At 38.4% G+C, this 57,671-nt stretch carries 60 protein-coding genes and 2 pseudogenes (1 of these 62 cut by a window edge); 54 read left to right on the forward strand and 8 right to left on the reverse strand.

What is annotated here, in order from left to right; all coding sequences use genetic code 11:
• Nucleotide 1 precedes the first annotated feature (1 nt).
• From RTR43_RS10860 to RTR43_RS10920, 13 genes are all read left to right on the forward strand, one after another.
• A complete protein-coding gene (locus RTR43_RS10860; protein WP_396954562.1) occupies nucleotides 2–415 on the forward strand; it encodes a PCYCGC motif-containing (lipo)protein in 414 nt (137 codons plus the stop codon).
• Between the two features lie 10 nt (nucleotides 416–425).
• Nucleotides 426–1,109 carry a c-type cytochrome gene (locus RTR43_RS10865; RefSeq protein ID WP_312471779.1) on the forward strand — a complete coding sequence of 228 codons (684 nt, stop codon included), beginning with the start codon at nucleotides 426–428 and terminating at the stop codon, nucleotides 1,107–1,109.
• A gap of 288 nt (nucleotides 1,110–1,397) precedes the next feature.
• Nucleotides 1,398–2,456, forward strand: a complete 1,059-nt coding sequence (locus RTR43_RS10870) for a hypothetical protein (protein ID WP_312471781.1) — start codon at nucleotides 1,398–1,400, stop codon at nucleotides 2,454–2,456.
• Nucleotides 2,457–2,469: 13 nt separating this feature from the next.
• Nucleotides 2,470–2,922, forward strand: a complete 453-nt coding sequence (locus RTR43_RS10875) for a cytochrome c maturation protein CcmE (RefSeq protein WP_312471783.1) — start codon at nucleotides 2,470–2,472, stop codon at nucleotides 2,920–2,922.
• Nucleotides 2,923–2,947: 25 nt separating this feature from the next.
• Complete coding sequence (locus RTR43_RS10880) at nucleotides 2,948–4,930, forward strand: heme lyase CcmF/NrfE family subunit (RefSeq protein WP_312471785.1); 1,983 nt, start codon at nucleotides 2,948–2,950, stop codon at nucleotides 4,928–4,930.
• A gap of 1 nt (nucleotide 4,931) precedes the next feature.
• Nucleotides 4,932–5,435 carry a cytochrome c-type biogenesis protein CcmH gene (locus tag RTR43_RS10885; RefSeq protein WP_312471786.1) on the forward strand — a complete coding sequence of 168 codons (504 nt, stop codon included), beginning with the start codon at nucleotides 4,932–4,934 and terminating at the stop codon, nucleotides 5,433–5,435.
• 13 nt (nucleotides 5,436–5,448) lie between these two features.
• Nucleotides 5,449–5,823: a hypothetical protein gene (locus tag RTR43_RS10890; RefSeq protein WP_312471789.1), complete on the forward strand. Its 375-nt coding sequence runs from the start codon at nucleotides 5,449–5,451 to the stop codon at nucleotides 5,821–5,823.
• Nucleotides 5,820–6,815 (forward strand): hypothetical protein, encoded by a 996-nt coding sequence (locus RTR43_RS10895; protein ID WP_312471791.1) that lies wholly within the window; start codon nucleotides 5,820–5,822, stop codon nucleotides 6,813–6,815. Before RTR43_RS10890 ends, RTR43_RS10895 begins: the two co-directional genes overlap by 4 nt.
• A gap of 20 nt (nucleotides 6,816–6,835) precedes the next feature.
• Entirely contained in the window at nucleotides 6,836–7,540 is a 705-nt protein-coding gene (locus tag RTR43_RS10900) for an ABC transporter ATP-binding protein (protein ID WP_312471792.1), read from the forward strand.
• Nucleotides 7,537–8,217, forward strand: coding sequence for a heme exporter protein CcmB (locus RTR43_RS10905; protein WP_248735523.1), 681 nt, complete (start codon nucleotides 7,537–7,539; stop codon nucleotides 8,215–8,217). The genes RTR43_RS10900 and RTR43_RS10905 overlap by 4 nt, the downstream gene beginning before the upstream one ends.
• 3 nt (nucleotides 8,218–8,220) lie before the next feature.
• The gene (locus tag RTR43_RS10910; protein ID WP_312471793.1) at nucleotides 8,221–8,982 is read left to right on the forward strand and encodes a cytochrome c biogenesis protein; all 762 of its coding nucleotides are present in this window, start codon (nucleotides 8,221–8,223) and stop codon (nucleotides 8,980–8,982) included.
• A gap of 13 nt (nucleotides 8,983–8,995) precedes the next feature.
• Complete coding sequence (locus RTR43_RS10915; protein WP_248735521.1) at nucleotides 8,996–9,127, forward strand: CcmD family protein; 132 nt, start codon at nucleotides 8,996–8,998, stop codon at nucleotides 9,125–9,127.
• Nucleotides 9,128–9,192: 65 nt separating this feature from the next.
• Nucleotides 9,193–9,702 carry a TlpA family protein disulfide reductase gene (locus tag RTR43_RS10920; RefSeq protein WP_312471795.1) on the forward strand — a complete coding sequence of 170 codons (510 nt, stop codon included), beginning with the start codon at nucleotides 9,193–9,195 and terminating at the stop codon, nucleotides 9,700–9,702.
• 48 nt (nucleotides 9,703–9,750) lie between these two features.
• Here the strand turns inward: RTR43_RS10920 and RTR43_RS10925 are convergent, their stop codons facing one another.
• Entirely contained in the window at nucleotides 9,751–10,425 is a 675-nt protein-coding gene (locus RTR43_RS10925; RefSeq protein WP_312471796.1) for an SIMPL domain-containing protein, read from the reverse strand.
• 228 nt (nucleotides 10,426–10,653) lie between these two features.
• On the opposite strand from RTR43_RS10925, the gene spoIIIAA reads away from it, so the two are divergent.
• From spoIIIAA to RTR43_RS10965, 8 genes are read left to right on the forward strand one after another with little or no spacing between them, the layout of a single operon-like run.
• Nucleotides 10,654–11,577, forward strand: coding sequence for a stage III sporulation protein AA (gene spoIIIAA / locus RTR43_RS10930; protein ID WP_248735518.1), 924 nt, complete (start codon nucleotides 10,654–10,656; stop codon nucleotides 11,575–11,577).
• Nucleotides 11,578–12,093 carry a stage III sporulation protein SpoIIIAB gene (gene spoIIIAB / locus RTR43_RS10935; RefSeq protein ID WP_248735517.1) on the forward strand — a complete coding sequence of 172 codons (516 nt, stop codon included), beginning with the start codon at nucleotides 11,578–11,580 and terminating at the stop codon, nucleotides 12,091–12,093. It abuts the gene before it with no gap.
• An 11-nt stretch (nucleotides 12,094–12,104) separates the two neighbouring features.
• Nucleotides 12,105–12,308 carry a stage III sporulation protein AC gene (gene spoIIIAC, locus RTR43_RS10940; protein WP_007084610.1) on the forward strand — a complete coding sequence of 68 codons (204 nt, stop codon included), beginning with the start codon at nucleotides 12,105–12,107 and terminating at the stop codon, nucleotides 12,306–12,308.
• Nucleotides 12,265–12,714 carry a stage III sporulation protein AD gene (spoIIIAD, locus tag RTR43_RS10945; protein WP_248735516.1) on the forward strand — a complete coding sequence of 150 codons (450 nt, stop codon included), beginning with the start codon at nucleotides 12,265–12,267 and terminating at the stop codon, nucleotides 12,712–12,714. The genes spoIIIAC and spoIIIAD overlap by 44 nt, the downstream gene beginning before the upstream one ends.
• 26 nt (nucleotides 12,715–12,740) lie before the next feature.
• The gene (gene spoIIIAE, locus RTR43_RS10950) at nucleotides 12,741–13,949 is read left to right on the forward strand and encodes a stage III sporulation protein AE (protein WP_312471808.1); all 1,209 of its coding nucleotides are present in this window, start codon (nucleotides 12,741–12,743) and stop codon (nucleotides 13,947–13,949) included.
• A 14-nt stretch (nucleotides 13,950–13,963) separates the two neighbouring features.
• Nucleotides 13,964–14,593, forward strand: coding sequence for a stage III sporulation protein AF (spoIIIAF, locus tag RTR43_RS10955; protein ID WP_312471809.1), 630 nt, complete (start codon nucleotides 13,964–13,966; stop codon nucleotides 14,591–14,593).
• On the forward strand, nucleotides 14,586–15,236 hold the full coding sequence (gene spoIIIAG / locus RTR43_RS10960; RefSeq protein ID WP_312471811.1) for a stage III sporulation protein AG: 651 nt from the start codon (nucleotides 14,586–14,588) through the stop codon (nucleotides 15,234–15,236). The genes spoIIIAF and spoIIIAG overlap by 8 nt, the downstream gene beginning before the upstream one ends.
• A 16-nt stretch (nucleotides 15,237–15,252) precedes the next feature.
• Nucleotides 15,253–15,804, forward strand: a complete 552-nt coding sequence (locus RTR43_RS10965) for a SpoIIIAH-like family protein (RefSeq protein WP_312471812.1) — start codon at nucleotides 15,253–15,255, stop codon at nucleotides 15,802–15,804.
• 382 nt (nucleotides 15,805–16,186) lie between these two features.
• Here RTR43_RS10965 and RTR43_RS10970 read toward each other — a convergent pair.
• Nucleotides 16,187–16,453, reverse strand: a pseudogene (locus RTR43_RS10970) (transposase); the annotation flags it as partial.
• Nucleotides 16,454–16,985: 532 nt separating this feature from the next.
• On the opposite strand from RTR43_RS10970, the gene accB reads away from it, so the two are divergent.
• The 12 genes from accB (at nucleotide 16,986) to recN (ending at nucleotide 28,818) form a co-directional block, all read left to right on the forward strand.
• The gene (gene accB, locus RTR43_RS10975; RefSeq protein WP_312471813.1) at nucleotides 16,986–17,492 is read left to right on the forward strand and encodes an acetyl-CoA carboxylase biotin carboxyl carrier protein; all 507 of its coding nucleotides are present in this window, start codon (nucleotides 16,986–16,988) and stop codon (nucleotides 17,490–17,492) included.
• Nucleotides 17,493–17,510: 18 nt separating this feature from the next.
• The gene (gene accC, locus RTR43_RS10980; protein WP_312471815.1) at nucleotides 17,511–18,866 is read left to right on the forward strand and encodes an acetyl-CoA carboxylase biotin carboxylase subunit; all 1,356 of its coding nucleotides are present in this window, start codon (nucleotides 17,511–17,513) and stop codon (nucleotides 18,864–18,866) included.
• A gap of 19 nt (nucleotides 18,867–18,885) precedes the next feature.
• Entirely contained in the window at nucleotides 18,886–19,293 is a 408-nt protein-coding gene (locus tag RTR43_RS10985) for an Asp23/Gls24 family envelope stress response protein (protein WP_248736572.1), read from the forward strand.
• Between the two features lie 381 nt (nucleotides 19,294–19,674).
• Complete coding sequence (nusB, locus tag RTR43_RS10990) at nucleotides 19,675–20,073, forward strand: transcription antitermination factor NusB (protein ID WP_312471817.1); 399 nt, start codon at nucleotides 19,675–19,677, stop codon at nucleotides 20,071–20,073.
• Between the two features lie 37 nt (nucleotides 20,074–20,110).
• Nucleotides 20,111–20,968, forward strand: a complete 858-nt coding sequence (gene folD / locus RTR43_RS10995) for a bifunctional methylenetetrahydrofolate dehydrogenase/methenyltetrahydrofolate cyclohydrolase FolD (RefSeq protein ID WP_312471819.1) — start codon at nucleotides 20,111–20,113, stop codon at nucleotides 20,966–20,968.
• A 136-nt stretch (nucleotides 20,969–21,104) separates the two neighbouring features.
• Nucleotides 21,105–22,463, forward strand: a complete 1,359-nt coding sequence (gene xseA / locus RTR43_RS11000) for an exodeoxyribonuclease VII large subunit (RefSeq protein WP_312471821.1) — start codon at nucleotides 21,105–21,107, stop codon at nucleotides 22,461–22,463.
• Complete coding sequence (locus RTR43_RS11005; RefSeq protein WP_312471823.1) at nucleotides 22,453–22,686, forward strand: exodeoxyribonuclease VII small subunit; 234 nt, start codon at nucleotides 22,453–22,455, stop codon at nucleotides 22,684–22,686. Before xseA ends, RTR43_RS11005 begins: the two co-directional genes overlap by 11 nt.
• Nucleotides 22,687–22,689: 3 nt before the next feature.
• Complete coding sequence (locus RTR43_RS11010; RefSeq protein ID WP_312471825.1) at nucleotides 22,690–23,583, forward strand: polyprenyl synthetase family protein; 894 nt, start codon at nucleotides 22,690–22,692, stop codon at nucleotides 23,581–23,583.
• Between the two features lie 197 nt (nucleotides 23,584–23,780).
• The gene (gene dxs / locus RTR43_RS11015) at nucleotides 23,781–25,676 is read left to right on the forward strand and encodes a 1-deoxy-D-xylulose-5-phosphate synthase (protein ID WP_312471827.1); all 1,896 of its coding nucleotides are present in this window, start codon (nucleotides 23,781–23,783) and stop codon (nucleotides 25,674–25,676) included.
• A 3-nt stretch (nucleotides 25,677–25,679) separates the two neighbouring features.
• Nucleotides 25,680–26,510: a TlyA family RNA methyltransferase gene (locus tag RTR43_RS11020; RefSeq protein ID WP_312471829.1), complete on the forward strand. Its 831-nt coding sequence runs from the start codon at nucleotides 25,680–25,682 to the stop codon at nucleotides 26,508–26,510.
• Between the two features lie 154 nt (nucleotides 26,511–26,664).
• Nucleotides 26,665–27,114 (forward strand): transcriptional regulator AhrC/ArgR, encoded by a 450-nt coding sequence (gene ahrC / locus RTR43_RS11025; RefSeq protein WP_312471831.1) that lies wholly within the window; start codon nucleotides 26,665–26,667, stop codon nucleotides 27,112–27,114.
• Between the two features lie 15 nt (nucleotides 27,115–27,129).
• On the forward strand, nucleotides 27,130–28,818 hold the full coding sequence (gene recN / locus RTR43_RS11030) for a DNA repair protein RecN (RefSeq protein ID WP_312471833.1): 1,689 nt from the start codon (nucleotides 27,130–27,132) through the stop codon (nucleotides 28,816–28,818).
• A 331-nt stretch (nucleotides 28,819–29,149) separates the two neighbouring features.
• Here recN and RTR43_RS11035 read toward each other — a convergent pair whose 3' ends face one another.
• The gene (locus tag RTR43_RS11035) at nucleotides 29,150–30,028 is read right to left on the reverse strand and encodes an alpha/beta fold hydrolase (RefSeq protein ID WP_312471835.1); all 879 of its coding nucleotides are present in this window, start codon (nucleotides 30,026–30,028) and stop codon (nucleotides 29,150–29,152) included.
• A 337-nt stretch (nucleotides 30,029–30,365) separates the two neighbouring features.
• On the opposite strand from RTR43_RS11035, the gene RTR43_RS11040 reads away from it, so the two are divergent.
• Together RTR43_RS11040 and RTR43_RS11045 are read left to right on the forward strand one after the other, a co-directional pair.
• On the forward strand, nucleotides 30,366–30,668 hold the full coding sequence (locus RTR43_RS11040; protein ID WP_312471837.1) for a hypothetical protein: 303 nt from the start codon (nucleotides 30,366–30,368) through the stop codon (nucleotides 30,666–30,668).
• A 304-nt stretch (nucleotides 30,669–30,972) separates the two neighbouring features.
• Nucleotides 30,973–31,458, forward strand: coding sequence for a hypothetical protein (locus RTR43_RS11045; RefSeq protein WP_312471840.1), 486 nt, complete (start codon nucleotides 30,973–30,975; stop codon nucleotides 31,456–31,458).
• Between the two features lie 193 nt (nucleotides 31,459–31,651).
• Here the strand turns inward: RTR43_RS11045 and RTR43_RS11050 are convergent, their stop codons facing one another.
• The 3 genes from RTR43_RS11050 to RTR43_RS11060 form a co-directional block, all read right to left on the reverse strand.
• A complete protein-coding gene (locus RTR43_RS11050; protein ID WP_312471841.1) occupies nucleotides 31,652–32,005 on the reverse strand; it encodes a DUF6054 family protein in 354 nt (117 codons plus the stop codon).
• 185 nt (nucleotides 32,006–32,190) lie between these two features.
• Nucleotides 32,191–33,033, reverse strand: coding sequence for a CPBP family intramembrane glutamic endopeptidase (locus RTR43_RS11055; protein ID WP_312471843.1), 843 nt, complete (start codon nucleotides 33,031–33,033; stop codon nucleotides 32,191–32,193).
• Between the two features lie 325 nt (nucleotides 33,034–33,358).
• Nucleotides 33,359–33,598, reverse strand: coding sequence for a hypothetical protein (locus tag RTR43_RS11060; RefSeq protein WP_312471844.1), 240 nt, complete (start codon nucleotides 33,596–33,598; stop codon nucleotides 33,359–33,361).
• Between the two features lie 928 nt (nucleotides 33,599–34,526).
• On the opposite strand from RTR43_RS11060, the gene spoIVB reads away from it, so the two are divergent.
• Nucleotides 34,527–35,825, forward strand: coding sequence for a SpoIVB peptidase (gene spoIVB / locus RTR43_RS11065; RefSeq protein ID WP_396954563.1), 1,299 nt, complete (start codon nucleotides 34,527–34,529; stop codon nucleotides 35,823–35,825).
• A gap of 291 nt (nucleotides 35,826–36,116) precedes the next feature.
• Nucleotides 36,117–36,908 (forward strand): sporulation transcription factor Spo0A, encoded by a 792-nt coding sequence (spo0A, locus tag RTR43_RS11070; RefSeq protein ID WP_312471847.1) that lies wholly within the window; start codon nucleotides 36,117–36,119, stop codon nucleotides 36,906–36,908.
• Here the strand turns inward: spo0A and RTR43_RS11075 are convergent.
• Nucleotides 36,859–37,062 (reverse strand): annotated as a pseudogene (locus RTR43_RS11075) (YycC family protein); the annotation flags it as partial. The gene spo0A and the pseudogene RTR43_RS11075 overlap by 50 nt on opposite strands.
• Nucleotides 37,063–37,121: 59 nt before the next feature.
• Here RTR43_RS11075 and RTR43_RS11080 point away from each other — a divergent pair.
• Complete coding sequence (locus RTR43_RS11080) at nucleotides 37,122–37,850, forward strand: glycerophosphodiester phosphodiesterase (protein ID WP_312471848.1); 729 nt, start codon at nucleotides 37,122–37,124, stop codon at nucleotides 37,848–37,850.
• Between the two features lie 9 nt (nucleotides 37,851–37,859).
• Here the strand turns inward: RTR43_RS11080 and RTR43_RS11085 are convergent, their stop codons facing one another.
• Nucleotides 37,860–38,093 (reverse strand): DUF2627 domain-containing protein, encoded by a 234-nt coding sequence (locus RTR43_RS11085; protein WP_248736586.1) that lies wholly within the window; start codon nucleotides 38,091–38,093, stop codon nucleotides 37,860–37,862.
• A gap of 186 nt (nucleotides 38,094–38,279) precedes the next feature.
• Between RTR43_RS11085 and RTR43_RS11090 the strand changes: the two genes are divergently transcribed.
• The 16 genes from RTR43_RS11090 to RTR43_RS11165 form a co-directional block, all read left to right on the forward strand.
• Nucleotides 38,280–40,355, forward strand: coding sequence for a sigma 54-interacting transcriptional regulator (locus tag RTR43_RS11090; protein WP_312471853.1), 2,076 nt, complete (start codon nucleotides 38,280–38,282; stop codon nucleotides 40,353–40,355).
• A 132-nt stretch (nucleotides 40,356–40,487) separates the two neighbouring features.
• Complete coding sequence (gene yqiS, locus RTR43_RS11095; protein WP_312471854.1) at nucleotides 40,488–41,393, forward strand: phosphate butyryltransferase; 906 nt, start codon at nucleotides 40,488–40,490, stop codon at nucleotides 41,391–41,393.
• A gap of 29 nt (nucleotides 41,394–41,422) precedes the next feature.
• Nucleotides 41,423–42,526, forward strand: coding sequence for a branched-chain amino acid dehydrogenase (gene bcd / locus RTR43_RS11100; protein WP_248736589.1), 1,104 nt, complete (start codon nucleotides 41,423–41,425; stop codon nucleotides 42,524–42,526).
• A 157-nt stretch (nucleotides 42,527–42,683) separates the two neighbouring features.
• Nucleotides 42,684–43,802, forward strand: a complete 1,119-nt coding sequence (gene buk / locus RTR43_RS11105; RefSeq protein ID WP_396954564.1) for a butyrate kinase — start codon at nucleotides 42,684–42,686, stop codon at nucleotides 43,800–43,802.
• A 22-nt stretch (nucleotides 43,803–43,824) separates the two neighbouring features.
• A complete protein-coding gene (lpdA, locus tag RTR43_RS11110) occupies nucleotides 43,825–45,246 on the forward strand; it encodes a dihydrolipoyl dehydrogenase (RefSeq protein WP_312471862.1) in 1,422 nt (473 codons plus the stop codon).
• 38 nt (nucleotides 45,247–45,284) lie between these two features.
• A complete protein-coding gene (locus tag RTR43_RS11115; protein WP_312471864.1) occupies nucleotides 45,285–46,286 on the forward strand; it encodes a thiamine pyrophosphate-dependent dehydrogenase E1 component subunit alpha in 1,002 nt (333 codons plus the stop codon).
• A gap of 12 nt (nucleotides 46,287–46,298) precedes the next feature.
• Complete coding sequence (locus RTR43_RS11120; protein WP_312471866.1) at nucleotides 46,299–47,282, forward strand: alpha-ketoacid dehydrogenase subunit beta; 984 nt, start codon at nucleotides 46,299–46,301, stop codon at nucleotides 47,280–47,282.
• A 139-nt stretch (nucleotides 47,283–47,421) separates the two neighbouring features.
• Nucleotides 47,422–48,723, forward strand: a complete 1,302-nt coding sequence (locus tag RTR43_RS11125) for a dihydrolipoamide acetyltransferase family protein (RefSeq protein WP_312471867.1) — start codon at nucleotides 47,422–47,424, stop codon at nucleotides 48,721–48,723.
• 136 nt (nucleotides 48,724–48,859) lie between these two features.
• The gene (locus tag RTR43_RS11130; protein WP_312471869.1) at nucleotides 48,860–50,752 is read left to right on the forward strand and encodes a methylmalonyl-CoA mutase subunit beta; all 1,893 of its coding nucleotides are present in this window, start codon (nucleotides 48,860–48,862) and stop codon (nucleotides 50,750–50,752) included.
• Nucleotides 50,753–50,789: 37 nt separating this feature from the next.
• On the forward strand, nucleotides 50,790–52,931 hold the full coding sequence (scpA, locus tag RTR43_RS11135; RefSeq protein ID WP_312471937.1) for a methylmalonyl-CoA mutase: 2,142 nt from the start codon (nucleotides 50,790–50,792) through the stop codon (nucleotides 52,929–52,931).
• The gene (meaB, locus tag RTR43_RS11140; RefSeq protein ID WP_312471871.1) at nucleotides 52,931–54,055 is read left to right on the forward strand and encodes a methylmalonyl Co-A mutase-associated GTPase MeaB; all 1,125 of its coding nucleotides are present in this window, start codon (nucleotides 52,931–52,933) and stop codon (nucleotides 54,053–54,055) included. The genes scpA and meaB overlap by 1 nt, the downstream gene beginning before the upstream one ends.
• Before the next feature lie 111 nt (nucleotides 54,056–54,166).
• On the forward strand, nucleotides 54,167–54,604 hold the full coding sequence (locus RTR43_RS11145; RefSeq protein WP_312471873.1) for a BrxA/BrxB family bacilliredoxin: 438 nt from the start codon (nucleotides 54,167–54,169) through the stop codon (nucleotides 54,602–54,604).
• A 250-nt stretch (nucleotides 54,605–54,854) separates the two neighbouring features.
• Nucleotides 54,855–55,637 carry a transporter substrate-binding domain-containing protein gene (locus RTR43_RS11150; protein WP_312471875.1) on the forward strand — a complete coding sequence of 261 codons (783 nt, stop codon included), beginning with the start codon at nucleotides 54,855–54,857 and terminating at the stop codon, nucleotides 55,635–55,637.
• Between the two features lie 86 nt (nucleotides 55,638–55,723).
• Nucleotides 55,724–56,383: an amino acid ABC transporter permease gene (locus RTR43_RS11155; RefSeq protein WP_312471878.1), complete on the forward strand. Its 660-nt coding sequence runs from the start codon at nucleotides 55,724–55,726 to the stop codon at nucleotides 56,381–56,383.
• Complete coding sequence (locus RTR43_RS11160) at nucleotides 56,376–57,098, forward strand: amino acid ABC transporter ATP-binding protein (protein ID WP_312471880.1); 723 nt, start codon at nucleotides 56,376–56,378, stop codon at nucleotides 57,096–57,098. Before RTR43_RS11155 ends, RTR43_RS11160 begins: the two co-directional genes overlap by 8 nt.
• A 59-nt stretch (nucleotides 57,099–57,157) precedes the next feature.
• Nucleotides 57,158–57,671 carry the 5' portion of an aromatic acid exporter family protein gene (locus RTR43_RS11165; RefSeq protein WP_312471882.1) on the forward strand. The gene runs 476 nt beyond the window's last position, so only the first 514 of its 990 coding nucleotides appear in the window; the start codon lies at nucleotides 57,158–57,160; its stop codon lies off the right edge, out of view.

Raw genomic sequence — 57,671 nt, forward strand, 5'->3', positions numbered from 1 at the left:
TATATTAATTGCTATCGTGGCTGCAGGATGCAGCTCAAAAATTAAAGATGTGACCCTTGATAAAAAGCATAAACCACTACCTGATTATGTTTTGAATTCTTCTGAAAAAATTCAAGAGACTTATATCCTAGCATCAACATATCCAGAAGTAATAGCACAAGTTCCTTGCTATTGCGGATGCTTCACCCAGGATGGTCATAAAAGTAATCTTGATTGCTATATTAATAAAATGGGTCCTAATAATGCTGTAGAAGAATGGGATTCGATGAGTATATCGTGAGACGTCTGTATCGATATCGCCCGGGAGGCGATAGAAATGCATCTTGATGGTAAAAGTCCTAAGAAAATTTATCAACTAATTACTGGTAAATATAAAAATTTTGGGGAGCCGACTCCAACACCTGAGCCCAAGTAAGGAGTAACCCATGAAAAAAATATTAATCGGAAGCTATATTTTGATTATTATTGTCGTTATTTTCGGAATCGGAAAAAGTGGTATTTTTGACAGCAAGAATGAAAAAGCTATTGCTGCTGGGGAAAAGGTCTATAACAATAATTGTCTCGTCTGTCACGGTGAAACCGGTAAAGGAGAAGGGTCAAACGCTGGGACAGCCATTAATAATCAGCATTTTTTAAGCGCTGTATCTGATAAAGATTTATATAATTACGTGAAATATGGCAGAGAAGGTACTGCTATGCCTGCTTATGGACCAAGATTGCAGGAAAAAGATTTGAATAATCTTACAGCGTTTATGAGAAATTGGCAAACAAAAGAGATAGATTTTGATGTTCCAAAAACGATTTCCGGTGATCCTGAGCGTGGTTTAAAGAAGTACAATTTGTATTGTCTTAACTGTCATGGTGAAGCAGGTGCAGGCAAATTGAAAATGGGAACAGTTCTCTCTAATCCCCAGTACTTGCAGTATACTACTGATAAGCAGATGTGGATTGGCATTGCTTATGGACGTGAAGAGACTCGCATGGGTCCGTCATTAAAAGGCCTTGAAGGTGCTCGTCAGTTAAGTAAAAAGGATATAACCGACATTATTAGCTATCTTCGCACAATAAAGCCCAAAAATGAAAAAATAAATGATTATCTTACACCTTGAACCTACCGATTGGGTTCGGGTTTTTTTTTGTTTCAAAATTTCTATACTTTGAACTTTGATAACCGACTAGCTCCAGTCCATTCGCCGCTAAATGGGCTTCCGTTTTTTGAATTGTGAACATTTTGTGGTGGTTTTTTGACGAAACAGGAACGTTTTTAATCCTTTAACAAAATGTTCAAGAGTAAATCAACAAATAGTGGTAAATAACGATTATATTTATTTCAAAGAGGACTATAGTGGAAAATAGTTCTTCCTAGTGATGAGTTTTCCAAGTCAAGGAGGATTAATATGCTTAAGAAAAAGTCGTTGGCATTTTTCGTGATTGCATCATTTTTATCTAGTTTTATCATTCCGAAGGCTAATGCTGAAACAGCCTTTCAGGCAGAGAAATTTCCGATTAAGGAAATGCAGGTTCAAGTTATGCCAGAATTCGATTATCCAGAGGGCTGGTCAAGAGATATCCCTTCACTTCTAGTGGGACAATATGGAACAATTACCAACAAAAGTGGTCAGGATTATGACGGGAAAGTAGAAATTTCAGTTCCTTCAAATGAAAAAGGCTTTGAGGCTGCATTAGTTGCAGAATTTCCTGAAGAAAATAAACCGGAAGTACAGCGTCCATATGATGTAGATAAAGAAAAGGGAATGATTAGCTGGAAACCAGCAAAACCGATAAAAAATAACGAGACATACAAATTTGTTATCGAATACTACACGAAAAATATTGATGTTAAAGATAAAAAGAGCTTTACATATGAACTCATTAATAATAGTGATATCGAACTACTTGATGTTATCTTTTATGCCCCTATGAATGCTAAGGAGATCAAGATAGAGCCTAAAGCTTCAAATAATTCCAAAAATGAATATGGCGAAGAACTCTATTACTACCAATACAATAAAGTAAAAGCTGGAGAAAACTTGAAGTATTCCTTCTCCTATAAGAAAGATGGCACTGAATCAACAATGGAGGCCATAAACAAGGCACAGCCGCCAAAGGATGAAAACCATACAGGAGTAAACAATGGTACGGCAACTGATCAGGTTGTAAAAGGTGGGAAGGGTAGCTCTTCAAGTCCAATTATCGGAGTTGGCGGGGCATCAATTATCGGGATCGCTCTTATCATTGCAGGTCTTTTCGTTTACTTAGGATTGAAAGGGAACGCTCAATCCTCTCATACAACAGCAAAGGGAACAAAACATAAAAATCATCAGCCAAATAAGTCAACTGCCAAAAAAGACAACAAGGTTTCAAATGCTGAAGAAAAAAAGGAATTGCGCAAGAAACTTTTAACCGGAAAGATAGACCAAGAAATGTATGAAGAAGAAATGAAAAAATTACTTTAATGAGGTGAGAAAAATGAAAAAGAATACGATTGTCATGCTTGGTGGTTTTATTATTGCTGGTGCTATTGTTTTCCTACTTATGGCAGCAACTCCAGGGTCAAGTGGAGTGGAATTGACGCTAAAACAATTGATGGCTACCCAAGATCAGCATAAAGACGATTTCGTTACCGTAGAAGGATTATTAATTGAAGACTCTATTAAATGGAATCCTGACAAAATTGAGTTGAAATTTGATGTAAAAGATAACGAAGGTCATGTCATGCATGTGATTCATAACGGTCCAAAACCAGATAACTTCTCTGAAGGTGTTATTACTATACTTCAAGGATCTCCAACAAAAAAGGATACTTTTGAAGCGGAGTCAGTAAAAACAAGATGTCCATCTAAGTATGAAGGAAAAGACAGCAAAGACTATGACCCTGAAACACATAAAGATAAGTTAAATCAACCACCGAAAGAAAAATAACAGGCACACATAAGAAGGTGATGAAATGTTTTTATTTGCTAACGCAACCATTTATATAGGATTAGCCATTGCGATTTATTCACTTCTAATTACCACTTTGGGGATTAGCACAAAAAATCAAAAGCTCATTAACAGTGGTAAAGGTGGATTAATCGCATTATTTGTTTGTGCGGCCTTTGCGATGATTTCCTTGTTCTACCTTTTAGGAACATCGCAATTCCAATATCAATACGTAAGTGATTATACAAGTAGTGAGCTTCCAATCATTTATAAACTTACCGCCCTATGGGCTGGTAATGCGGGTTCATTGTTATTGTGGACTTTCTTCTTAACCCTTTACACAATTATGATTGCTTTTTCAAGAAAGATGAAAGGAAACCCGATGGTTCCGTATATTTCAGCCATCCTACTAGCTAACGCGGTTTTCTTCTTTTTCATCCTTGGTTTTGTGGCAAAACCATTCCTTCTATTAGATACCGTTCCACTAGAAGGTAAAGGCTTAAATCCAATGCTCCAAAATCCCGGTATGATCATTCATCCAGTGACACTATACCTTGGATATGTCGGCCTTGCCATCCCATTTGCCTTTGCAATGGCAGCATTAATCTTGAAAAATGTCGATGATTTCTGGATTAAAATGACAAGACGCTGGACGATTATTGCTTGGCTTTTCTTGAGCCTTGGAAATATCTTTGGCGGACAATGGGCCTATGTTGAGCTTGGATGGGGCGGCTACTGGGCATGGGATCCAGTTGAAAATGCATCATTTATGCCTTGGTTAACAGCAACCGCTTTCTTGCATTCCGTTATGATTCAAGAACGGAAAAACATGCTAAAAATATGGAATATCAGTTTAATTATCGTTTCATATGCACTAACATTATTCGGTACTTTCCTAGTACGAAGCGGCGTTCTGACATCTGTTCATGCCTTCGCAAATTCAAATCTAGGATTATATTTCTTGATCTTCATGGGCGTTGCAGTAATCCTTGCATTATACGTGTTAATGAGCCGTTATAATCTACTAAAACGGAGTGCAGGGGAATTCCAATCCTTTGTTTCAAAAGAAAGTAGTTTCTTAGTTAACAACCTATTACTTGTAGGCGCTGCATTTGCGGTATTCTGGGGAACGATTTTCCCGTTGGTATCTGAAGCGGTTCGCGGGACGAAAGTAACGGTTGGGCTCCCATTCTTTAATAAAGTAGAAGCACCGATTCTATTATCGATGATGTTTGTTATGGCCGTTTGTCCGATGCTGGCTTGGCAAAGGTCAACAGTAAAAAATCTCAGGAAAAACTTCATGATTCCAGCAATTCTAGCTGTCGTCGGCATGATTCTAATGGTCGTTTTAGGCATTCAAAAAGCATGGGCAGTCATTGGTTACGGGGTTATCATTCTATTATTGATCACACACTACTTAGAGTTTTATCGAGGAGTCAAAGCAAGAAGAAAGATGACAAACGAAAAACCTCTTGTTGCCCTTTACCGATTAATGATCCGAAATCGCCGCAGGTACGGAGGATATATCGTTCATCTTGGAATTGCCTTTATCACTATGGGAATTATTGGTTCACAAAACTATGATGTAGAAACAATGAAAACGGTAGCATTAGGACAATCCATTGAATTAAAAGATTATCGTCTCAATTACGAGCGTCTTGACCAGAAAAAAGAAGGAATCAACGATATTGTATATGCAGACATAACAGTTTTTAAGAATGGTAAAAGACTAGGTACCTACCAGCCGGAAAAGGTCTTTTATGGTAACTGGGACCAGCCATCATCCGAGGTTGCCATCATTTCCTCGGTTAAGGAAGACCTCTACATTGTCCTTAGTGCTTGGGAAGATGACGGTAAAGCTACCTTTGTTGTAAAAATTAATCCAATGATGAACTGGTTATGGTTTGGTTCTTTTATGATTGTTATCGGTGCTCTGTTCGCGGTCTGGAACGGGAAATATGGAAATGTTACTCCAAGATACACTGGAGTACGCAAAGAGGTGTCTTAATATGAAAAGTAAATTTTGTCTAGGGCTCCTTATCATTGCGTTTATCTTTCAAGGTTCGTTCTTTCGTGTGGAAGCAAAACAGTTCGACTATAAATCAGCTGAATTTAAAGCAGTTGCCTCTCAGTTCGCCTGTACATGCGGTTGTGGTCAAGATCACTATGAATGCGACCCAAATACATGCAATTTAACTACTGAGTTTAAAGCAGATTTAGTTGGTATGATGAATAAAGGCTGGGATAAGGATAAAATCCGTAAATATTATGTCAATATTTATGGTGAGGAAATCTTGACTTCCCCAGAAAAAAGCGGTTTTAGCTTAACTGCTTGGGTTCTTCCCTTTGTTGTTTTAGGAGCAGCTGCACTTGCATTGTTTATCATTATCCGTAAATGGGTCAAGAAAAAAAGAACAGAAGAACCTGTCATTGAATATCAAAACACCGAAGATGAAGTAGAAGGGGAAATCCTCTCTTCCATGATCGATGAAGAACGCAAAAAGTATCTTTAGGATGTGAAACAAAATGCATGATATCTCAATCATATCGATGATTTTTACAGCAGCCTTGGCGCTCACTTGTCTATTTCTTATCTTATCACCCTTATTTAAGTGGGATAATTATTTACAGGTAAGTGCAAAGGGGCAGGATTTAGCAACAACGAAAGAAGCTCTCTTGACAACACTTAATGAAATAGAGTTTGAATATAAAATGGATAAAATCTCCCATGCTGATTATAAACATTTAAAGCGACAATATGAATCAGAAGTTGCCAAGATAATGAAGGAAGAAGAACAAATGACTGATTCTCAAGTTGACCAAGATTTAATGGCAGAAGTGGAAAAAGAAATCGAAGCTCAAATGAAAAGCTACAAGACGAAAAAGGGGGAAGGAAAGTGATCAAGAAAATCACCGTCTTCTTCCTAGGACTGATGCTGTTAATTCCGTTTCACGGTTTAGCAGCATCAGATTCAAAGATTAGAGTTGATATGCACTACATCGTTTTGAGTCCTGCTGAAGATGGTTCAACCAATATGATGAATATGGTGACCTATTCCAATACCTCTGCTGAGGAATATAAGGGTGATGGAAAGGATGAGGCAGTCTTAAAAGTTGCCCTTCCAGAGGGTGCAAAGGATCTTAATTTTTTAGATAACAAAATTGCCTTTAAACAGGTTGACAAAGGCTTTATCACAACAACACCAGTCCCAGCAAATCAAACGGTTGTCCTACCGTACAGCTATCGAATGGCAAAGGGCACGGAAATTAATCTAACAGGAGATTATCCGGTTCAAATGATGCAAATTCTTGTTCCTGAAGGTAGAGGGAGCGTTGAAGTGAAAGGCTTAGTAGCAACAAGTCAAGGCCTCTTCAAATTTGATGATCAAAATTATTTTGGATACAGTATCGAAAACATTAAAGCAAATCAGACGTTCACACTTGTTTATAACAAAGACGTGCAGCCAGCTCCAAGTGAAACAAAACAGTCACAAACTACTAGTGAAAACGGAAAAAATAGTGCCGTTACACACACGGCACCTGCCTTCCATAATGCAGGTCACCTAAGGATGTGGGCACAGTCACCCTTACATCGCTTTAACCCACATGTTTTTTTGATTATTATTGGGGCAATAATCATCGCGGGAATTGTCTATTTTGCCTATTTTAGAAGAAAAGCAAGGTTGGAAGAGGAAAGACTCGGATCTGATAAGGAAGAGAAAGCATTCAAGCTCTTAATGGCAAAGCAAAAAGCTATTATGGATAAAATAATAGAATTAGAAGATACCTTTGGTGATGGAAAGCTTACAGAAGCAGAATACCATGCAAAGCTTGAAGCTTATAAACAACATTTAGTCCAGGTGAAATTAAATTTACGTAATTTTGTTGAGTAATTGCTTGTGGAGGGACTCTTATGATTGAAATAAAAAAGCTAACGAAGCAAGCTGATAATAAGCTAATCTTGCGTGGTGTGGACCTCTCAATAAAAAAAGGCGAAACGGTAGCCATCTTGGGTCCAAACGGTGCTGGGAAAAGTACACTTCTAAAGGTGCTGGCAACATTAATTAAGCCCACATCAGGATTAATAAAGATAAATGGCTTAGATTTGAAAAAAGATCATATCGAAATAAAAAAATTATTAGGTTATTTACCTCATTCCAGCTTGTTGTACGATCATTATTCACCATTAGAAAATCTAGTATTCTTTGGGAATATTTATGGAGTAAATAATGTTGAACAAAAAGCGAGCAATCTTGTAAAGGAAGTAGGATTATCCTTCTTTTTAAATGAACCGGTTAAGAATTTTTCACGCGGTATGATTCAGAGGATTGCCATCGCCCGAGCGATTATCCATGATCCAGAAATCCTGCTACTAGACGAACCACATACCGGCTTGGATCAAGGGGCAATTTCAATTTTAAACAATGTAATTCTTTCCATGAAAGAAAAAGGTGCGACAACGTTAATGGTTACACACGATTTCAAACAAGCAGCAGAAATCTGTGACCGAATTATTATTGTGAAAAATGGCAGGATTGTCGATGACTTTAAAATAGAAAATCGAAACTTAGGTTTTGTTTCCGAAAAATATGGGCTGCAAATGGAGGGAGTATCATGAATCTATTCAGAACAGCCCTTCTTCTAGCCAAAAAGGATTTATATTCGGAGCTAAAAACGAAACAAATACTTACCACACAAATCATCTTCGCTGGACTTGTTATTGTTGTTTTTAGCTTCGCCTTTGACCCTGCCAATAATACAACAAAGGCTGTCATTCCAGGAGTCATTTGGGTGATTATCGTGTTTGCTGGTATTTTAGGTCTGAATCGATCGTTCATTTCGGAGCAACGAAATGACACGATGCAAGGTTTACTAGTAGCACCAATGGAGTCTTCAAGCATTTATTTAGGGAAATTCTTAGCCAATTTTGCGATGATGCTTGTCGTTGAAATCGTTTCAATTCCGTTTTTATTCTTATTATTTGATTTTAAATTTAACGGCAGCCTTGGATATTTTGTTTTAGTTATATTCCTGGGAAGCTTTGGATTTATCGCTATCGGAACCTTCTTAGCGGCTTTAGCTGCAAATTCGAAAAGCAGTGAAATGCTGCTGCCGCTTTTGCTTTTCCCGATTACAACTCCAATATTAATCGGTGTGGTTCAGGCTACCAAAATTATTTTAACGAATATGGAAAAGCTTTCAAGTGCTATTGCCTGGATCCAATTGGTCACTGCTTATGATGTTATCTTCTTTGTTGTTTGTTTCTTATTAATTGATTATGTGCTGGAGGTTTAAGTGATGAGTATGAATCTCGAACGAGAGAAAGCGGTGCTTACTGGAACACAGTTGTCTGATGCAAAATCAACAAATTTATCAAAAATATTGTTTGGTGCTACAGTCATTTCCATGCTCATTTCTCTTTATTTTATCTTTATCTTTGCTGCGGAAGAAACAACGATGCATGCCGCACAAAAAATCTTCTATTTTCATGTAAGTTCAGCTTGGCTAGCTTTCATGGCGTTTTTTGTCACCTTTGTATTCAGTATTTTGTTTTTAATCAAGCGCAAGCGAATTTTTGACACTTATGCTTATGTATCAGCAGAAATCGGAATTGTGTTTACGATCATTGTATTAACAACAGGTCCGATTTGGGCAAAATCAGCATGGAATACTTGGTGGGTTTGGGAACCACGGTTAATCACAACATTAATCCTTTTCTTCATCTACATTGCCTATATTATGATTCGCCAAATGGATGGAGTTTGGGATAAAAAGGCGAGACTTGCTTCCGTTTTTGGAATTATTGGTTTTGCAGACGTTCCCATTGTATTTTTTGCGATTCGCTGGTGGCAGACTAAATTCCATCCAATTGTTTTTGGTGACGGACCATCTCAACAAGGTGGCGGGATTGAAAGTAGTATGCTTGTCGCATTACTAGTCACGATTACAGCTTTCACCATTCTTTATGCTTACCTTCTTAATAAGGGTGTTTCTTTTGAGAATATGAAAATTAAAGTGGACCGCTATAAAGAAAAATTAAGAGAAGAATTAGAGAAATAGGAGGATTCTTATCATGAATTATGAATATATGTTTGCAGCTTATTCAGTGGCATGGGTGGTTATTTTTGGCTATATGTTTATTATCGGTAAAAAGCACAACAAGCTTAAAAAAGAAATTGAGTTTTTAAAGCAGCTTGATAAATGAAAAATTGGCCTGTTGATTAAACAGGCCTTTTGCAGAAAACCTTACGGGTGTCAGGGGGAAATACGATGAACCAGCGAGTCATCAAATTACTCGTATTGATTCTTATTGTAGGAATGTTTGGCTTTTTTGGATATAGTCTAGTAACAAAAGGCAAGCATACAGATGTGGGTGATAAGGCTTATAATTTTGACCTACCTAATTTAACTGGAAGTAACACCAAACTCTCAGATTATAAGGGAGAGGTTGTTATTTTGAATTATTTTGCATCATGGTGTGCCCCTTGTAAGGAGGAGCTTCCAGAGTTGGAAGCCTTTCAAAAGGAATATGGTGATAAATATCCTCTCCTCATGATTAATCGCGGTGAAACGAAGGATAAAATTAATAAAGTCACTGAGAACAATAAGGCAGGAATGAACTATTTATTCGATTATAATGCCAAGGTATCGAAATTGTATAATGTTACTGGGCAGCCTGAAACCTTTGTGATTGATAAAAAAGGAATCATTAGAGAACACTATAATGGACCAGTCACTGAAATGACCCTTTATAATTGGGCAAAGAAATATGATAAATAATTTTCCGCAAAAAGGATTGAACCATCAAGCTACGGTTCAATCCTTTTTCTAATATTTCGGTTTATAATGAAATTCAGCTGTAATATTGGCCTTCACCAGTATTTGTCCGGGTTCAAATTGCGTGGAACTAATCCCCTTTACAAGTGTTTCCGGTTGATGATAAAAAGGCTGGACGACGCCTCCCCCTTCGATGACTAAACTAGGAATGGGAAATAGGGTCACATTTAATGTACCCGCAATCGTTTTCGCCTTTTCAATCGCATTATTTATTGCTAAAGTAAGGGCCTTCTGGTAATAGGAGTCTTTATTTTTTGCTTTAAATTGTACGTTTGATACATAGTTTACTCCGTTTTGAACCCCAGTGTCGACTACCTTTCCTATCAAAGATAAATCCTCTAATTGTATCTGTAAAATATGAGTTATTTTATAGCCGCGAAAAATTTGTTTTCCCTGCTCATAATCGTAATCTGATTCAATGCGGTAATCGAATGTTTGGATATGGTTTTGAGGAATCCCAAGTGATAAAAGGGAGTGGATGACTTTTTTTGATTCTTGTGAATTTCGCTGCTGAGCCGCTAGCAGTTCCTTATTTTCAGTAATGATCCCTAAGTTGACGGAAGCCGAGTCAGGTTGTACTGCCAGTTCTCCGTCCCCGGTTACTTTTATCAAATAGGAATCCTGGCCTTGAAGCCCATTATGAGGTGGCGGCTGATTATAATACATCTTCTTTCTTCCTTCCTCCTTAACCTTCAAGCTCACTATAAAATACGGCGAGACCTCTGTATATGTTCCATTTTCAAAATTCTTTTATGTAATCTAGTAAAAAAGTGCAAAAAAAATAGAATGAAAGGATATTTTTTAAAAGAATTAACAGATTTGAAAGTCATATTGTGTCCAAGCAGGCATACATTTTAAATAATGAGAAAGGCAAAAAACAAGGAGGAAGCTCTCGTGGAAACGATTCTTAACTTTTTACCCAAAAAAATTACTGACCTAATTAGCCAAATCCCTCCTAACGAAAAAGAAGAATTAGAGGAAATCCGCATCCGCATTAACCGACCGATTGAAATGACGCTAAAAGGAGCACCAAGATTTTTGTCTTATCTTATTCAGCCCGAAGATGCTTTTCATTTAATGAATAAAATAAGCCATTTCTCCATTTATACGCTTGAGGAAGAGCTCAAACGCGGATATATTACCGTTTCTGGCGGACATCGTATTGGGCTGGCTGGTAAAGTCATACTTGAAGAGGGAAAGGTCAAGGCGATTAGGGATATTTCCTCTTTTAACATAAGGATTGCTAGGGAAAAGGTAGGAATTGCCGAACCAATAATTCCTTATATTTTCCATAAAAACTGGATGCATACGATGGTTATTGGACCACCACAAACAGGGAAAACAACTCTGTTGCGTGATATAGCGAGAATCATATCATCCGGGGATCGAGTTAAAGGCATTCAGGCAAGGAAAGTAGGAATTGTTGATGAACGGAGTGAAATTGCAGGATGTGTCAATGGAGTTCCTCAATTGACCTTTGGCCATCGGCTGGATGTGTTGGATGCCTGTCCAAAGGCTGAAGGAATGATGATGATGATTCGCTCAATGAGCCCGGATGTCTTAATTGTCGACGAAATTGGCCGCAAGGAAGATGCAGAGGCCATCCAAGAGGCCGTACATGCAGGAATAAAACTAATCATGACCACACATGGGACGAGCATGGAAGAAATAAGAAACCGGCCATCGCTGAGAGATATTATTGACCAAAGAATTTTTGAGCGGTTTGTGATTCTTAGCAGGGCATCTGGGCCTGGAACCATTACCTATATTCTCGATGCAAATGGACATGAATTGAAGCAAAAAGTGAGAGTGACATAAATGATTAAGTTAATTGGTGCGATCATCATTATTGTTGCGACGACTTGGACGGGGTTTGAGGCAGCGCGAAATTTTAGCGAACGCCCCAAGCAGCTAAGGGCGTTAAGATCGGCCCTGCAGTCCCTTGAGGCTGAGATAATGTATAGCCACACGCCATTGCATGAAGCAGCTCGGAGATTAGCTGTTCAGCTCTCAAAGCCACTTTCAACATTTTTTGAAGCATTTGGGAAGAAGCTAACAGACACAGAGACAACGGTAAAGGAAGCCTGGGAAACTAGTTTAAAAGAGGTTTGGAAGAAAACAGCTTTAAAACAGGGAGAATTTGAAATTATGAAGCAATTTGGGGAAACTCTTGGCCGCCATGATCGCTTTTCCCAACAAAAACATATTATGCTAACTCTTTCTCATCTAGAAAGAGAAGAAGCAGACGCCATCGACCGGCAGGCAAAATATGAAAAAATGGTAAAGAGCCTTGGCTTCTTATCGGGATTATTACTGATAATTTTATTATTTTAGGGGGAAAAGCAATGGGTTTAGAAGTAGATATTATTTTTAAGATTGCCGGTGTAGGAATAGTCGTTGCCTTTCTGCATACTGTTCTTGACCAAGTTGGAAAAAAGGAATACGCCCAATGGGTTACTCTATTCGGGTTTATCTATATTTTATTTCAGGTTGCGTCAATAGTGGATGACCTTTTCCAGAAAATTAAATCAGTCTTTTTGTTTCAATAGAAAGGGGGGCTCTACTATTGAAATCATCAAAATAGTCGGTGTAGCTCTCATCGCAACTTTTCTTGCTTTAATCATTAAAGAGCAAAAACCTAATTTTGCCTTTCTTTTAGTCGTTTTTGTCGGCTGTGTTATTTTTCTCTTTTTAGTGGATAAGATTTTTGAAATTATCCATATGCTAGAAAAGTTAGCAGTGAATGCAAAAGTGAATATGGTTTATGTTGAAACCATTTTAAAAATCATTGGAATTGCTTATATTGCCGAATTTGCGGCGCAAATTACCAAAGATGCTGGTCAAGGAGCACTCGCCTCGAAAATTGAATTAGCAGGAAAAATAATTATTTTAGCCATGGCGATCCCAATTCTAACCGTATTAATCGAAACTATTATCAAACTAATTCCGAGCTAATGAGGCCTTAAAGAAGAGGTGTAAAAATGAAGCAGAGACTGCAGATGATTCCTATTATGATTCTTTTATTCTTTTTTTTATCTATTCCAACTGTCCAAGCTGCGGAAGAATCCAAAGACACCAAAGACACCTCTAACCCGCTATCTCCGCAGGAATTGGTAGATAATCAGCTAAAAACCTTGGATATAACAGAACTAAAACAATTTTGGGAAGATATTACCAATAAATATGGCGGCTTCCTCCCAGAAAGCCAAAAAGGAAGCCTGTATGATTTTGTTAAAGGTGATAAAAAATTCTCTATTAAACAATGGGGACAAGGAGTCTTAAAATATGCCTTTCAAGAGTTTGTAGCGAATGGAAAATTACTTGGTTCATTGATTATGTTAACCATTTTTAGTATGTTTCTTCAATCCATGCAAAATGCCTTTGAGAAAAGCGCAATAAGTAAAATTGCCTATTCGATTATCTATATGGTATTGGTCATTCTGGCTCTTAATAGTTTTCATATCGCCATCAGCTACACAAATGAAGCAATCGGGACGATGATCTCCTTTGTGCTTGCCCTTGTTCCCCTGCTGCTTGCATTAATAGCAGCTTCCGGAGGGCTTGTATCAGCGGCTTTCTTCCATCCAGTTATATTATTTTTAATGAATATGAGCGGAATGTTCATGCAATATGTTATCCTTCCACTCCTCTTTTTAGCTACCTTACTCAGTATTGTCAGTACCATGTCTGAACAATATAAAGTGTCACAACTAGCCGCTCTTTTAAGAAACTGGAGTATCGGGTTAATGGGCCTGTTTTTGACGGTATTTTTAGGGGTTATCTCTGTCCAGGGGGCATCAGCTGCTGTAACTGATGGAGTAACCATCAGAACAGCTAAATTCGTTACAGGGAACTTCATTCCAGTCATCGGCAGAATGTTTACCGATGCCACTGATACTGTTGTTAGTGCATCTGTGCTGTTAAAAAATACAGTTGGCATTGCGGGGGTAGCCATCCTGTTAATTATTGTTGCCTTCCCGGCTATAAAAATTTTAATGATTGCATTTATTTATAAAATGGCTGCTGCTATCCTACAGCCATTAGGCGGTGGCCCTGTCATAAAATGTCTTGATATTATCAGCAAAAGTGTTATCTATGTCTTTGCAGCACTAGGAATTGTGTCGCTCATGTTCTTTTTAAGTATCACTGTTATTGTGGCTGCTGGAAATTTGACGATGATGATGAGATAGGAGGGTCCTCAAAAATGGATTTTTTGAAAGAATGGGTAACGAATATAATACTTTTTATCCTACTAGCTACGGTTATTGATATGCTCCTACCGAATTCAGGGCTACAAAAATATACCAAGATGGTCACTGGGCTGCTCCTAATTGCCATCATTCTTACCCCCATCTTTAAATTAATCTCAAAGGACTTTGAATCAGCATTAGCTTCCATCTCAACGCACCAAGACCCAGGAGAAAAAAATATGAAAAATTTAATAGATTTAAAGAAAAAAGAAATACAAGCCTCGCAACATGCATATATTTTAGAAGAATTGGCTGTCAAGCTGAAAAAGGACGTTAAGGAGGAGTTGATGGAACAATACGGATTGGAGATAACAAAAATTGATTTTGTCCTAAATGAAAAAAGTGACCAAGCATTCCCTGAAAACCTCCAAAAGGTTATGGTTCTTCTAAAACAACCAGACCTTAGCGTAAAGACAGTCGAAGCAATAAAACAAATCGAAATAAATACTGAAAAACCTCTTCCATCTAAAGGCTCAACAGAAGAAGCAGAAAAAATAGCCTCATTTCTATCGCAAAAATGGAATGTAACTGAAAAAGCAGTTGAAGTTTCGATTGAAGGGGGGATCAAAAAGAAAAATGGATAACAACCAAGGACCATTATCATGGCTCAAAAAAATACTAAAACTGGATGAAAAGGGCGAAAAGAAACCTAGTAAATATCAGTATATGCTCCTTGTCCTCTGCATAGGTGCAGCGTTTATGCTTGTGGGAAATATTGTTTTTAAAAATGACACAAATCCTGCTGTGGTACCTGTAACAACTGGCCAGAAAGCAGGTTCTGAAGATGTAGCAGCATTTGGTCTAAAAAAGGGCTCAGGAAATAAAGCGATAACCGAGTATGAAGAAAAATATGAGAATCAACTTAAGAAGGCACTACAGGATATGCTCGGTGAAGATGATGTTACTGTCGTTGTCAATATTGATTCAACAGATAAGAAAATTCTTGAGAAAAATAGAACTGTGAAATCGCAAACAACGGATGAAATAGACCGCGATGGCGGGCAGCGTAAGGTTGTTGATTCCTCAACAGATGAACAATTGGTTATTATTCGCGAAGGGGAAAAAGAGGTTCCAATTTTGGTAGAAACAATAAAGCCAGAGATTCGCGGTGTACTGGTGGTTGCCAAGGGTGCTGAAAATATCGAGGTGAAAAAATGGATTAGGGAAGCAGTCACGAGGGCATTAGGAGTACCTAGCCACCGAGTCGCTGTCATGCCTAAAAAATAAAAGGGGGATTATTATCATGCTTTTGAAAAAACAAACAGTTTGGTTATTAACTATGTTAAGTTTAGTAGTTGTGCTATCGGTTTATTATATTACTTCTCCGGAGCAAAAGTCGAATGAACTTACAGCAGTGCAACAAAAGCCTAAAGATCAAAATAAGGGTAAAACAAAAACTGAATCCAAGAATGGTAAATCCGTAGTTTCTTCGGTTGCGGGGGATGCAGCGTTTGAAGAACTGCGAATGAAGCAAGAAGACACACGCAGTGAAAAAAAACAAAATTTAACAAATGAGCTGGCTTCAACTGATCTTCCTGCAGATAAACGAAGTGAAGTGAAAGATCAAATGGATAAATTGAATCAAACGGCCCAAAAAGAAGAATTGCTTGAAACATTTATTAAAACGATGGGCTATGATGATGTCCTAGTAAGAGCAGATGGGGCAAAGGTAATTGTTACGGTTAAAGCCAAGAAGAAGCCTTCTGCAACGGAGGCTAACAAGATTATGCTGGAAGTGAAAAAGGAAATTGATGAAACAAATTATGTAGCAGTTGAATATCAACCATCTAAATAGAAAAGAGGAAACACCCGTTTTGCGAAGTACACTAATTGTTGGTCGCTGAAGCTAGACAATGATCGCAGGTCAGAGATTTATACGAATTATTTTATTAGGGAAGCTGTGCTTCCTCAGATTGTCGAGAAAGGGTATTTTTCTCGGCAATTTTTTTGTCTGAATCTAAATTACCGATTTTTTATTAATTGATTGTCTCTGCTATCTGGCCTGTTGATTTCCGCTCCGGGCACTCGCTTTCCGCGGGGAGGTCCTGGAGCCTCCTCGGCGCCTTTGGCGCCTGCGGGGTCTCCAGTGACCTCTATATCCCGCAGGAGTCGAGTGCCCTCCGCTCCAATCAACAAGGAGGCAAATCAACCTAAAGAATTGCAACACACTTTTTCTAGCGGTAGGCAATGTCCATTTTAATTTCTCTTTCTAATTGTCTTTCAGAACGAATGCCAAAAAGATACCCTATAAACATCATTTTAAAAAGAATAAGGGGATCAGATGGGCGACCATTATCCTAGCTATAAAAAGGACGAACTTTTTCTAGAAGAAATGTAAAATCTATATATTTGTCAAGCAAGCGAAGAAGGTGGTCATCTGGAACTAATTCATCAATAGAAACGAATTCATATTCACTTTGGCTAGACTCTTTTGGCTTAAACATTGATTTCACCACTTATTTTTTATTATTTATTGGTTGAGTTGAAGGTCTTTATTGAAAAACACTCTGTTGATTGGAGAGGAATGCGCGAAGACTCCTGCGGGAGTACGGGGCAGGGGAGACCCCGCAGGAGCGAAGCGACGAGGAGGCTCCCCGGCACGCCCGCGGAAAGCGAAGCGCCTGGAGCGCAAATCAACAGACATGTTGCATGAATAATATTATAATAAATTAACGCGGTGAAATGTTAAAGTGAAATAAAAAAATAAAGCCAGTCGAAAGTTTTTCGACTGGCTAGGGAAGCCTAGCTTTCCTTTTTTTATTGGTTTAATTCTGTGAAAATAAGAGAAAATAATGTTTTGTATTGAATTAGGAAGTTAAAGTTCACTTTTTAGAATAATAATATTAAGATGATAAAGGAGGGCATGCAGTAGAAATTGTTATGGTTGTTACGATTAAGATTATTGAACTTTTACAAGGTATTATCGTATAGTATTAGTAGTTAGTCCTAATTAAAGTAGTACGAGGGGTGTTACTCATGTTAAAAGTACAAGAAATTCGAGAATTGATTAAATTGGTTGACCAGTCTAGTATTGATGAATTTGTTTATGAAATTGACGGTTCAAAAATTAAAATGAAGAAGAATGGTACAGTAACTGTTGCATCTATGCAGCCAATTACACCAGCTACGGCTCCTGCAGCTGTTCAAACAATCCCGGTTGCAGCTGTTACACCTGCCGCTCCTGCAGTGGAGGTAAAGCAAGAAGCTCCAAAGGTTGAAACTCCAACCGAAGGAGATACAACAAATTTACACAAGATTACTTCGCCAATGGTAGGGACTTTCTATGCATCTCCAACTCCAGATTCAGACGCATATGTCAAAGTAGGGTCAAATGTATCGAAGGATTCCATTGTGTGTATCGTTGAAGCAATGAAATTATTTAACGAAATTGAAGCAGAAGTTAACGGAGAAATTGTTGAAGTACTTGTGAAAAATGGACAATTAGTAGAATATGGACAGCCTTTATTTTTAGTAAAGCCTTAAGTTAGGAGCGATAACAGGATGATAAAAAAACTGTTAATTGCAAACAGAGGAGAAATTGCCGTAAGGATTATTCGTGCCTGCCGGGAAATGGGGATTGAATCAGTTGCCGTTTTCTCAGAAGCAGACCGTGAAGCTTTGCATGTACAGCTAGCGGATGAAGCCTACTGCATAGGACCCACTTCATCAAAAGACAGTTATTTAAACGTGACAAATATTATTAGTGTGGCAAAACTAACTTCCAGTGATGCGATTCACCCGGGTTATGGATTTTTGGCAGAGAACGCCGATTTCGCTGAACTTTGCCGTGATTGCAATATTACATTTGTTGGTCCAAGCCCGGAAGCCATCACAAAAATGGGAACAAAGGATATCGCTAGGGAAACAATGCGTGAAGCAGGAGTACCAATTGTTCCGGGATCAACGGGAATTATTAATGATATCGATGAGGCATTGGAACTGGTTGAAACCATTCACTATCCAGTTATAATTAAAGCAACTGCAGGCGGAGGCGGCAAAGGGATCCGCGTTGCCAAGAATGAACAGGAATTAATAAAAGGAATCACGATTACCCAGCAGGAAGCTTTGACAGCCTTCGGGAATTCCGGTGTCTATATCGAAAAATATATCGAGGATTTCCGCCATGTTGAAATCCAGATTCTTGCTGACACATACGGTAACACCGTCCATTTAGGAGAAAGAGATTGCTCCATCCAGCGCAGACTGCAAAAACTGCTTGAAGAAACGCCTTCACCTGCCTTAGATGGAGAAATCCGTGAAGAAATGGGAAATGCAGCCGTAAAAGCTGCAAAAGCAGTTGCTTATTCAGGTGCCGGCACGGTAGAATTTATATATGACTACCGCAATCGTCAATTTTATTTTATGGAAATGAACACGAGGATTCAGGTGGAGCATCCTGTAACAGAAATGGTCACTGGAATTGATCTTATTAAGGAACAAATTAAAGTGGCAAGCGGTGAAAAGTTATCAGTAAATCAGCAGGATGTTACTTTTACAGGATGGGCAATCGAATGCAGAATCAATGCTGAAAATCCTGAAAAGAATTTTCTTCCATCAGCTGGGAAAATCAAAATGTACTTACCGCCTGGAGGTTTTGGAGTTCGGATTGATTCAGCGGCATATCCAGGCTATACCATTCCACCTTACTACGATTCTATGATTGCGAAAGTCATCGCATATGGCAACAGTAGGGAAGAGGCAATATCAAGAATGAAACGGGCATTAAGTGAATTTGTCGTTGAGGGCGTTCATACAACCATCCCGTTCCATTTAAAACTGCTAGAACATGAAAAATTTGTAGAAGGCAGTTTTAATACAAAATTCCTGGAACTGTACGATGTGATGAGGTCTATCTAATATCTGGAGGTGAGCTCAGGTGAGCGAGTTTAGTATTTTGGAAATGGAACAAGGAAATAATGGGCATGGAAAAATTGAAATTGCCCCTGAAGTGATTGAGGTAATAGCTGGCATTGCTGCTTCCGAGGTAGAAGGTGTAGCAAGTATGCGTGGTAATTTTGCTACAGGTGTTGTTGAACGATTAGGGAAAAAAAATCACGGTAAAGGCGTTAAAGTCGAGCTGACGGAATCAGGGATAAAGGTTGATGTGTATTGTTTGATGAAGTTTGGCATCTCCATTCCGACTGTTGCAGGGAAAATACAAGATAATATCCGTCAAGCCCTACTTAATATGACGGCTTTAGAAGCAGAAGAAGTAAATATTCACGTCGTTGGAATTCAATTTGAAACCCAAAAGATTGAACCAGAAATTGATTCAGAATTGTAAAAGGAAAAACCAAAGGAGCTAATCCTTTGGTTTTTCTATTTCAAAAAACAAAGTGAAATATTCAACCTTTCAGTGCGAATCCATTTTAGTTGTGCTATTATCTTTTTATGTGTAAGCTATCTTGATTGTTTTAATACTATAGGATGGATGGAAAAGGGGCGGAGCGCCGCAAAAACGAATCAGTATATCCAATTGTAGTGAAAAATCCAGATTTAACCATGAAATTAGTGAACTTGGCTCTGCTCACACCGTCTTAATCATGTAGGGTTTGGTCTTTGAATGAGTGTAGTTCCATGGTTGATGGCGGTGTGAAACGCCATATTTGTTTGTATAAAAAATAGACAAAAATTATTTAATATATCTAAAGGAGTTAACGGTATAATGAAAAGAAGAACAGCAAGGGAAAAAGCATTACAAGCACTGTTCCAAATCGACGTAAGTAACAGTGAACCATCATCCGCAATTGAACATGTTTTGGAAGGGGAGGCAGGTGACGAATATCTCACAAAACTCGTTTTAGGTGTTGTTGAGCAAAAAGCCGAAATCGACAAATTGATAATCGAAAACCTTGAAAAATGGACGATCGATCGGTTAGCAACGGTTGACCGAAACTTATTAAGAATTGCTGTATATGAATTGAAATTCTTCCGAACTGAAGTTCCGGAAAACGTTATTTTAGATGAAGCCATAGAGATAGCAAAAATTTACGGAGATGACCAGTCAAGCAAGTTTATTAATGGTGTTCTTTCGAAGGTGAAACATAAGCTTCTTAACGATTAATTGATTGGGTCCTTTCAAACAAAGGGGAGAAATGACAGTGACTGCTCAAATTATTAATGGAAAAGAAATTGCCGCAAAAAAAAGAATAGAAATTGCTGAAAAAGTGGCTGCTCTAAAAAGTCAGGGAGTAACTCCAGGGTTAGCCGTCATTCTTGTTGGGAATAACCACGCTTCTCGGACATATGTAACAAGTAAAGAAAAAGCATGTCAAGAACTGGGGATGAACTCTTTATTAATTGAAATGTCAGAGGATATTCCAGAGGAGGAATTGCTCGCCAAAATTGAAGAACTTAATGAAGACTCTTCGATCCACGGTATTTTGGTTCAACTACCAATTCCAAAACATATTGATGAAAGTAAGGTAATAGAAACGATTTCCCCGTTAAAGGATGTCGATGGCTTCCATCCGATTAATATCGGCAGGATGATGACCGGACAGAATGCTTTCTTACCATGCACACCTTACGGAATTATGGTGCTACTTGAAGAAACAGGGATAGCTATTGCTGGAAAAAATGTCGTCGTAGTAGGAAGAAGTAATATTGTGGGTAAGCCGGTGGGACAATTATTTCTTAATCAGCATGCAACCGTAACCTATTGTCATTCCAAAACTAAAGATTTAAAGTTACATACAAAGCAAGCAGATATTCTTGTTGCCGCTGTTGGTATACCAAACTTTATCAAAGGTGAACATGTAAAAGAGGGCGCTGTGGTCATTGATGTAGGCATTAACCGTAATGAAGCAGGAAAGCTTTGTGGTGATGTTGCTTTTGATGAGGTGAGTGAAAAAGCTGGATATATCACCCCAGTACCCAAGGGCGTAGGACCGATGACGATAACGATGCTCATGTATAATACCTTGAAATCAGCAGCTGAAACAATCAATCGTTACTAGAGGATGAAGAATTGTCCTTATCTTTTATTGATTTAGGTACCTTTCTATTTAAGTTGATTTTTCGGACAAAAAGAAGGACTAAATATATAATGGATAAGGGCAATTTTATTCTTTAGATTGTAAAAAGGAGCCAGCTATGCAAGAACAAAGATATTTATCTGTAAATGCGCTAACCAAATACATAAAAAGAAAATTTGATGCCGATCCTCATTTACGGGATGTGCATGTAAGAGGAGAAATATCAAATTTCAAACAACATTCGAGTGGACATATGTACTTTACCTTAAAGGATGAAAAGGCCCGCATTCTTGCAGTGATGTTTGCTGGTCAGTCGCGTTATATGAAATTTACACCGGAAAACGGTATGAAAGTGATTGTAAAAGGCGATATTAGCGTTTACGAACCAAGTGGGCAATATCAAATCTATATAAGAGAAATGCAACCTGACGGCATTGGAGAGTTATTTCTTGCCTATGAACAATTAAAACAAAAACTTGAATTAGAAGGTTTATTCGCGCTTGAAACGAAAAAAGCGATTCCGATGTACCCGACAACCATTGGCGTAATTACATCACCAACCGGTGCAGCCATACGGGATGTGATTACTACTATTAAACGACGTTATCCAATTGCTTCAATTCTTGTTATCCCTGCCCTTGTCCAAGGTGAAAACGCAGCACCCTCTATTGCAAAGGCAATTGAAAAAGCAAACAATATAAGGGAAATTGATGTTTTAATCGTCGGACGTGGGGGAGGTTCGATTGAAGAGTTATGGGCCTTCAATGAGGAAAGGGTTGCTCGGGCAATTTTTTCCTCCAGGATTCCAATTATTTCAGCCGTTGGTCATGAAACAGATTTTACAATTGCTGATTTTGTTGCTGATCTAAGGGCACCGACTCCGACAGGTGCTGCTGAACTCGCAGTTCCGCATATTGAGGAATTAATGGACCGGGTTTTACAGCGACAGGCTCGTCTTCTAAGAGTCATGCAAGAAAAATTCCGGTTTGAAAAAGAACGGTTAAACCGGGTACAAAAATCATATGCCTTTCGCTATCCACATCGTCTATATGAACAAAAGCTCGAGCATGTTGATAAATTAACAGAACAGCTTGTCCGTGGCACGTCCCGGTTATCGTTAATAAAAAAAGGGCAGCATGAAATTCTTTATAAACGATTGCAGCGGAACCACCCAAGAGCAGCATTACTTGAGGCTAGAAACCATTTCGAACGTACACAAAAAGAATTGAACCGCTTCATGGTTCAAATTTTTTCTAAAAAACAAACTGATTTCAATCATGTCCTATCAACCTTACAGGCATTAAGCCCGTTGAAAATAATGGAACGGGGCTATAGTTTGGCTTATACAGAGGATAATCACCTTGTAAAAACTGTGAAACAAGTAAAAGTAAATGAGCAGGTTCAGATTAAATTATCAGATGGAAGCCTTTACTGTAATGTGGAGAATATAAAGGAGAGCGGAAAAAGTGACGAATGAAAAAAAATTATCCTTTGAAGAGGCTATGACAAAGCTGGAACAAATTGTCGATAAGCTTGAAGAGGGAGATGTCCCCTTAGAAGAAGCGATAACATTTTATAAAGAAGGTATGGAGTTATCAAAGCTTTGTCATGAAAAATTGAAAAGTGTAGAAGAACATCTTACTCAAATCATAACGGAGGATGGTCGTTCGGAGAACTTTTCCGTTGAAGAGGAGGAATAAGACTTGAAACCCAGGTTACTAGACCCATTTGCACAAGAATATAAACAGCTGCTGGATACGGAGCTTCGTACACTGGTTGAAAAGCTTAACGCCCCTCCAATTATTAAAGAATCGATGATCTATTCTCTTGAAGCAGGGGGAAAGAGAATTCGCCCACTTTTATTATTTGCAACCTTGGACGCGTTCGGAATTGACCCTCACAGAGGGCTGCCAGCTGCCGCTGCAATCGAGATGATTCATACCTATTCCTTAATCCATGATGATTTACCTAGTATGGATAATGACGATTTAAGGAGAGGGAAGCCTACCAATCATAAAGTATTTGGTGACGCGATTGCCATATTAGCTGGTGATGCCTTATTAACTTATAGTTTTGAAGTAATTGGAAAAATTTCCGCTGAATTTGCTTCACCTGATGCATTGATTAAGTTAATGATTGAAATGGCAAAAGCGGCTGGAACTGAAGGTATGGTCGGCGGCCAAGTGGCTGATATGGAAGGGGAAGGGAAGTCACTAACCCTTCAAGAGCTTGAGTATATCCATATTCATAAAACAGGTAAGCTGCTTCGATTTAGTGTGTTAGCAGGGGCGATTTTGGCGGGGGCAAGTCAAAGCCAATTAGATAACCTTTCAGCCTTTGCACATCACCTTGGACTTGCTTTTCAAATCCAGGATGATATTCTGGATTTAGTTGGTAATCAACAATTAATTGGAAAGCCTGTTGGCAGTGATACAGCAAATCTTAAAAGTACGTATCCCCAATTGTTATCATTAGAAGGTGCCAAAGACGCTTTACAAAGGCAAATAAACCTGTCAACGGAATATCTGAGAGAGACAGGCTTGAATACAAACCTCCTTGAGGAAATAACGGATTTAGTTGCTACAAGGGACCACTAAAATAGGGGTATTTGAGGCAAAGAAATAAGTGTGTTATAATTGTTTTCAATGTAGAAAACATTGTCAATGCCGTTATCACTATCGTGTTAGCGGCTATTTTTTCAAAAAGAAAAGCGGAATCGCCTTGCTCGAGAGGGCAAGCCAATTATCGAAGTTCTAGAGTAGAAAGAAAAAGTATGAAAGTGAGTGGTCCATATATGGATCTGTTATCAATAAAAGACCCGTCCTTTTTAAAAGGAATGTCGAATAAAGAACTAGAGGCTTTGGGTCAAGATATTCGCCAATTCTTGATTGAAAAGCTGTCTGTAACCGGAGGTCATATTGGACCGAATTTAGGAGTTGTCGAATTAACCATTGCTTTACATAAATGTTTTGACAGTCCAAAGGATAAAATTATTTGGGATGTCGGTCATCAATCCTATGTTCATAAAATCTTAACCGGCAGAGCTAGTGAATTTGATACCTTAAGGCAGTTCAAAGGCTTGTGTGGTTTTCCAAAACGAATTGAAAGCGAGCATGATGTTTGGGAGACTGGGCACAGTTCTACCTCGCTTTCTGCTGCAATGGGAATGGCTATTGCTAGGGATTTAAAAAAGGAAAAATCCTTTGTTGTACCGGTTATTGGAGATGGTGCATTAACGGGCGGGATGGCATTAGAAGCACTAAATCATATTGGGCATGAGAAAAAAGACATGATTGTGATTTTAAATGATAATGAAATGTCGATTGCTCCAAATGTTGGTGCGTTACATAATATTCTCGGCCAATTGCGGACAGCTGGAAAATACCAATGGGTGAAAGATGAACTCGAAATGTTATTGAAAAAGGTGCCTGCTGTTGGCGGTAAACTTGCGGCCACTGCGGAACGTGTAAAGGACAGCCTGAAATATTTATTTGTTTCCGGTATGTTTTTTGAGGAACTTGGGTTCACTTATTTAGGCCCGATTGATGGCCATAATTTTGACAATTTATTTGAGAGTTTAAGCTATGCTAAAAAAACAGAGGGTCCAGTTCTCCTTCATGTCATCACGAAGAAGGGTAAAGGCTATCAACCTGCAGAAAGTGATAAAACTGGGACATGGCATGGAACAGGTCCTTATAAGATGGACACTGGTGATTTTGTAAAACCTAATAAAAAGCAGCCACCTGCATGGAGTAGCTTAGTCAGCGAAACCGTTCGCAAACTGGCACGCAGCGATGAAAGAATAGTGGCGATTACTCCCGCGATGCCTGTTGGATCGAAGCTTGAGGGTTTTGCCAGTGAGTTTCCTGAGCGAATGTATGATGTCGGGATTGCTGAACAGCATGCGGCGACAGTTGCGGCAGGATTAGCGACACAAAATATGAAGCCTTTTTTAGCGATTTATTCAACTTTTTTACAACGGGCCTATGACCAGGTTGTTCATGATATTTGCCGGCAAAATTTAAATGTTTTTATTGGAATCGATCGGGCCGGTTTAGTTGGTGCAGATGGTGAGACACATCAAGGTGTATTCGATATTGCCTTTTTAAGGCATGTTCCTAATATCGTCTTAATGATGCCTAAGGATGAAAATGAAGGGCAGCATATGGTATATACGGCCGTAAATTATGATGATGGTCCAATTGCGATGAGATTTCCTCGTGGTAATGGAGTCGGTGTACCAATGGATACGGAATTTCACACCATTCCAATCGGTACATGGGAGGTAATAAAAGAAGGCGATGACGCGGCCATTTTAACCTTTGGTACGACAATTCCGATGGCGATGGATGCAGCAATGCTACTGGAAAAGCAAGGAATTTCCGTAAAGGTTGTGAATGCTCGGTTTATCAAGCCTTTGGATGAAAAAATGCTAACTGGTCTGCTAGATAAAAATATGCCTCTCCTCACGATTGAAGAAGCTGTGTTACAGGGTGGGTTTGGTAGTGCAATTCTTGAATATGCTCATTCCCAAGGATATTACCATGCTCAGATTGACAGACTTGGCATCCCTGACCAGTTTATTGAACATGGAGATGTTGGCTCACTTCTTGAAGAAATTGGGTTAACGACTGAAGGAATAATCAAACGAATTTCAACACTGGCAAGGAAAAAACAACAAAGGGCTTAAAAAATGAAAAATAAAGAACGATTAGATGTTTTACTTGTAGAACGGGGATTAATTGAAACAAGGGAAAAGGCTAAACGAGCTATTATGGCAGGCCTAGTTTATACAAAGGAAGAACGATTGGATAAACCGGGAGAAAAGGTCAAGATTGATATCCCGTTAAGCATAAAAGGGAAAATGCTACCGTATGTCAGCCGCGGGGGATTAAAGCTTGAGAAGGCATTAAAAGTGTTTGATGTCAGTGTCCTTGATAAGGTGTTATTAGATATTGGGGCTTCAACTGGTGGATTTACCGATTGTGCCTTACAAAATGGCGCGAAAATGTCCTATGCTCTCGATGTTGGCTATAATCAGCTTGCTTGGAAACTAAGGCAAGATGAACGGGTCATGGTAATGGAAAGGACCAATTTTCGCTATGTGACGCCTGCTGATTTAACCGGAGAAATGCCGAATTTTGCCACAATAGACGTTTCTTTTATATCTTTAATCTTAATATTACCGGTGTTAAAAACACTTCTTGTACCAGGAAGTGATATTATCGCCCTTGTGAAGCCGCAGTTTGAGGCTGGTCGTGACCAGGTCGGTAAAAAGGGCATCGTACGGGATGAAAAAGTACATTTACAGGTAATCGATAAAATAATTAACTTTTCCGTTCAACAAGGATTTATTGTAACAGACCTCTCGTTTTCTCCAATCACTGGTGGGGATGGGAACATTGAATTTTTACTTCACCTTAAATGGGAAGGTGAACGGGAAATAGGAGTCAATCAGCTGCAGGTCAGTCCTCCTGATATTGTCAAGGAATCACATAATGAGTTCCATACAAAGCAAGACTAGAAGGGGTAGGCCTGAGCCTATCCTTTTATTGCATTTAAATGTATTTTTATTAAAGAAAAAATGTACAAGGCTGTAAAAATGGGCTAACATATGGGTAGATACGACATATTAGTTCAAAATACTTTAAGGTTTTCAATGATTATGGGGTGAAAAAGTGAATAAAGGTCAACGTCATATAAAAATAAGAGAAATTATTGCCAGCAATGATATTGAGACACAAGATGAGCTTGTCGATGAGCTTAAGGGCGCAGGCTATAATGTGACCCAGGCTACGGTATCACGGGATATAAAAGAATTACACTTGGTTAAGGTACCATTAATCGATGGTCGGTATAAATACAGTCTGCCAGCAGACCAAAGGTTTAATCCGTTGCAAAAACTTAAACGATCATTAGTCGATGCATTTGTAAGGATTGATTCTGCAGGGCATTTATTGGTTATGAAGTGCTTGCCTGGTAATGCTATGGCCATTGGTGCACTGATCGATAATCTTGATTGGGAAGAAATATTAGGAACGATATGTGGTGATGATACGATGTTAATTATTTGTCGAACACCAGAAGACACAGAGGTCGTAACCAATCGATTCCTAGATATGCTGTAATTGGGGGAGTGTTCCTTGTTAGCAGAACTGTCAATAAAAAATTTCGCGATTATTGAAGCTCTATCCATCTCCTTTGAAAAGGGATTGACTGTATTAACGGGGGAAACAGGAGCAGGAAAATCAATTATCATTGACGCGATTCATTTACTAGTCGGAGGAAGGGGATCGGCAGAATTTGTCCGCCATGGAGAAGAGAAGGCAGAAATTGAAGGGCTATTTCAACTCGATGATCCAAACCATCCAATTATCATGAAAGCATTGGAATTTGGGATAGAAATTGAAGAAGGAATGGTTGTTTTACGGCGTGACATATCTCGAACTGGAAAAAGTGTTTGCCGTATAAACGGAAAACTGGTTACGATCTCAACTCTAAGGGAGATTGGCGCAACCCTTGTTGATATTCATGGCCAACATGAACATCAAGAATTAATGGATGAGACAAAACATTTACCCTTACTTGATCAATTTGGTGCTGAGGAAATTTTGGCTTCACAAGGCGAATATCTGGACGTATATCGCCGATACGATCACACATTACAAAAACTTAAAACATTAAGTGAAAATGACCAGCAAACAGCCCACCGCCTTGATTTAATTCAATTTCAATTAGATGAAATTCAAAATGCAAATTTAAAGCTCAATGAAGATGAAGAACTATCCGAGGAAAGAAGAAAACTAGGAAATTTTGAAAGAGTGTTTGAAGCGATTCAATCAAGTTACACTGCCTTACACGGAGAACAAAAAGGCCTCGATTGGATTGGAATGGTTATGGGATACCTAGAAGATGCAGCTGCACTTGATTCTACATATAAAGAAATTTTCGAATCAGTGTCGAATAGCTTTTATCAATTAGAGGATGCTGCAAGTTCTTTAAGAAATGAATTAGATGTCTTAGAATATGATCCGCAAAGATTAAATGAAATAGAAGACCGCTTAAATGAAATCAATCAGCTCAAACGAAAATATGGTAAAACAATTAACGAAATATTAGAATATGCAGCTAAAATCGAAGAAGAAATAGACACGTTACAAAATAAAGAAACACATATTAGTGAATTGGAAAAAGAACTAACGGCCATTCGAAAAGACTTAATTCTTGAAGCTAAGCAATTAACTGAACTACGCCACAAATGGGCAGATAAGCTGACACGATTAATACATAAAGAATTGAAAGAATTGTATATGGCCAAGACCGTTTTTGAAATTCGTGTCAAATCCGATAATCAACATTTTTCAAAAAATGGTGTCGATTTTGTAGAATTTTATATTTCAACGAATCCGGGAGAACCCTTAAAACCTCTATCAAAAGTTGCCTCCGGAGGAGAATTATCACGGATTATGCTTGCTTTAAAAAGTATATTCTCCAAACATCAAGGAGTTACATCGATTATTTTTGATGAGGTGGATACAGGTGTCAGTGGAAGGGTTGCCCAGTCAATTGCTGAAAAAATTTATAAAGTAGCTATTGATTCCCAGGTTTTATGCATTTCGCATTTACCTCAGGTGGCAGCAATGGCAGATACCCATTTATTTATTTCAAAGATCATTAAAGGGGGAAGAACGACAACCTCAGTCACCCCAATGAATGTAGAGGAAAAAATTAAAGAAATTGGGCGAATGATTTCCGGTGTAGAAATAACCGATTTAACCAAGCAGCATGCCCAGGAATTATTACAATTAGCTGAAAAAAACAAAATAAATTGAAAAGCTTCCCAATCTGGGTAGCTTTGCCGAAGAAGGACTAAAATGAGTAGCCCTTAGAACCATTGGTATATCAGTGGTTAAGGGCTGCTTTAATCCTGGGATAGCTTTCTGACGAATTTTTGACGAATTTCCCTCTTGGGTCAAATTTATCGATTTTTTCTGCTGCATTATGACTTGCCTTTTTTGATACATAGGTATAAACATCAGTTGTAATTCTCCAATTTGAATGTCCTCCTCTTTTTTGTACAGCCTTTAAATTCACTCCTACCTCTATCAACTCATAAATAAAGACTTGGAAATAAGATAACAGTTTTAGAAAAATCGACAGGAATTAATAATATATATTTAGAAATTCTATGATTTTCTCGTTTATTTTTTCAAGATTTCTATTAGAAGGAAAATGTCCCATTTCAAATGATTGAAATGATATTAAATTTGAAATGATTTCTTCGGATACACTGCGTAAGCTATTAGCAGGAAAAAATATATCTTTTGTCCCTGCTAATATGAGCGTTGGTGCATTGAAATTAACCAATTCCTTTTTTTCTGTTAATTTAGGCATTTCTTGTTCGAGTTTTATGTATTTAAATATATCGCCAATAATTTGTTTATCCAATTCATTCATATTATTTTCTGACATATTGTTTGTTAGTTTATGCAGATATTTATTGTTAGAGGAAATTTTATACAAAAACAGTGGGAGTAACACCTTTTTAATCATTTCTTGTTTTGACCCAAGTTGTAATCCTGCTGGAGAAACTAATACTGTGCAGTCAATCTTTTGAGGCATAAATGAAGCTAATCTTAATATGATTCCGGCACCATATGAAGGGCCTATAAAAGCAGAGCTTTCAATGTTGAAATGATTCATTAATTCACTTATCCATTGTGCAAAACTACTGTCTTTTGCAGATACTCTGGTTTGATCACTGTATCCAGGGTGTCCAATCGTATCGGGTGAGTAAATTCTGTACTTAGAGAAAAGAGGCAAGAACCAAGATAATGTCATCGGATTAATACAATTACCACCTTGGAATATAAAGATAGGCTTTCCCTCAAGTGGTCCAGATACAAGCATATGTGTTTTACCAAAGGTAGTATAGATATATATTCGTTCAAAATCTATAGACAAATCCAATAAGTATTTTTCATAGTGCTGTTCAATTATTTTTTTTCCCTTTTCTTTTTTATAGATTGTATTCTTTTTCATAAAGACACCTCCAATTTCATTTTAAAGTAAAAACAGAATTTAGTTTATAGATGGAAGTTTAATTTTGGTTTAGAGGATATATGAATATAAGAAAAGAGATAAGTTATTAATTAGGAAACAAAAGAGTAATTTTGTTAAACAAAAAGCCCTCGGGAAGGAGCATATGAGGGCAAAAAGTAAATGGAATACGTAACTTGAGGTCATTTGTTTTCCACTTACAATACTAACATTATATTGAAAAATAGTTATTTATGTCACAATATTTTGGGATGCAGGATAATTAACTAACAGCTAGAATATACAATTAAGAGTAAGTTTGAAAAGGGGGATATTGTTTATGAGCCGTAAAAACATTTGGATTGTAATTTTAATATACAATTTGCTGTTATTTTTTATCTTCTATTTCTCATTTAGAACGATGGTGGAAATTATTGTAACAGTAAAGACTTTTCCAAATTTGGACTTTTTTATTATATTTTTATCAACTTTCTTTGGAATTGGGATATTAGGTCTTTGTGTTAGAAGATACATTTTTATTTCATCAAATGATGAAAAAGAACGCAATAAACTTAGAAATATATTTCTTTTAACGACATTTATGACTTTAATCATTTATATGGGCTGTAATATTCTTCAGTAAGACAACAGCATATTAAATTAAGAGTCCTTCCAGGTCTCTTTTTATTTTATTCAAAAAGGAGAGGGGTTTATTGTCATTTTTTTATTTTTGAAGAAACATATTTTCAGGATAGTACAATAAGAAAAAAGCTGCTAGCAATCCCGTTCTTGCACTAAAACCTCTGTTAGCTTAAATTTGCCTTCTTTCTAAAAATGAACAACAAGTCCTACAATGGCTGGTATTCCATAAGTAAAGCTTTTTACTAAATAATTTTAATAAGGGAAAGTCTATTGGAGAGGTGGGGTTAATATTAGGAGGAAAAGGGATGGTAAAAATGATTAAACAACAAGGAAAAGTTCTATTTATTACTGTTTTCTTCTTATTTTTCACAGGAATCAATGTCTTTGCACAAACTAACAAGTCAACTGATATAAAAAAAATTGAATATTTGTATCCTGCCAATAAAGAAAAGTTATTTAATGAAACTGTTGATCAATTTTATGAAGCATTAAGGAAAAGGAGTTATCCTGTTCATCAAGAGTTTTACATAAAACATCTGGAGTTTTATAAAAGAAATAAAAAGCTAAAATCACAGATGGATATTGCTTTATTTAAAGAAATTCCTTATGCATCAATTAATATTAGAGAAAAGTTCCTGTTTAATGAGGTGGACAGATTTAATTATATAACTTGGGATGGAATTATTCATACTACATACCCAAATATAGATTTTAAGTATCATCAAACAGTAAGCCCATATAGACAGGTTTATTTTTTTCTACTCATTAAAGGATACAGAAAAAGAGTTTAGTGGAAGATATGCAGTATATGATGTAGAAACAAAAAACTACTTGCTGGTGGAGATATCTATATTGATAAGTACCCAAAATTTAAGAAGTAAAAAGCGATAATTGTAATTGAGCCTGAAATCAGGCTCTTTAACCACTCAAAAATTTTTATTTATTAAAATAGACTTTAATCTTTTTTATAGAATCAAAGCCCAGTTATGTTTCCTCAGTTATTTCAATAATGTGAGATTCCAGTTTTTTTCGTATTGGTTTAATAAAACTTTTTCCCGCTCCCCAATCAGTATCCAATATCCCTCCTCCATTTCCTGCTGATATACACTTTATTATTGTAACTCCGCTAAAATTATCAACAGTGAGAGTTAATGTAGCCGTATTACCAGTTCGGAGAAAAAATTTTTCAAATACTAAAATTGAAATCTCTCTTTCATCTTCTCCAGTAACTTTATAATCCTCAAATATCAAATCTGACTTTAAATCCTTGTCATCCACAATAAGTTGAACTGCTTGAAAAGGCTTTACATTCACTGTAAATTCAATATACTGTCTCATTTATTTTCCACTCCCGAAGACACATTTTTTCCAGCTAAAAGATATCTTTCCTAGAAAATTCTCCTTTCCTATATTTTTCCACAAAAAAAATTTTTATAACAAATCAGTCTAAAATAGCTCTATTGAGGCTCATTGTTTTATTATTACGCGGGTGAAATATCCTCTGCTAAATCACATCATCTAATTCATTGGTTGGTAGCCTTTAAACTGAGCCTTCCAAAAGTTCTATCCCAAATGAGTAAAAGGATAATTGTAGCGACAAAAATAACCAAAATACTAGGAAGCCCATTAAAAACAAGTAATGGTGTGTTCCAGATGGTATGTATACCTATCACTAAAAATAGGTTGTCCGTTAACAAGTAAACGATTGCAAAGAAAATACCTATCATAAATAGTATGATTAGAGAGGTTACTATTTCGAAAACGTTCATTCCACCCAATATTCTATTAGGAATATGTATTAGTGCAAATAGAAACTGTGATACAAATATTCCGATAAAGAGCTGTCCTTTTTTGTTTTTTAGCTTTTTAGAAATTTGCACTAACAAAAAACCTCTGAAAACTACTTCTTCAAACAAACTATTTCCAAACAATTGACCAATAAAACTACCAAACATTTTTAATGCTCCATATTGATTCCAACCTTCATATATAATTGGCTTCCCTGTTGTAATTATCCCAATAACAATATTGATTAATTGCATGGCAATCCAAATAATGCTTACTGCAGTTACTGCACTAAGTAATCTATTTCCCTTTAAGCCTATATCAAAGAAAGTTAGCCTTCCATACTTTATAATCAATATAAAGACAAATAGTATTAAACTAACAATATTAACTATAAGGGTTTGGTTCACAAGTCCTAAAGTTAATACAGAAATTGGTTGTATAATGTTAGATTTAAATACAACAAGATTAATAATTGTTACATAAACACAATACAGTATAGAAAACAATAGAATGGTTAACCAAGATGTTTCTTTTAAGTTATTAATAGATACTATAATTTTACTTACGAGTTTGCCCACATCAAATCCCACCTTTCCTGCCTCATTAGATTAAGTGCACTTTTTCACAATCACAAATAGGCATTCTTTACCACTCCATTAACACATCGGCTTTTTTCATTCGATGGTTTCCAAAATTAATATGACATCGATAAACAGGAGGGTTCAAAACCAAAATTTCAACGAACCGTTACTTTAAGCAGATTCCTTCACAATCTTATTTTGACATTTACATAAAAATAATTGGATGCACTGCAAATATTCGACTATTATTGGCTAATCCCTTTATTATTGTGTTATTAGGAATGAATAAAGCCCCTTCTCGTTTGAAAGGGGGCTCATTAATTTATTTTTTTTCATGGTAAACGGAATAGTCCTCTCTTTCAATGACTCGATCCATTTCTTTTTTAACTTCGTTTAAGGCCTGATCTAACCTAAGCAATGCCATTTCTTTTGCTTTTTTCCTGGTGGTCCCTAAGCAGTTCCACACTGAACAACCCCTTGTGCTTGCCGTGCTCAAGTAATGATCTCCGTAAACAAACACTTTTACTTTAATAAACTTTCCAGCTTTAAAAAGTAACATCACGTATCACACACCTTATTGGTTGATACATGGTGTATTAGACAAAATTTTCAAAAAACCTTGTTACATATTTGTGAACATTTCCCTTAAAAAGGTAAATTTTTACTTTCGTTAAGTCTTCTCCTATATCCAAGTTTTTCGAGTTCCTTAACCAATCCTGTTATATCTAAGGTTAATCGATGAATGTATTGTTAAAAAAAGCTTAGAATGTGGAGAATGCTTGAAAGCACTTGGAATTTAAGTTTCTCTTTATTCTTCCTCCTTTATCATTACCCAAATCTCCTCAATTGATTTGATTTTAAGGTTATTTCAATAAATAGGAAGAATTACCTGTTCGCCAAGGTGTTTAACACTGCTATGCTCAATTAAATCTTTTAGCAAATTGCCCCTGAGTAAAATGAGGGTCTGTCTCATGCTACTAATTTCCCCTAATACATAAGAACCCGGATAAAACCAAACTTGCCCTCGTTGATTTGAAAGGCAGTCTCGCCTTCTCACGATTTTAGAATGATCAAACAAGGTGAGGGCTACCGCCACATACTTAGATAGTGCATTAACAGCATTAAAGCAAGTAGGAAATGTTATTTCGTATCCGTTTGAAATTTTCCTTCTATATAATAGAAAAAATAATAATGTATTCATGATTAAGCATTTATTAAATGTAAATAATTTATACTAAGAAAAAATGATTTGTTGACGGAAAGTTGACCAAATTTGTCAACAACCTCCATAAATGACCCAAATAGAACCTATTGCCGTCATACTCAACCCTTGATGTATCAGAATTTACATAAGACCTTTATACCCGTTCAAATTGCTATTCCTATCCATTATGGGTAGCTTTTTTATGTAGAACCAAGTTATAAATGATTGTCAAGGAGGCAAAATTAAAGATGTAGCCATTTCAATGTTGTGAAAAGAAGCGAGGAGAGTGAAAAATTTGAAGTTAGAAATAATTAGAAAGATTATTGGTGGAATTCTCCTTGTTTCATTAATTAGCCTTATCTTTTTTCAGCCGTTTCAGCAGTACATTAAAATACCAAAGACAATTACTGTTTTTGAAGGACAGGATTACACTTTCAAAAAGGCTGGCCCGGTATCAGCCGCTTTTGTTTCTCATAATTCGAAAAACACATTGGATCAAGAAGAACATTCGGTTTCGGTTAATGCATCTGAAAAAGGCAAAAATGAAATGCTTCTAGAATATGCTGGGATCCCAATTAAAAAGGTCGATGTACATGTCTTAAAAGATTTTCGAGTTATCCCAGGGGGACAATCCATCGGTGTAAAATTAAATACGGTTGGTGTTTTGGTAGTAGGGCACCATTTAATAAATACAACGAATGGAAAAAAATCTCCTGGTGAAATGGCAGGGATTAAAATCGGAGATATGATTACCGAAATTAATGGTAATAAAATAGAGAAAATGACCGATGTAGCACCGTTTGTGCAAACAGCAGGACAAAATGGTAAAGCTCTTGATATGGTCATTAGCCGTGAAAGTGGAAAAATCACGACCAAACTTACTCCATTAAAAGATAAAGGGGAAAATACCTATAAGCTTGGTTTATATATTCGAGATTCAGCTGCAGGAATTGGAACAATGACCTTTGTCCACCCTCAATCTAAAAAATATGGTGCACTTGGGCATGTTATTTCTGATATGGATACAAAAAAACCAATTGTGGTCGAAGATGGCCAAATAGTCCGTTCTACAGTAACTTCAATTGAAAAGGGAAGTAATGGTGATCCTGGTGAAAAGCTTGCTCGCTTTTCTTCTGACCGTGAGATTGTTGGGAATATCCAAAAGAATAGTCCGTTTGGGATTTTTGGAGAATTAAATAAAGAATTTAAAAATGGAGTGATGGATAAAGCTCTGCCAATAGCGTTATCCCATCAGGTAAAAGAAGGACCTGCAAAGATTTTAACCGTGGTTAATGATGATCGCGTCGAAGAATTTAATATTGAAATTGTAAGCACAATCCCGCAAAAGTTTCCAGCTACAAAAGGAATGGTCATAAAAGTAACCGATCCTAAGCTCCTTGAAAAAACAGGAGGAATTGTTCAAGGGATGAGTGGAAGTCCGATTATTCAAGATGGAAAGCTTGTCGGAGCCGTCACACATGTCTTTGTCAATGATCCAACCTCAGGTTATGGGGTGCATATTGAATGGATGCTAAACGAAGCTGGAATTAACATATACGAAACACCAAAAAACAAAGCAAGTTAAAAAAGGATGATCATGAACGCTTTTTAGGGCAAAATAGGTGGATTATCCTATTTTGCTTCTTTTTTTATAAATGCTTGGAAAACAATAAGGCCAAAGTGGATAAAATGCGAAATTAGTCGAAAAAGAAAGAAAAACAAAGAAAAGATAAGATATTATCACTATTTTAAGAAATATTAAAAAAATGAGAGGAATTTTTGTTGCATTGTCGAATTTGTAAATTAGAATAGAATTAAGGATTAGATAGCGGTTTATGATGAAATAGAGTTGAGTTGAATTGAGGAGGAACCGGAAGTGAAGAAAATAAAAGTTTGTGTCGTTGACGACAATAGGGAATTGGTTGGTTTATTAGAGGATTATATATCATCCCAAGAGGATATGGAAGTGGTTGGGATTGCTCATAATGGTCAAGAGTGTTTAGATATGTTATCTACAACAGATCCTGATGTACTTGTTTTAGATATTATCATGCCGCATCTTGATGGTTTGGCAGTACTTGAGCGCCTGCGGGAGGTAAAGAAAGGGGCTATTCCAAATGTCATTATGCTGACAGCGTTTGGGCAAGAAGATGTGACGAAAAAGGCTGTTGACCTTGGAGCATCTTATTTTATTTTAAAACCCTTTGATATGGAAAATCTCGGTAACCATATTCGGCAAGTCAGTGGGAATTCCAATTCGTTCACACGTAAGGCTCCATCCTCAAGCTATCGCTCTCAATCAGAACATAAGCCAAAAAATTTGGATGCCAGCATTACAAGTATTATTCATGAGATTGGGGTTCCAGCACATATTAAAGGTTATTTATATTTACGTGAAGCCATTTCCATGGTATATAACGACATTGAACTATTAGGCTCTATCACGAAAGTGTTATATCCTGATATTGCAAAAAAGTATAATACAACCGCAAGCCGAGTGGAGCGTGCTATTCGTCATGCCATCGAAGTGGCTTGGAGCCGTGGAAATATCGATTCGATTTCCAGTCTTTTTGGATACACTGTCAGCATGACAAAAGCAAAACCGACAAATTCGGAATTCATCGCCATGGTCGCTGATAAATTACGGTTAGAACATAAGGCTTCTTGAATGGGCCAGTAAATATTTTGAAAGCCTTCATCACAGTGAATGAAGGCTTTTTCTTTTCCCATTCAATTAGTTTTTGAATGAGAATTTGCGAATGGCATTGCATAAGCTGTTCTATCGGTACATTTAATTTCTCTGAAACCTTTATTGTTGTTTCTAGTGATAAGGGTAAAGATTTTAAGTAATCCCTTCATTTTAATGTTAGGAAGTGAAAACATGACACAAATTTTTGCGCACCGCGGATACTCTGCCTCTTTTGCTGAAAATACAATGGGAGCCTTTGTTGAGGCAGAAAAGGCAAGAGCAGACGGGATTGAGCTTGATGTTCAATTAACAAAGGATGGTGAAATTGTTGTCATCCATGATGAAAAGGTTGACCGAACAACGAGTGGTAAAGGGTTTGTTAAAGATTTTTTATATAAGGATATCAGAAAACTTAACGCAAATAACAAAGGTGTTAAGAAAGAGTCGATTCCATCTTTATCCGAGGTTCTTGAATGGCTGAAAACAAATAAATTACTATGTAATATTGAACTGAAAAATGGTTTAATCGCCTATGAAGGAATGGAAGAAAAGGTCATTCAACAGGTCCGAGAACATGGCTTATCGGACCGGATAATTATCTCGTCTTTTAATCACTATAGTATCGTTTACTGCTATCGGTTGGCACCAGAAATTGAAACAGCGCCACTTTTCATTGAAGGAATCTATATGCCATGGATTTATTCCCAATCCATTAAAGCAAAAGGGATTCACCCTAAACATTCTGCTATGTCTGATAATATCATCAAAAATACGATGGAAAATGGAATTGCTGTCCGGCCCTATACGGTTAATAAAGATGCAGATATGCATCGCCTTTTTAACCTAAATTGCACGGCCATCATTACAGATGATCCAGTTAAGGCATTTAAAATACGGAAACAATATGAAAAGAGACCATAAGGCCTCTTTTTATTTTTTGAATCTAGCTTGAACATTGTTTCTTTTTCGATCACGGTGAAAAATAAACCCAGCGACAAAACCGAGACCACCAATAAAAAAAACCAATCCGATTAGAAATTGAAGCCATAAATAAGGGAATGGTGCTTGAAGAATGCCAAAGGTCATATCACGCATTAATTTTATTCCTAAAGCGGCTAAAATTCCTGGGATCAACAAAATGATAAGAGCAATAATACGCTTCATTAAATATGTCCTTCCAATATATATTTTTAAGTAAAGGTATACCTTGATTATATCTCATGAAAATACTATTACATAGAAGAAATTTGTCAAGGCGGGAGTTTGGTTATAAAATAGATAATGAAATAAATTGCATATTTTCCCTGGGATGGGATGAAAAAAATTTCTTTATTAAAGGGGCCGGAGAACATGCAAAACGTAATGATTGTTGGAGCCGGCAAGGGTGGTACCGCAATCTTAAAAATTTTAAAAGAATCAGAGGTGTTAAAAGTCCATCTGGTGATTGATCGCAACTTGGATGCACCAGGCATTTTATTGGCCCAACAAGAGGGGATTAAAACAGGGACCCATTGGCAGCCTTTTCTAACTGAAAATATCGATATCATTATTGAAGTAACGGGTAATGATGCTGTTTTTCAAGAAATAAGAAATGCTAAAAAGAAGAAAACAGTGTTGATTCCGGGAAGTGTTGCCTTTCTGCTTTCAAAGCTTTTGGAAGAAAAAGAAGAACTGGTTGTGAAGCACCAAAATGAATCCTATCAGCAGGAACTAATTTTTAATGCTGCTAATGATGGGATGATGGTGATTGATAATCATGAAACCGTCATCTTGTTTAACAAACGAGCTGAAGAAATAATGGGAGTAAAAAAAGATGAGGCAATCGGAAAATCTATAGTTGAAGTCATTCCAACAACCAGGCTACCGCTAATTCTTAAAACAAGAAGAATAGAAGCGAACCAAGAAATGTTGTTGGGTAATGATCGGAAAATCATCACAACCCGTATTCCCATCATTGAAGAAAACGGAACATTAATCGGGGCTTTTGCTGTTTTTAAAGATATTACAGAGGTTGTAAATCTAGCTGAGGAAATTACGGATTTAAAAGAAATCCAAACCATGCTTCAAGCGATTATCCATTCGAGTGATGATGCTATTTCTGTTGTGGATGAGGATGGCAGGGGAATCCTCATCAATCCAGCTTATACCCGTATTACCGGCCTCACACAAGAGCAAGTAATTGGCCAGCCTGCTACTGCGGATATATCTGAAGGTGAGAGTATGCATATGAAGGTACTACAAACCCGACGAGCTGTCCGTGGTGTCCCGATGAGGGTAGGCCCAAATAAAAAGGAAGTAATTGTGAATGTTGCACCGATTATTGTTAAAGGGAAATTGAAGGGGAGCGTCGGTGTTATTCATGATATGTCGGAAATGAAATCACTTAGCAGGGAATTGAGCCGAGCCAGGCAAATCATTCGTACGCTGGAGGCCAAATATACCTTTGAGGATATTGTTGGGCAATCCGATGAAATGATGCTTGCCATTGAGCAGGCAAAACTTGGAGCGAAAACACCTGCAACCGTCCTTCTTCGCGGTGAGTCCGGAACGGGAAAAGAGTTGTTTGCCCATGCCATACATAATGCAAGTGATCGGAAATATAACAAATTTATTCGGGTTAATTGTGCCGCTATCTCTGAATCATTGCTAGAAAGTGAACTATTTGGTTACGAAGAAGGGGCTTTTTCCGGGGCGATCCGAGGAGGGAAACGAGGTTTTTTTGAAGAAGCGAATAATGGCAGCATCTTTCTCGACGAGATTGGCGAGCTTTCTGCAAATACTCAGGCGAAACTGTTAAGGGTATTACAAGAGAACGAAATCATTCGTGTGGGTGCCACAAAGCCTGTCATCATTAATGTCAGAGTCATTGCTGCCACCAATGTTAATTTAGAGAAGGGTATTGCCAATGGATCCTTTAGGGAAGACTTATATTATCGTTTAAATCGCATGCCCATTCATATTCCGCCACTTCGAAATCGAAAAGAAGAGATTCCGTTATTATGTGAACGACTTATTCAAAAAATTAATCGCGACTATGGACGTAACGTTGAAGGAGTTACCCAAGCAGCCTTACTTCAGTTAATGGGGTATGATTGGTTGGGGAACGTAAGGGAATTAGAAAATATTCTTGGCCGAGCGATTATTTTTATGAACTATTATGAGACATTAATCGATGTTCATCATTTACCTGAGTTAAAAAATAAAAAAAATGGTAGTGAGCTAACCCTTACCAATACGAGTGAATCCTTTACATTAGCCCATTCTTTATCGGCGATGATGGAAGAATATGAGGCAAAAATCATTCAGCAAACACTTTTCCGCTTAAAAGGTAATAAGACATTAACGGCCAAAACGCTTGGGTTATCTGTAAGGAATTTATATTATAAGCTCGAAAAATACAATCTTGAAAAAAATAGCATGCAATAAATTTCATGATATGAAAAATATTGCACAGTATAATTGGCGCGATAAAGCGTTTTCATACAAATGTGTTTTGGCACAAATCTTGCACATTAATAATTGGGAGTAGCAGTAATTGGAGAAGGGGTTGATGATAACTTGTTGCTAGATTCACTAATTGACAAAGCAACCCATGAAGGCATAAATACTGTTGCAGTTGCTGCAGCAGAAGATTCAGAAGTCATAGAAGCTGTTATCGATGCATTAAATCGAAATCTTGCTCATTTCATCCTGTTCGGTGATAAAGATAAAATTTCTTCACTCATTGAAAGGAAAATGGATGAACGGATGAACAGTAATCATGTAAAAATTGTTCAGGCCGATTCAACTGCCAACGCAGCAGAGTTAGCTGTTAAGGCTGTTTTTAATAAAGAAGCCAATGTACTAATGAAAGGTAATATTCCAACCAATATTTTTTTAAAGGCTGTCTTAAATAAGGAATATGGACTAAGAACAGGGAATGTTTTATCGCATGTCGCTTTTTTTGAAATTCCTGGCTATGACCAACTTATGATTGTAACAGACGCTGCATTGAATATTGCACCTGACTTGGAACAAAAAGCGCAAATAATAAAAAATGCTGTTTCATTGGCCAAGTCGATTGGAATCGAAACTCCGAAAGTAGCTCCCATTGCCGCAGTTGAAGTAGTTAATCCAGTGATGTCGGCAACCATGGATGCTGCTGCATTGACGATGATGAATAAACGGGGACAAATATCTGGCTGCATCGTTGATGGGCCGCTTGGCTTAGATAATGCTGTTTCAGCAATCGCAGCAGAACATAAAGGAATACAGAGTGAAGTAGCTGGTAAAGCCGATATTTTATTGGTACCTACTATCGAAGTTGGAAATGTATTGTATAAATCATTAATTTACTTTGCGGAAGCAAGGGTTGGTGCCGTTGTTGCTGGTGCTAAAGCACCGATTGTGTTAACATCTAGGGCCGATTCAGCGGAAAGTAAGCTTTATTCACTTGCGTTAGCGTTATGCTGTATTAAAAAATAGATATTCATCATTCGAGGAGGAATAAAACAATGGAAATCTTCAAGTACTTAGAAAAATATGATTATGAGCAAGTAGTATTCTGTCAGGATCAACAATCAGGTTTGAAAGCGATTATCGCGATTCATGATACAACACTTGGACCTGCTTTAGGCGGAACACGCATGTGGACATATGCATCAGAAGAAGCAGCAATTGAAGATGCCCTTCGTCTAGCCAAAGGGATGACTTATAAAAATGCAGCAGCAGGCTTAAATCTTGGGGGCGGTAAAACCGTTATTATTGGTGACCCTCGAAAAGATAAGAATGAAGCAATGTTCCGTGCATTTGGCCGTTATGTCCAAGGGCTAAATGGCCGATATATTACAGCAGAAGATGTGGGTACAACTGTTGCTGATATGGATTTAATTCACGAAGAGACAGATTTCGTTACAGGAATCTCTCCAGCATTCGGTTCATCAGGCAATCCCTCACCGGTAACAGCATTTGGTGTTTATCGTGGAATGAAGGCTGCTGCGAAAGAGGCTTTTGGGTCTGATTCGCTAGAAGGAAGAGTGGTGGCTGTTCAGGGTGTTGGAAATGTAGCGTATACTCTTTGCCAATATTTACATGAAGAGGGTGCACAACTGATTGTAACCGATATTAATAAAGAGGCGGTTAATCGTGCAGTAGAAGCATTTGGTGCACTTGCAGTTGACCCAGATGAAATTTATGGTGTTGAATGTGATATTTATGCCCCATGTGCTCTTGGAGCAACTATCAATGATGAAACCATTCCTCAACTAAAAGCAAAGGTTATTGCGGGTTCGGCTAACAATCAATTAAAAGATACCCGTCACGGGGATATCATCCATGAAATGGGTATTGTTTATGCCCCAGATTATGTTATTAATGCTGGTGGTGTCATCAATGTTGCTGATGAACTCTATGGATACAACCAAGAACGGGCTATGAAAAAGGTGGAACAGCTTTATACAACGATTGAAACAGTAATCGAAATTTCAAAACGTGATGGCATTCCAACATACGTTGCAGCTGACCGGATGGCAGAAGAGAGAATTGCAAGAATCCGTAATTCTAGAAGCCAATTCCTGCAAAATGGCCATCACATTCTAAGTCATAGAATTTCAAGGTAAGTGAAAAAAGCGCAAGCGCTCGTTTAGCGTCGGATGGATTGGAGCTTGACAGTATTCGAAATTCTACGATGGAAATTTTGATGTTTTAAAAAATAGTAAAGGCAGAGCGCTGAATGGCAAATTCAGCGCGTTTGCCTTTAAATGATGTTTTTGTTAAATGGGGGTCACTACGTTGTCAGATAAAGAATATCGAATTCTCATCATCAACCCAGGCTCAACATCCACCAAGATTGGAGTCTTCGATAATGAAATTTCCATTTTTGAAAAGAACATCCGTCATGAGACGGAGATCATTAATACTTTTACAAATATAATTGATCAATATGATTTTAGAAAAAAGACTATTTTGGAAACACTGGATAAGGAAGGAATCAATATTTCTAAATTATCTGCTGTTTGTGGGCGGGGAGGATTACTTCGTCCAATCCATGGGGGCACATATGCAGTTAATGACTTGATGCTGAAGGATTTACGATCCGGTTTTTCAGGTCAGCATGCATCGAATCTTGGTGGTATTATTGCCTATGAAATTGCCTCAGGACTTAATATTCCATCGTTTATTGTCGATCCAGTCGTTGTCGATGAACTAGACCCTATTGCAAGAATTTCTGGCTTCTCTTTGATTGAAAGAAAAAGTATCTTTCATGCATTAAACCAAAAAGCAGTTGCTAGAAGAGTGGCTAAGGAATTAGGAAAAAAATATCATGAGTTGAATCTAATTGTTACCCATATGGGCGGCGGGATTACAGTGGGCGTCCATAAAGATGGAAAGGTTATTGATGTGAACAACGGTCTACATGGTGATGGACCTTTTAGTCCAGAACGTGCAGGAACTGTGCCAGCTGGGGATTTAATCGCGCTTTGTTATTCAGGGGAACATTACCGGGAAGAAATCATGAAGCGCCTTGTTGGACAAGGTGGGCTTGTTGGATACCTTGGAACTAATGATGCCGTAAAGGTCGAGAAAAGAATTGAGGCTGGCGACGTTGAGGCGAAGCTTATCTATGATGCTATGGCCTATCAAGTTGCCAAAGAAATTGGAGCTGCCAGTGCTGTATTATCAGGCAAGGTAGATGCGATCATTTTAACGGGTGGTCTTGCTTACGGAAAAGGTTTTGTGAAATCAATTTCTGATAGAATTAATTGGATCGCTGATGTAATTGTTCAACCTGGTGAAAATGAACTTCAAGCACTTGCCGAAGGTGCCCTTCGCGTTTTACGTAATGAAGAAGATGTAAAGATGTATCCCGGAAATTTTACAACAGCGAAAATATAAGGATATAGGGGAGGAAAGATAAATGGCACAAGAATACGATTTAGTCATTCTTGGCGGTGGAACAGGCGGCTATGTGGCTGCCATTCGCGCCTCTCAGCTTGGCTTAAAAACGGCAATTGTAGAAAAAGGAAAACTTGGTGGTACTTGCCTGCATAAAGGCTGCATCCCAAGTAAGGCACTATTAAGAAGTGCAGAAGTTTTTGCTACAACGAAACATAGTGAGGACTTCGGAGTCATCACAAGTGATGTTTCAGTGGATTTCAGTATGGTGCAAGCAAGAAAGAATAAAATCATTGACCAACTACATAAAGGTGTTCAGCATTTAATGAAGCAAGGGAAAATTGATGTTTATGAAGGGTTAGGACGCATCCTCGGCCCGTCGATTTTTTCACCAATGCCTGGGACAATTTCAGTTGAAATGAATAATGGCGAAGAAAATGAGATGTTGATTCCGAAAAATGTGATTGTGGCTACAGGTTCGAGACCAAGGACACTTCCAGGACTAGAAATTGATGGAGAATACGTGATGTCATCTGATGAAGCTCTACAGCTTGAAGCATTGCCAAGTTCAATTATTATTGTTGGTGGCGGTGTAATCGGCATTGAATGGGCTTCAATGCTTTCTGATTTCGGGGTGGAAGTCACAGTTATTGAATATGCTGACCGTATCATTCCGACGGAAGATAAAGAAATCTCCAAAGAAATGCAGCGGTTGATGAAGAAAAAAGGTATTAAACTTGTTACAAGTGCGAAAGTCCTTTCAGAAACGATTGTTAGGGATAATGGAGTTTCCATTTCAGCAGAGGTAAAAGGCACAGTAAAAGAATTTAAAGCTGAAAAGCTGCTTGTTTCGGTTGGACGTCAGGCGAACACGGAAGGTATTGGCCTTGATAATACAGAGATACAAGTAGAAAAAGGCTTTATTGTAACAAATAAATTTTTCCAAACGAAGGAATCACATATTTACGCAATTGGCGATGTGATTGGTGGCTTACAGCTCGCCCATGTTGCTTCGCATGAAGGAATCTTAGCCGTAGAACATATTGCTGGGAAGGATCCTTCACCATTTGATTATAATCTAGTATCAAGATGTATTTATAGTAATCCAGAGGTTTCAAGCGTCGGAATAACAGAAGACCAAGCAAAAGAAAAAGGGCATAAAGTAAAAACAGGGAAGTTTTCTTTCCGGGCAATCGGAAAGGCACTTGTGTTTGGAGAATCAGATGGATTTGTTAAAATTATCGCTGATGAGGAGACCAATGATATTCTAGGGGTGCATATGATTGGTCCGCACGTTACCGATATGATTACAGAGGCAGGGCTTGCGATGGTATTGGATGCAACACCATGGGAAATCGCTCATACTATTCATCCACACCCAACTCTTTCAGAGGCAATCGGGGAAGCGGCACTTGCAGTTGATGGGAATGCGATCCATTCATAAGCTATTTTTCAAGCGAACAATTGGGAGGTAAGAAATAAATGGTAGAAAATCGTCATGAAGCTTTAGGTTTAAGCGACGGAAAAGTATTGGAAATGTATGAAACGATGCTTTTGGCCCGCCGGATTGATGAGCGGATGTGGTTATTGAACCGTGCTGGGAAAATTCCCTTTGTGATTTCATGTCAAGGGCAGGAAGCGGCACAAGTAGGAGCTTCCTTTGCCCTTGATCGTGAAAAGGATTACGTACTTCCATATTATCGTGATATGGGTGTCGTGTTAACGTTTGGTATGACTCCTAGGGAACTCATGCTTTCTGGGTTTGCTAAAGCGGAGGATCCAAACTCTGGTGGAAGACAAATGCCAGGTCACTTTGGTCAAAAGAAAAATCGGATTGTCACAGGTTCATCGCCAGTAACAACTCAGGTGCCGCATGCTGTAGGTGTTGCCCTCGCTGGAAAAATGGAAAGAAAAGACCTTGTTACGTTTGTAACCTTTGGGGAAGGATCGTCTAACCAAGGTGATTTCCATGAGGGTGCTAACTTTGCCGGTGTCCATAAACTTCCGGTTATTTTCATGTGTGAAAATAATAAATACGCAATTTCTGTTCCAATTGAAAAACAATTAGCATGTGAAAAGGTTTCTGACCGTGCCATCGGGTATGGTATGCCTGGAATTACTGTTGATGGGAATGATCCATTGGAAGTATATAAAGCAGTTAAAGACGCTGCTGATCGTGGGCGCCGTGGTGAAGGTCCAACATTGGTTGAAACAGTTTCCTACCGCCTGACACCGCACTCATCTGATGACGACGATCGTTCTTACCGTGCACCAGATGAGGTGGCAAAGGCAAAAACACAAGATCCAATCATTACGTTTGGAGCCTATTTGAAGGAAACAGGTGTGATGAATGATGAGTTGGAAAAGGAAATCAATGACCGTGTAATGAAACAGGTGAATGAAGCGACTGATTATGCTGAAAATGCTCCTTATGCAGCACCAGAAGAAGCATTGAAATATGTTTATGCGGACACGGAAGAGTAAGGGGGAAGGAACATGGCGATCATTTCATATATTGATTCAATAACAATGGCCATTCGTGAGGAAATGGAAAGGGATCCAAAGGTTTTTGTACTGGGAGAAGATGTAGGGGTAAAAGGCGGCGTATTTAAGGCTACACAAGGTTTATATGAGCAATTTGGTGAAGAACGCGTCATTGATACACCGCTTGCGGAATCAGCGATTGCAGGAGTCGGAATTGGTGCAGCGATGTATGGCATGCGACCGATTGCTGAAATGCAATTTGCCGATTTTATTATGCCGGCAATCAACCAAATTATCTCGGAAGCAGCAAAAATTCGCTATCGTTCGAATAACGACTGGAGCTGCCCGATGGTTATTCGTGCCCCGTACGGAGGCGGAGTACATGGTGCCCTTTATCATTCTCAATCGGTTGAAGCGGTATTTGCCAATCAACCTGGTTTGAAAATTGTGATGCCATCGACTCCTTATGATGCGAAGGGCTTATTAAAAGCAGCTATTCGTGATAATGACCCGGTTCTATTTTTTGAGCATAAACGGGCTTATCGGTTAATTAAAGGGGAAGTTCCAACGGATGATTACACCTTGCCAATCGGAAAAGCTGATGTGAAGCGGGAAGGTGAAGACATTACTGTTATTACCTATGGCTTATGTGTACATTTTGCCCTTCAAGCGGCGGAGAAATTAGCCAGTGATGGAATTTCAGCACATATTCTCGATTTGCGAACCGTTTATCCACTTGATAAAGAAGCAATCATTGAAGCGGCATCGAAAACTGGTAAAGTCCTTCTTGTTACTGAGGATACAAAAGAAGGCAGTATAATGGGTGAAGTGTCAGCGATTATTGCTGAAAATTGTTTGTTTGAATTGGATGCTCCTATTATGCGTCTAGCTGGACCGGATGTACCGGCAATGCCGTATGCACCAACGATGGAAAAATTCTTTATGGTAAATCCTGATAAAGTGGAAAAAGCAATGCGCGAGCTTGCAGAATACTAAAACGAAAAGCGGAGGCGCCTTGGGCAGCCCCGACAAGCGCTGGAGGGCATGACAGTGAAGTCGTACTTTGACTTCATTGGCAGGACCGAAGCGACTCGAGGGGCTAGGCGCTGGAGCTGGACTATAGGAGGTATGAACATTGACTCTTGAACAAATTAAAATGCCTCAGTTAGGGGAAAGCGTAACCGAAGGTACAATTAGTAAGTGGTTAGTATCTGTAGGTGATAAAGTCAATAAATACGATCCGCTTGCAGAGGTAATGACAGATAAAGTAAATGCAGAAGTCCCATCCTCTTTTACTGGTGTGATAAAAGAACTAATTGCGGGTGAAGGTGACACATTAGCAGTCGGCGAAATTATTTGTACGATTGAAATGGAAGGCGGCAAAGTTGAGGAAACCCCAGCAGCAGGTGAAAAACAGCCAGAAGTTCCTAATAATGCTGCAGCAGCTGTTTCCCAAGCAGATCAAGGAAACAAAGCCCGTTATTCACCTGCCGTTCTTAAAATTTCTCAAGAACATGGCATTGATTTAACTCAGGTGTCAGGCACCGGTGCAGGTGGACGGATTACGAGAAAAGATCTACTTAAATTACTTGAGTCTGGAAATATTCCAGTTGCGGGACAAACAGTGGAAGCAGCGAAACAGCCTGCAGTTGAGCAGGTTGCAAAACAAGAATTGGTCCAGCCAGTTCATACTAAGGCGCCAGCTGCACCAGCAGTGAATATCCCAGTGGAAGCTGGAGACATTGAAATTCCGGTAACTGGCATTCGTAAAGCAATTGCGGCTAATATGCTGCGCAGCAAGCATGAAGCACCACATGCATGGACCATGATTGAAGTGGACGCAACTAATCTTGTTGACTATCGTAATTCCTTAAAAGGTGAATTCAAGAAAAAAGAAGGCTTTAATTTAACATTCTTTGCTTTCTTTGTGAAGGCAGTGGCACAGGCATTAAAAGAGTTCCCGCAAATCAATTCGATGTGGGCTGGTGAAAAGATCATCCAAAAGAAAGACATCAATATTTCGATTGCGGTTGCAACAGATGATGCACTTTACGTCCCTGTTATCAAAAATGCGGATGAAAAAACAATTAAGGGTATTGCCCGTGAAATCTCTGAACTTGCTGTGAAAGTGAGAACTGGAAAGCTGAAGTCAGAAGATATGCAGGGAGGAACCTTTACTGTAAACAATACGGGTTCCTTTGGCTCTGTTCAATCAATGGGAATCATAAATTACCCACAAGCGGCTATTCTACAGGTGGAGTCGATTGTCAAGCGTCCAGTTGTCATGAATAATGGTATGATTGCAGTTCGTGATATGGTTAATTTATGTTTGTCACTTGATCACAGAGTATTAGACGGACTTGTTTGTGGCCGTTTCTTACAACGTGTGAAAGAGATCCTAGAAAACACTTCGAAATCTACAACTTCCATTTATTAATCTAAAACAACCGCTACCGAGTATGGGGGCGGTTGTTTGTTTTCATTGCTTGAATTGCCTTTGTACCATAAAATAGTATTAAGTAGAATTAATTGAATTTTATTTTAATTATGCACGCGGAAGGGGGCTGAGGAGTTTGGAAAAAATAAAAAATCAAACTTTTCCTTCAAAAACAATAACCGAATGGAAAACAATAGCAGAGACATCACTAAAAGGGAAAACGATTGAAGCATTAGATAGTATTACATATGAAAATATTATTTTGAAACCGCTTTATTCCCGACAGGACGAGCAGCCAGTTCCAGTATATCCAGGTGGTTCAGATTTTAGAAGAGGTATATACCCACTTGGATATATTACAAATGAATGGAAGATAGCCCAGCATCTTACCTATCAAACACCGGAAGAATTGGAAGAGAAGTTTCTTCATGCATTTGAAAAAGGGCAATCTGCTATCTCATTTGAGGTTTCGAAGAATTTGTTTGAAACAAATAAAAGCTTTTCAAATGTAATAGCAGAATTATTTTCTCAATATCCGTTTGCCATTAACGCAAAAGAATTCCAGTCTGGGTTTCTGAATCTATTGAAAAAAATAGCAGATAGAGAAGGCTCTGCTGACAAAATCAGCGGATACATAGGCTCTGATCCAATTGCCCAATTTGTAGAAGAAGAGTTTATTTCCGAGGAATTTTTCAATGAATGGGTAAAGAACATTCAACAGTCAAATGAAAAACTTTCAAACTTACAGACGATTTTAATTGACACTGTTCCCTATCATAATGGTGGGGCGAATGCTGTTCAAGAGCTCGGAATCGCCATGGCCGTAGGGGTATATTATCTCGAAAAGATTCATGAAGCCGGAATGGAATTGGAAGAAATCCTTGAGAAAATGATCTTTCAATTTGCCATTGGAGGCAACTTTTTCATGGAGATTGCGAAACTCCGGGCCGCACGGGTACTGTGGAGGCGTATTACTGATGCATATGGTGTAAAAGGTGATGCGTGTGGAATGCATATAGCTGCTGAAACTTCTTCCTTTACAAAGACCGTTAATGACCCCTATGTAAACCTTCTTCGTGCTGGAAATGAAGCATTTGCTGCTGTAATTGGGGGCGTGCAATATTTACATGTGAATTCATTTGATAACCTTACTGGCTCTTCCCTTTTTTCTGAAAGAATTGCTAGAAATACACAACTACTTTTAAAAGAAGAAGCACACCTGAAAAAAGTTATTGATCCTGCAGGTGGTTCTTGGTATGTGGAAGAATTAACCAACCAGCTGGCTGAAAAGGCTTGGAGATACTTTCAGCAAATCGAAGCTAATAGCGGTATTCTTGAAGTATTAAAATCTAATTGGCTGCAACGGGACATAGCTGCTGTATATGAAAAAAAGAACAAAGATATTCAAACTAGAAAACAAAGTATTGTTGGAACAAATGTCTATGCTAACTTGAATGAAATGGTCCCTGAAAAGAAACGATTGAAGAAAAAACCATATTTTGTTGGTGTGGACACTTCATTAATAAAAATAGAGGCAATCCCACAACGGAGATTGGCAGAACCATTTGAAGAATTGCGAATTAAGGCCAACCAATTGGCGAAAAAAACAGCAGGGGACCTGCCATTAGTGGGGATGCTTTGTCTTGGTGAGCTAAAACAACATAAAGCAAGGCTTGATTTTATGAAAGGTTTTCTTGCGGCAGGTGGAATTAAAACACAAGAAAGTAAGCCTATCTTAACAGTAGAGAATGCTAGACAATTTGTTTCAGAACAACCTTTTAACTACTTTTGCTTTTGCGGAACAAATGACCAGTATGAAATGGTGGGTCATGAAATCCTAACTATTTTAATAGCTGAATATCCTGAACGGATTTTTTACTTAGCGGGACTCCCGGAAAAGGAAAAACAGATCCAGTGGAAGGATGAAGGGATTAAGCAATTTATCCATATAAAAAGCAACTGCTATGAAATCCTTGCAGAAATCCTTAATGATTTGGAGGTGAGCTCGGTTGAAGAAACAAAAGCCTGACTTTCAAACTATTTCATTGTTTGATAAGCAACAATCCATGACAAAAGAAGAGTGGCAGAAAAAGGCCGAAAAAGAAATAGATGGCTCTATTGATGATTTACTTTTTGAAACAAATGAACAAATCTTCTTAAAACCGCTTTATACAAAAGAAGACCGGGAAGAATTAGAGCATCTTGATGATCTTCCAGGGCTACCGCCATATACAAGAGGGCCTTATCCGACTATGTATGTCAATCGTCCATGGACTGTCAGACAATACGCAGGTTTTTCAACGGCTGAGGAAAGTAATGCCTTTTATCGCCGCAATCTCGCCATGGGGCAAAAGGGATTATCGGTTGCCTTTGATTTAGCCACCCATCGAGGCTATGATTCTGATCATCCGCGCGTGGTTGGGGATGTCGGGAAAGCGGGTGTGGCGATTGATTCCGTTCTCGACATGAAAACTCTTTTTGACGGAATTCCACTAGATCAAATGTCTGTTTCGATGACAATGAATGGGGCGGTGCTTCCAATTCTAGCCTTCTTTATTGTAACGGCCGAAGAACAGGGAGTCAGTCAGGAAAAGCTATCTGGAACAATCCAAAATGACATTTTAAAGGAATACATGGTTCGTAATACCTATATTTATCCGCCTGAAATGTCGATGAAAATAATTGCTGATATCTTTGAATATACCTCCAAATACATGCCAAAGTTTAATAGTATCAGCATATCTGGCTACCATATGCAAGAGGCCGGGGCACCGGCAGATTTAGAATTGGCTTACACATTAGCTGACGGTCTGGAATACGTAAGGACAGGCCTTAAAGCGGGAATCGAAATCGATTCATTTGCTCCGAGGTTGTCGTTTTTCTGGGCAATTGGGATGAATTACTTTATGGAAGTGGCCAAAATGCGGGCAGCCCGATTGATTTGGGCAAAAATGATGAAATCCTTCCATCCAAAAAACGAAAAATCGTTGGTATTACGTACCCATTCGCAAACATCTGGCTGGAGTTTAACGGAGCAGGATCCATTTAACAATGTTACTAGGACACTGATTGAAGCGCATGCGGCGGCAATGGGTCATACGCAATCACTTCATACTAACGCCTTAGATGAAGCGATTGCCTTGCCAACCGATTTCTCCGCTCGAATCGCCCGTAATACACAGTTGTTTTTACAAGAAGAAACAGGGATAACAAATGTAATTGATCCCTGGGCTGGCTCTTATTATGTTGAAAAGCTGACTGATGAATTGGTAAAAAGAGCTTGGACACATATCGAAGAGGTCGAAGGTCTCGGGGGAATGGCGAAAGCGATTGAAACCGGCCTCCCGAAAATGAGAATTGAAGAAGCGGCAGCAAGGAGACAAGCCAAAATTGATTCCGGAAAAGAAACAATCATTGGTGTTAATCGTTACCGTTTAGAGAAAGAAGAAGCGATAGATATTTTGGACATTGATAATACAGCGGTCCGCTTAAAGCAACTTGAGAAATTAAATTCCTTAAAGGCAGGTCGTAATGACCATAAAGTGGAGGAAGCCTTAACGTTCTTAACAAATGCTGCGGCAACAGGTGAACAAAATCTATTAGAGCTTGCGGTTCAGGCAGCCCGTGCAAGAGCGACATTAGGTGAAATTTCTGATGCTATTGAAAAGGTAGCTGGCAGACATAAAGCAATTATCCGCTCGATAAGCGGTGTTTATAGTACTGCTTTTAACAATGAAGAGGAAATCACTGAAGTTCAAAAAATGTCCGATGAATTCCTTGAAAATGAAGGAAGAAGACCAAGAATTCTAGTGGCGAAAATGGGCCAGGACGGTCATGACCGCGGTGCGAAAGTAATAGCCACCGCATTTGCAGACCTTGGTTTTGATGTGGATATTGGTCCATTGTTCCAGACTCCGGAAGAAACAGCTTTGCAGGCGGTTGAAAATGATGTCCATGTGATTGGAATGAGTTCGCTTGCTGCCGGTCATAAAACATTATTGCCTCAGCTTGTGGCCGAATTGAAAAAGCTTGGTCGTGAAGATATTCTGGTTGTCGCTGGCGGAGTCATTCCTGCCCAGGATTATCAATTCTTATATGATCATGGTGCAGCTGCCATTTTTGGACCTGGTACCATTATTCCGGTTGCAGCTCAAAAGGTAATCAAGGAGATTTATAAACAACTTGGGTATGAGGAAGTGTCGCAATAATGGCTGCGGATCAAAAACCGGAGTGGAGTGATCCGAATAACCCTGGAAATTGTTCAAGTATAGTAAGAAAAGGACAGATGCAAGAAGGCCAAGCAGTTTCAATACAAAAAAACATCCACTTTCAAAAACGTAGAAACAGCGAACCAACTGTTGAAGAACTTTATGAAGGGGTTCTTAAAGGTGATAGGAGTCTACTTGCAAGAGCCATCACCCTAGTGGAAAGTAACGCCGAGCAGCATTTCAAAAAAGCACAGGCGCTCCTTCAAAAACTATTGGCTCATTCTGGTAATGCCATTCGTATTGGCATTACTGGTGTCCCAGGTGCAGGAAAAAGCACTTTTATTGAGGCCTTCGGGAGCTATTTGTGTGACCATGGGCATCGGGTAGCAGTCCTGGCAATTGACCCAAGCTCAAGTATAAGCGGCGGCAGTATTCTCGGGGACAAAACGAGAATGGAGAAATTGGCGAGAAACCCAAGAGCTTTCATCCGCCCCTCACCTACTGCTGGGAAGCTAGGCGGGGTTCATCGAAAAACAAGGGAATCGATGCTGATTTGTGAAGCGGCTGGCTTTGATGTGATTTTAATCGAAACGGTTGGAGTTGGCCAAAGTGAAGTCATTATTCGAGATATGGTCGATTTTTTCATGCTGCTCGTGCTGACAGGAGCAGGGGATGAACTGCAGGGAATGAAAAAAGGAATCATGGAACTAGCAGATGCGATACTCGTTCATAAAGCAGATGGAGAAAACAAACCGAAAGCTACACAGACAAGAAATGAATATAACCGCATCCTCCACTTCTTGCAGCCTGCTACAAAAGGATGGGAAACAAAGGCCTATACATGTTCATCTAGGACTCAGGAGGGTATCAGTGAAATCTGGAGGGTAATACAATCCTTCGAACAAACGGGGAAAACTTCAGGAGTGTTTGATAATAGAAGGAAAATCCAAGCACGGGAATGGCTTTATTCCATGATAACCGACCAACTTCAATTTTATTTTTATCATCATAACGGTGTAAAAAGTGCGCTGCCCAAGCTGGAAAATGAAGTGATTGCCGGGGAAACGACTGTTGCTGTAGCAGTTGCAACTTTATTTAATACCTTTTTATCCCCAAAAGATTAAAGCTGCCGTTTCTGGCAGTTTTTTCATAGGTTAAAAATGATTTCATTTGAAAAAAACACATTTTAACTGTTATGATGTAGTTATATACGTAACATGAAGGAGTGATTTTTTATGAGCATGGATTTTAACCTTTTCATGAATGATGTGGTTAATCAGGCACGTCAAGAAATCGTGTCTGCTGGGTATAAAGAACTTAAAACATCTGCGGATGTGGATGAGGCCCTTACACAAAAAGGAACAACGTTAGTAATGATTAATTCTGTTTGTGGCTGTGCAGGTGGTGTTGCACGTCCTGCGGCAGCATTTGCTGTTCATTATGATAAACGTCCTGACCATCTTGTTACCGTTTTTGCCGGGCAGGATAAGGAAGCAACCGAAACTGCAAGAAACTATTTCACCGGCTATCCGCCATCCTCTCCTTCCTTTGCACTAATAAAGGACGGGAAGATTTGCTCAATGGTCGAAAGACATCAAATCGAAGGCTTCGATCCAGCTACAGTGGTTTCAAGATTGCAAAAGGAATTTGATGAATATTGTGAAGAATTTTAATACCGAAGTAAGAAAAGGGTCAATCTCCTAAGGGAGCTTGGTCCTTTTTTGTTTGGAAAAAAATACTTTAAAAAACACAAACGAATTTTTAAAAATATATTTGCATAATTATTAGTTTGTGTTAAAATTCAATACATTGAATAATTATTAATTAAACAAACTATCTATCTTGAAAATCTTGAATTAGTCACTCTAACTTTGATGGATATTCGAAGTTGTAATTTTCAGATAAATTATAGGGGGAAAACAAATGAAAAAGGCAGTTATTTTAATCTTGACGATGGTGATGTCTGTAGGTTTACTTGCAGCCTGTGGTACTAGTGATAATGCCAACAAGAAAAGCGGGGATAAGAAGGTATTGGTGATGGCTACTTCTGCTGACTATCCGCCATTTGAATATGTAGAAACAAAGAAAAGTGATGACATTATTGGTTTTGATGTCGATTTAGCAAAAGCAATTGCAGGTAAGCTAGGATATACATTAAATGTTAAGGATATGGATTTTGGAGGGTTAGTACAATCGCTTAAATCCGGACAAGCTGATCTTGTACTTGCCGGAATGACACCTACTGAAAAAAGAAAGAAAAACGTTGATTTTAGTGATATTTATTATACAGCACATCATTTAATTGTTTCGAAAAAGGATAGCGGGATTGAGAAGCTTGAGGACTTGAAAGGTAAGACAGTCGGGGTACAACTTGGTTCGATACAAGAAGGTAAAGCTCAAGAAATCAATAAACAAATTCCGATAAAAATTGAAAATCGGAATCGTATTCCAGACCTTATTCAAGAGATGAAATCCGGACGTTTTGATGCAGCCATCATTGAAGATACAGTCGCAAAGGGCTACTTTGAGAAAGAAAAAGATTTTAAAGGCTTTACGATTAGTGATGATCCAAATGAAGCGGGTTCAGCGATTGCCTTCCCGAAAAATAGTGAATTAACGGCCAAGTTCAACAAGGAGTTAAAGAAAATGAAAGAAAACGGTGAGCTCCAAAAATTGGTTGTTAAATGGTTCGGCGGAGAGAAATAATTTTTCATAATCTTGAGGCGTTTGGAAGAAATTAAACTTCTAGGCGTCTTAAGTATTTTTTAAAAAACAGAAAGGACGGGTATTGAATGAACTTAGATTTTACGCAATTCATACCATCCATGCCATATATTATAAAAGGAATTTTGGTCACGTTAAAAATAGTTATTTTAGCAGGGATAATCGGTTTTATTCTTGGTATTATCTTATCCTTATTAAAAATTAGTTCTATTAAAATTCTTGGCTGGTTGGCTGATGCCTATACCTCCATTTTCCGTGGTACACCACTAGTTTTGCAGTTAATGTTAATTTATTTTGGTTCGCCACAGGTAATTGGTTATCAAATTGAACCATATACAGCAGCCATTTTATCGTTTGCACTTAACTCAGGTGCCTATATTTCAGAAATCATCCGTGCTGGAATTCTAGCTGTTGATAAAGGCCAGCAGGAAGCGGCAATAGCGTTAGGTGTTCCCTACGGGAAAATGATGTGGGACATCATTCTACCTCAGGCCCTTAAAAATATCCTACCAGCACTAATGAATGAATTTATCACCCTAACAAAAGAATCTGCGATTGTCACAACGATCGGGGTTATGGATATTATGCGCCGGTCCTATCAAGTAGGAGCAGAAAATTACTCGTTTTTTGAACCATTATTAATTGCCGGTTTAATCTATTATCTAATGGTAATGACCTTGACCTTCTTAGGAAAAGCGCTTGAAGGGAGAATGAGACGCAGTGATTAAGGTAGAGAATCTGTATAAAAATTATGGCAAGCTTGAAGTGTTAAAGGGTATCTCGACGACCATAAAAGCAGGAGAAGTCGTAGCAATTATCGGCCCTTCAGGCTCAGGAAAATCGACCTTCTTGCGCTGTCTGAACTTACTCGAAAACCCAACAAACGGGGGTGTTTGGATAGGAGACCAAGATGTCACAGATAAAAAGACAAACATTATGAAGGTAAGGCAAAAGGTAGGCATGGTCTTCCAGCACTTTCACTTATTTCCGCATAAAAACGTTTTGCAAAATCTTACTTATGCTCCAATGAAGGTAAAAGGGTTATCAAAGGACAAAGCGGAAAAAATCGCCTTTGGTCTCTTAGAGCAAGTAGGCTTATCGGAAAAGGCAAACGAATTTCCAACAAGATTATCTGGGGGACAAAAGCAAAGGGTAGCGATTGCTCGTGCTTTAGCAATGGAGCCAGAGGTTATGCTTTTCGATGAACCAACATCGGCACTTGACCCGGAAATGGTAAAAGAAGTACTAGAGGTTATGAAATCACTCGCCCATACAGGGATGACCATGGCGATTGTCACACATGAAATGGGCTTTGCCCGTGAAGTAGCTGACCGGGTGCTATTTCTTGATGGTGGAGTGTTAGTGGAGGATGCCTCTCCAAATGAATTTTTTACTAATCCAAAAAGCCAAAGGGCACAGGATTTCTTGCAAAAAATGCTATAATAAGGATATGCTAAAGATGGTCTTGCTGATCATCTTTTTACTTTTTAGGGAGAAATTTTATGAAATTTTCGATTGGATACCGGACAATCAAAACCGCCGCAGGCACAGCTGCTTCCATCTTAATCGCGCAGCAGCTCGGGCTTCACAACTTTGCTTCGGCAGGTATTTTAACAATTTTATGTATTCAGGTGACAAAAAGGAGATCACTTCGTACGGCATGGGATCGATTTTTAGCCTGCGTTTTAGCTATGCCCTTTTCTGCCATTTTCTTCGAGGGAATCGCCTACCATCCAATTGTGATTGGGTTGATGCTGCTATTCTTTATTCCGACGCTTGTTATGCTTAGGGCAAAAGACGGTGTTGTGACAAGCAGCGTTATCATTTTGCACATCTATATGGCCCACAAAATATCATGGGCAAACTTTTCAAATGAGCTTGGGGTTATTACAGTGGGGATTGGTGTAGCTCTTCTCATTAATCTTTATATGCCGAGCGTTGATAACAAACTAAAGGACTATCAGAGAAAAATCGAGGGCAATTTCAAGATCATTTTTGCTGAGCTAGTTCGTTACT

This window comes from Neobacillus sp., from assembly GCF_031988165.1.
Classification (GTDB): domain Bacteria; phylum Bacillota; class Bacilli; order Bacillales; family Cytobacillaceae; genus Neobacillus; species Neobacillus rhizosphaerae.

Excerpts from the sequence above, each read along its gene's own strand:
- RTR43_RS11080 (WP_312471848.1), top strand. The coding sequence starts at position 37,122 with ATGACACAAATTTTTGCGCACCGCGGATACTCTGCCTCTTTTGCTGAA.
- nusB (WP_312471817.1), top strand. The coding sequence starts at position 19,675 with ATGAAAAGAAGAACAGCAAGGGAAAAAGCATTACAAGCACTGTTCCAA.
- RTR43_RS10925 (WP_312471796.1), bottom strand. The coding sequence starts at position 10,425 with ATGTATTATAATCAGCCGCCACCTCATAATGGGCTTCAAGGCCAGGAT.
- RTR43_RS11035 (WP_312471835.1), bottom strand. The coding sequence starts at position 30,028 with ATGAAAAAGAATACAATCTATAAAAAAGAAAAGGGAAAAAAAATAATT.
- meaB (WP_312471871.1), top strand. The coding sequence starts at position 52,931 with ATGGCTGCGGATCAAAAACCGGAGTGGAGTGATCCGAATAACCCTGGA.
- spoIIIAB (WP_248735517.1), top strand. The coding sequence starts at position 11,578 with ATGATTAAGTTAATTGGTGCGATCATCATTATTGTTGCGACGACTTGG.
- RTR43_RS11145 (WP_312471873.1), top strand. The coding sequence starts at position 54,167 with ATGAGCATGGATTTTAACCTTTTCATGAATGATGTGGTTAATCAGGCA.
- RTR43_RS10965 (WP_312471812.1), top strand. The coding sequence starts at position 15,253 with ATGCTTTTGAAAAAACAAACAGTTTGGTTATTAACTATGTTAAGTTTA.
- RTR43_RS10920 (WP_312471795.1), top strand. The coding sequence starts at position 9,193 with ATGAACCAGCGAGTCATCAAATTACTCGTATTGATTCTTATTGTAGGA.
- spoIIIAD (WP_248735516.1), top strand. The coding sequence starts at position 12,265 with ATGACCTTTTCCAGAAAATTAAATCAGTCTTTTTGTTTCAATAGAAAG.
- bcd (WP_248736589.1), top strand. The coding sequence starts at position 41,423 with ATGGAAATCTTCAAGTACTTAGAAAAATATGATTATGAGCAAGTAGTA.
- lpdA (WP_312471862.1), top strand. The coding sequence starts at position 43,825 with ATGGCACAAGAATACGATTTAGTCATTCTTGGCGGTGGAACAGGCGGC.
- xseA (WP_312471821.1), top strand. The coding sequence starts at position 21,105 with ATGCAAGAACAAAGATATTTATCTGTAAATGCGCTAACCAAATACATA.
- scpA (WP_312471937.1), top strand. The coding sequence starts at position 50,790 with ATGACAAAAGAAGAGTGGCAGAAAAAGGCCGAAAAAGAAATAGATGGC.
- RTR43_RS11120 (WP_312471866.1), top strand. The coding sequence starts at position 46,299 with ATGGCGATCATTTCATATATTGATTCAATAACAATGGCCATTCGTGAG.
- spoIIIAF (WP_312471809.1), top strand. The coding sequence starts at position 13,964 with ATGGATTTTTTGAAAGAATGGGTAACGAATATAATACTTTTTATCCTA.
- RTR43_RS11090 (WP_312471853.1), top strand. The coding sequence starts at position 38,280 with ATGCAAAACGTAATGATTGTTGGAGCCGGCAAGGGTGGTACCGCAATC.
- RTR43_RS11155 (WP_312471878.1), top strand. The coding sequence starts at position 55,724 with ATGAACTTAGATTTTACGCAATTCATACCATCCATGCCATATATTATA.
- RTR43_RS10870 (WP_312471781.1), top strand. The coding sequence starts at position 1,398 with ATGCTTAAGAAAAAGTCGTTGGCATTTTTCGTGATTGCATCATTTTTA.
- RTR43_RS10900 (WP_312471792.1), top strand. The coding sequence starts at position 6,836 with ATGATTGAAATAAAAAAGCTAACGAAGCAAGCTGATAATAAGCTAATC.
- RTR43_RS10865 (WP_312471779.1), top strand. The coding sequence starts at position 426 with ATGAAAAAAATATTAATCGGAAGCTATATTTTGATTATTATTGTCGTT.
- RTR43_RS11045 (WP_312471840.1), top strand. The coding sequence starts at position 30,973 with ATGGTAAAAATGATTAAACAACAAGGAAAAGTTCTATTTATTACTGTT.
- RTR43_RS11085 (WP_248736586.1), bottom strand. The coding sequence starts at position 38,093 with ATGAAGCGTATTATTGCTCTTATCATTTTGTTGATCCCAGGAATTTTA.
- RTR43_RS10880 (WP_312471785.1), top strand. The coding sequence starts at position 2,948 with ATGTTTTTATTTGCTAACGCAACCATTTATATAGGATTAGCCATTGCG.
- spoIIIAG (WP_312471811.1), top strand. The coding sequence starts at position 14,586 with ATGGATAACAACCAAGGACCATTATCATGGCTCAAAAAAATACTAAAA.
- RTR43_RS11150 (WP_312471875.1), top strand. The coding sequence starts at position 54,855 with ATGAAAAAGGCAGTTATTTTAATCTTGACGATGGTGATGTCTGTAGGT.
- RTR43_RS10910 (WP_312471793.1), top strand. The coding sequence starts at position 8,221 with ATGAGTATGAATCTCGAACGAGAGAAAGCGGTGCTTACTGGAACACAG.
- RTR43_RS10875 (WP_312471783.1), top strand. The coding sequence starts at position 2,470 with ATGAAAAAGAATACGATTGTCATGCTTGGTGGTTTTATTATTGCTGGT.
- dxs (WP_312471827.1), top strand. The coding sequence starts at position 23,781 with ATGGATCTGTTATCAATAAAAGACCCGTCCTTTTTAAAAGGAATGTCG.
- RTR43_RS10915 (WP_248735521.1), top strand. The coding sequence starts at position 8,996 with ATGAATTATGAATATATGTTTGCAGCTTATTCAGTGGCATGGGTGGTT.
- buk (WP_396954564.1), top strand. The coding sequence starts at position 42,684 with ATGGGGGTCACTACGTTGTCAGATAAAGAATATCGAATTCTCATCATC.
- accC (WP_312471815.1), top strand. The coding sequence starts at position 17,511 with ATGATAAAAAAACTGTTAATTGCAAACAGAGGAGAAATTGCCGTAAGG.
- RTR43_RS10905 (WP_248735523.1), top strand. The coding sequence starts at position 7,537 with ATGAATCTATTCAGAACAGCCCTTCTTCTAGCCAAAAAGGATTTATAT.
- spoIIIAC (WP_007084610.1), top strand. The coding sequence starts at position 12,105 with ATGGGTTTAGAAGTAGATATTATTTTTAAGATTGCCGGTGTAGGAATA.
- RTR43_RS11020 (WP_312471829.1), top strand. The coding sequence starts at position 25,680 with ATGAAAAATAAAGAACGATTAGATGTTTTACTTGTAGAACGGGGATTA.
- accB (WP_312471813.1), top strand. The coding sequence starts at position 16,986 with ATGTTAAAAGTACAAGAAATTCGAGAATTGATTAAATTGGTTGACCAG.
- RTR43_RS11050 (WP_312471841.1), bottom strand. The coding sequence starts at position 32,005 with ATGAGACAGTATATTGAATTTACAGTGAATGTAAAGCCTTTTCAAGCA.
- spoIIIAE (WP_312471808.1), top strand. The coding sequence starts at position 12,741 with ATGAAGCAGAGACTGCAGATGATTCCTATTATGATTCTTTTATTCTTT.
- RTR43_RS10885 (WP_312471786.1), top strand. The coding sequence starts at position 4,932 with ATGAAAAGTAAATTTTGTCTAGGGCTCCTTATCATTGCGTTTATCTTT.
- RTR43_RS10890 (WP_312471789.1), top strand. The coding sequence starts at position 5,449 with ATGCATGATATCTCAATCATATCGATGATTTTTACAGCAGCCTTGGCG.
- RTR43_RS11115 (WP_312471864.1), top strand. The coding sequence starts at position 45,285 with ATGGTAGAAAATCGTCATGAAGCTTTAGGTTTAAGCGACGGAAAAGTA.
- RTR43_RS11040 (WP_312471837.1), top strand. The coding sequence starts at position 30,366 with ATGAGCCGTAAAAACATTTGGATTGTAATTTTAATATACAATTTGCTG.